Source organism: Streptomyces sp. NPDC006463 (assembly GCF_042870715.1).
Lineage (GTDB): Bacteria > Actinomycetota > Actinomycetes > Streptomycetales > Streptomycetaceae > Streptomyces.
In genome coordinates, this window is record NZ_JBIAHP010000016.1 from 1 (window position 1) to 55,727 (window position 55,727).

Sequence of the window (55,727 nt, forward strand, 5' to 3'; positions counted from 1 at the left end):
CGGCTGCGCACGCGTCCCTCCCCCCTCCGCGAGACCCCCACCCGGTCGCCCTTGACCTCCACCCGCGCGACCGACTCGCCGGCCGGGTCGTCGACGGCGGGCCCGCCGTCGACCGGTACCTCCTGGCCGCCGCTGAGGCGCGCGATGAGCGTGACGGAGCGGCCGGACGACGGGGTCGTGAACGCGGGGGCCGACCCGCCGGTACTCGGAGCGGATCCGTGTCCGCCGTGCCCGTCATGGGCGTTCGCGGGGCCGGCGGAGGCGATGTTCAGCACGAGCAGGCAGGCCGCGGTCGTCATCGCGGCCGTCCTCGTCGCCGTGGTCGCGTTCGCGAGAAGTCGCGTCTTCATGTGAGTGATTCCCTCCCTGGGATCCCGGCCGTCGGTGGCCGGTCACAGGACATACGGATCGCCCACGCTCCTCGTTCAATGCCGAGGACGAACTCGTCAAGCGCACCGTGTGACGGAGGGCGGCCGTCAGCAGGGGGTCGACGGTCCCTTCTGCTTCGTGAGGTTGTCGTCGGACATCCAGCCCGACGTGTTCGTACCGTCGATGCGGACGTAGGTCCACTTGTTGCCGTGCGCGTTGACGACGTAGCAGTGGTACCAGAGCTTCGTGCCCGTCTTGGCCAGGGACACCGCGGGACACGTCTGGTAGGGCCCGGTTTCGAGGTGGTAGTCGCCGGACATGTAGCCGTAGGTCCCCGGGGCCGGATCGCGATGGCTCCAGCCGCCGCAGCTCGTCGACACCGGGGTGGGCTTGGCCGCCGAGGACGCCGACGCCTGGGGGGTTGTGACGGGCTTCGGAGAGGACGTGGCGGACGGCTTCCCCGGGGTGCCGGTGGAGGGCGGGGCGCTCGGCGCGGCCGGCCCACCGGACACGCCGCTCGCGCTCGGCCGGCCGCTGTCCGATGCCGGGCCGGCCCCCGGCTTCGCCGCCTGGGCCCGGTCACCGCCCTTGCCGCCCTTACCGCCGTGTCCGTCCATGACGGCGTACGTGACGCCACCCGCGGCGAGTACGACGGCGGCCGCCGCCGCGATGACGGTACGGCTGCGGCGCGACGGGCGGCCCCCGGCCGGTCCGGCGTGCGGCGTCGGCGCGGTCGGCGCGCCGGGCGGCGGGTGACCGGCGTGCGGCGCAGGCTGCGGGAACGACTGCGGCTGCTGGTACGCGGGCGGCGGCCCGAAGCCGGCAGGTCCGGGAGCCGGCGACACGACGACGGCCGGCGCGGTGGGAGTGGGCGGGGCGCCCAAGGGCGCGGGCGTGGCTGCGATCGGAGGGGCCGGGTCCCCGCTGCTCGTGGCCACCTGCTGCAGCATCGCGCGCGCCGAGTCCGCGGTCGGCCGGCTCTCCGGTTCCTTCGCCATCAGCGCCTGGAGGACCGGGGCGAGCGGTCCCGCCCGCCGGGGCTCGGGCAGCGGTTCGCTGACGATCGCCGACAGCGTGGACCAGACGGAGGTGCGGCGGAACGGCGAGGTGCCTTCCACGGCCGCGTACAACGTCATGCCGAGCGACCAGATGTCGGAGGCCGGACCGGGCTCCCTGCCCTGCGCTCGCTCCGGCGGCAGATAGTCGATGGACCCGACGATCTCACCGCTGCGGGTCAGCTTGGCCATGGCGTCGTCGTCGGGGGCCTCCATGCTGGCTATGCCGAAATCAGTGAGCACGACCCGGCCGCCACGCTCCATCAGCACGTTCCCCGGCTTCACGTCCCGGTGCAGCACACCGGCCCGGTGCGCGGCGTCGAGCGCGTCCATCAGCTCGGCGCCGATCGCGGCGGCCTCGTGCGGCGCCAGCGCGCCGCGCTCCGCCAGGACGTCGTCGAGCGAAGGCCCGTCGACGAGTTCCATGACGATGACCGGCAGGCCCTCGTCGTCGGTCACGTCGTGCACGGTGACGACGCCGCGGTGCCGGATCCGGGCGGCGGCCTGTGCCTCCCGCTGCATCCGGGCGCGCAGATCGGCCAGTTCGGCGGCGGACGCGTCGGTGTAGGCCCGCAGCACCTTGACGGCGACTTCCCGGTTGAGCAGTTCGTCAACGGCCCGCGCGACGACTCCCATACCGCCCCGCCCGACCATGGAGGTCACCCGGTAGCGGCCTCCGAGGACCTTGCCGACCAGCTCTCCGCCCTGCGCGTCCCCCGTCGGCACCGCACGCTCCGTTCCACTCGCCAATCGCCTACCCGGCGGGCACAAGAGTAGAGGAGTGATCACGAACGACCCGCAGGTCCCGGGCCGAGCCCCCCACTTGGTGTCAGGGCCGGTCGTACCAGGAGAACGAAGTGATGCGCCAGCCCTGTGGGGTGCGGGCGAACTGGAAGGTCTTGGTGCCCCCGCCCTCGAAGGGCTCTCCGTCCAGGATTCCGGACTTGCGGTACTCGCCGGAGCGCGAGGCGAAGTCGCCCGCGATCTCGGTCCGTTCGGAGGTCTCCCACTCGGAGAACTCGACAAGCCGGCCGTCGGCCAGCAGCCGCTCGCGGGGCTCGATGAACTCGTCCACGGTGTAGGCCGTGAAAACCGGGCCGGTATTGGTGATCAGGGCGCCGGGCACGACGAGTCGACGAATCCGGGCGACGTCGGCGGCCCGGCCGCCCGTGTTGTCGAAGGCGCCGAAGAACTCGGCGGTCAACTGGTCTATCTCGGTCTTGGACATGGCGCGACGGTAACAGCGCGGGGGTGCCGGCACCGGTGGTTCCCTCGGAATGCGGAGATCGCCGCCGACCCGCGTTGTCAGTGGTCGCAACTATGTTCAGTCGTGTCCCGCCGGTGTGGCTCGGACGCCCCCTTGGTGCATAGGAGATGGTGCGTTGTCAGATTGGGAGAGGTCGAGCACGGCGCGGGTGACGGCACCCGCGCGGCCGCGCAAGCTCGCCAAAGTCCCGTTCGTCGAGCTGGCCGACGGACGCTTGCAGGGCGTGGTGTCCAGCGGTTCGGACATCGAGCGGGTCTACGTCTCGTCGGTGGCGGCCGGCAGCTACGCGTTCGCTTGCAGCACCAACAACAACCGGCCCTGCGGTGGGGCGCGCGGCTCGTTCTGCAATCACATCAGGGCCCTGATCACCGAGGCGGTGCTGCAGTACGGCGCCGAGCGCGTCGCCCGCTACCTGAGGGCCGAGGCCGCGGCCGGGGAGCCGAGCGCGTTCACCATCACCGCCGAGATGATCAACGCACGCCCGCCGCAGGGAGACACTACGGCCGCCGCGCCCGTCTTCAGCCGGTTCCTGCGCCACCTGGCCTACCTGGAACTCGCACCGACCACCGCGCCGTTGCCGGAGATGCAGTGGTTCCCGCCGACCAGGACGGCGGTGGCGACGGGGGTGCCCCCGCGTGAGCTCGGTCCGAGCGCGGGGGAGCGTGCCGACCTGCTCGCCGAAACCGTCCCCGGGCTCGACGAAGCCCTCGCGGCCGTCGACGCCTTCGACCGGGCCCTCGTCGCCGGCCTGCTCCGCCCCCAGCCGGCCCAGGCAGCCGGCCTGACCGAGCTCGCCCACGCCGTCGCGGGGTCGCCGCTGGCCTCCACGGTCGCCGAGGCGGCCGGGAAGGCGGCAGCCGGAGCCGCGGGCGAGGACCACTTCCTCGCCCTCGCCGCCGCCCGCACCGCGCTCCTCGGCTCCGTCCACGACGCGCTGGCCGTCCGCGTCGAGGAGGTGACGGGCCGCTCCCGCCGCGAGGAGCCCCTTCCCGCGCCCGGCGAGCGGCAGCCGGTGAACCTGCTCGCCGCAGCCCGTTCCTGGCTCTGTGACCTGGCGCGCTCCGGGTGGCAGGGCATCGACCACGACGTGGTCGCCGGGTCGGCGCAGGTCGTCTCCGCGATGCTTCCCGACCCGGCTCTGCGCCGCCTGGCGACACTCCTCGACGGCTTCGCCGCCGAACTCGCCGCGTCCTGCCCGGGCGCGACCCTGGAGCGCATCCCGGCCCGGCGCTGGGCCGACCTGTGGTCGCGCGCGATGCTGCTGACGCTGCCCGGCGCGGCCGATGTGCAGCTGACCGGCACCGTCACCGGCCGGCTCCTGCCCCTCGGCGTCGACGTGCAGGAACACGCGACCGCCGTACAGGCCCAGGTCCACGCGGTGTTCGAGCCCGCGGACGGCGGCGCCTCCCGCCTGGTGCGTGCCGGGGTGTCAGTGCCGAAGCCCGACACCGTCGTCGGAGCCGGCCTCTGGCAGCTGCTCCGCCCGCACATGTCGCTCCTGGCGGCCGTCAGTGAGGGCCGTTCGATGGAGATCACCGGCATGCCGGTCACCGCGGAGGGCGACCTGGTCTGGAGCGACGGGCACGCACGCGTGGGCGAGCCCGCCGACGCCTTCGCCACGGCCCGTGTCGCCCTGCCGGCCGCCACCGAGGCACCGACCGCACCGCTGGACCGGCACCCCGCGGGTATCGCCGTACCCGTGTTCCTGGAGGGCTACGCCACCGAGCAGGACGACGACGCGCTGACGTTCACCGTCGCCGGACACCCGCTGCCCGTCGACACGGACCGCGTTCCGGCCGCCGGGCCGCTCACCGCCGACGCCGTCGCGGCCTCGGGAGCCTGCATCGGGCTGCTCCGCTGGGACGCGGGGGCGTACCGGATCCAGCCCCTGGCCGTCGAGACGACCGTACGGAAGAAGGCCGTCGCGATCCACGCCGGGGGCTGGGCCGGGGGTACGACGGGCAAGGCCGGTGTCAGGGCCGAGAAGGCCGCCACCGACGCCGTGGCGGTGCTGCGGGAGCGGGCCGGAAGGCTGCTGCGGAAATGACGGAGCACATGACCGAACCCGCGGTGGACCCCGACGAGAACCGTCGCCAGGTCCTGTACTGGCGGCTCCTCGCCCGGCTCTTCGACCCGGAGGAGCAGGCCGCCCTGGAATCGGCGAGCCTCGCCGTCGTCAAGGACATCGGTCTGCCGTCCTCGCTGCTGGACCCGCAGGCCTCCGTCGACTCCGTCGTGCAGCGACACCCGGAGCTGGCCGCCGAGTTCGACGGTCTGATGGCACCCGAGCCGGACGAGGACGGCGCCCGCGACCGGGCCGCCGAGGTCCGGCGCGCGGCCCTGGTGTCGAAGGTGCTGCTCAACGTGTTCGCCTGCGGCTCCGGCAGGGTCACCGCCGGACAGCTGACCCGCTGGCAGTCCGACGCGGGCTGGCTGGAGCGTGCGCTCGGCTGCGAGCCCGGCGAGCTGCGCGGCGGCCGCGCCGGGGGAGGGAGCGCCGCAAGAGGCGCGGGTACGGGCGTCAGCCCGACCGGCACCGGCGGGCGCGGCACGACGCCCGATCTCAGCCGCCTGATCCCGGAGATCGGCCCGGAACTCGGCGCCATCGAGGCCGACCTCGTCAAGCGGATGCACCTGCGCGAGGTGCTGGCCGACCCCCAGCTCGCCGCGCGGCTGACCCCGAGCATGTCGCTGATCGAGCAGCTGCTGCGGGACAAGAACAACCTCTCGGGCGTGGCCCTGGCCAATGCCAAGGCCCTGATCCGCCGCTTCGTCGACGAGGTCGCAGAAGTGCTCCGCACCCAGGTGGAGAAGGCCACGGTGGGCGCCCTGGACCGCTCCGTTCCGCCCAAGCGGGTGTTCCGCAACCTCGACCTCGACCGCACGATCTGGAAGAACCTCACCAACTGGAGCCCGGAGGAGGAGCGGTTGTACGTCGACCGCCTCTACTACCGGCACACAGCCCGCAAGACGACGCCGCAGCGGCTGATCGTCGTCGTGGACCAGTCGGGGTCGATGGTCGACTCGATGGTCAACTGCACCATCCTGGCGTCGATCTTCGCCGGGCTGCCGAAGGTGGACGTCCACCTCATCGCGTACGACACGCAGGCACTCGACCTCACTCCGTGGGTCCACGACCCCTTCGAGACCCTGCTGCGCACCAACCTCGGCGGCGGCACCGACGGCACGGTCGCCATGGCGCTGGCGCAGCCGAAGATCGCCGAGCCCCGTAACACCGTCGTCGTGTGGATCTCAGACTTCTACGAATGGCGGACCGAGCAGCTCTTCGAGTCCATGGCCGCCATCCACCGCTCCGGAGCCAAGTTCATCCCGGTCGGCTCGGTGACCAGTTCCGGCCGCGGCAGTGTCAACCCGTGGTTCCGGGAGCGTTTCAAGGACCTCGGCACACCGGTGCTCTCCGGCCACATCCGCAAGCTCGTCCACGAACTCAAGACGTTTCTCGCTTAGATCAGAAAGGCCCTGTTATGTCCGACATGTTGCGCGCCCCCGCCGAAATCAAGTTCGCCGAGGAACTGGACTGGCTCGAGTCGATCGACGACAACCCCAAGCCCTTCTCCTGGCGCCTGTCCCCGAAGATGGTCCGCCTGTTCATCCTGGGCTCCGAGCGCTCCGACGGCCTGGACCGGGAGATCTCGCAGAAGTGGTTCGGCGACCGCAGTTTCGTCGAGCGTTCCATCGTCACCCTGGCCTCCGACCGGGGGCTGCTGCTCATCGGCGACCCCGGCACCGGCAAGAGCTGGCTGGCCGAGCTGCTGTCCGCCGCGATCTCCCGTAACTCCACACTGGTGGTGCAGGGCACGGCGGGCACCACCGAGGACCACATCAAGTACTCCTGGAACGTCTCCATGGTCATTGCCAAGGGCCAGTCGCGGGAGTCGATGATCCCCTCGCCGATCATGACCGCGATGGAGACCGGGACGATCGGCCGCTTCGAGGAACTCACCCGCTCCACCAGCGACGTCCAGGACGCGCTGATCTCGATCCTGTCCGAGAAGTACATCTCGGTCCCGGAACTGGACAGTGACGGCATCGTCTTCGCCAAGCCGGGCTTCTCGATCATCGCCACCGCCAACAGCCGTGACCGGGGCGTCAACGACCTGTCCTCGGCGCTCAAGCGACGCTTCAACTTCGTCCGCATCCCGGTGGTGACGAACAAGAAGAGCGAGGCGGAGATCGTCCGCTTCCGCACCGAGGAACTGCTCCGCCGCCACCAGCTCGAACTGGACGTGCCGCCGTCGCTGCTCGACGTGCTGCTGCAGAGCTTCGCCGACCTGCGCGCGTCGGCTGCCGCGGCCGGCAGCGACGACGAGAAGCTGGAGTCCGCGCTGTCCACCGCCGAACAGATCGGCGTGCTGGAGGACGCGATCCTGCACAGCGACTTCTTCGGAGAGCGCGCCCTGACCGCCCGCGCCCTGGCCTCCTCGCTCGTCGGGTCGCTGGCCCGGCGCGAGCCCGAGGACCTGGCGATCCTCAACAAGTACCTGCACGGCGTCGTCGAACCGCGCAGCAAGGAAGAGGGCGGCTCCTGGCCGGAGTTCCTGGAGGGCGGCCGCGACGCGATCGCCACCCTGTCATGAGCGGCCCGCACGAGGGGACCTTCGAGGCGCTGCGCGGGCAGCTCCAGGAGGCAGCCGCGACGTTCGCCGACGGGCCCGGCGCCCTGGAGGGCATCCTCCTCGGCATCGTCGACGACGTCGACCGCGCGGTGCGCGAGCCACTGGAGATCTTCCCCGTCTGCCACCACTCGCCGGCCTCGGCGGTCGCGATGGCCCGCCGCCTGCGGGAGAAGCAGCCGAAAGTCGTGTACCTGGAGCTGTGCGAGGACATGGCGCCGCTCCTGACCGAACTGCGCAACTGCAAGCTCCCGGTGGCGGTGCAGGCGTTCGCGAGCGAGATCGACGGCTTCCCGGCCGAGTGGGCTCCGCTGTCGGTGGTCGCACCGATCACGGAGGCCTCGGCCGAGTACCAGGCGATCGCCTACGCACTGGACACGCCCGGCGTCGAACTGGTCCTCGTCGACCGTTCCTCGGACCACGTATTCCAGTGGGACACACGCGGGACGCACCACGACGTTGAGCCCGCCGATGCCGACGCGCCGCCCGCCGACGAAGAGGCGGCGCTGCACGGCGACGCGGTCGGAGTGGAGATCGGCGACCTCCGGCCCCGCTTCGCCGAGCTCGAGGAACACCTGCTGCGTCACGGCAGGGTGCGGCACTGGTCGGAGTGGTGGCACCAGTACGTCGAACTGCCCCTCGGGGACAGTGACCACGACACCTACCGCCAGGTCATGCTCCTGATCGGCAGCCTCTTCCGGCGCCTCGCACCCGGCGACCCGGGGCGGGTGCGCGTGGACGAGGACCGCGAGCGCTACATGTGGACCAGGATGCGGGAGCACATGGCCGCCACCGGTACGGATCCCGCGGACTGCCTGTACGTATGCGGCGCCTTCCACGCGGCCAGCCGGGTCGAGGAGTTCGGTGTCCAGGGCGCCGACACCTACGAGATCAGCCCGCGCAGCGCCACCAAGTGGCTGCACGGCCTGATCCCGTCCAGCCACGCGGCGATCGAGGCGCAGTTCGGCCTGGCGGCCGGTTCGGTGTCGATCGCCGCGACCGTCTGGGCCAAGAACCTGAGGCGCACGCGCGTGGAGCCGTACCGGCTGGCGGGACAGGCGGGCGCGAAGCGGCCGAAGGTCAAAAAGGCCGCGGCCGCCGCGGCACCCGTACCGGCGGTACCGTCTTCCGACAAGCTGACCGGCTTCCTGCGCCGGCCACCCGTCCTGGACCGGCTGGACGAGGCCGAACTGCTGGGCTGGTCCGTCGAGATCGTGCAGGCCGCGCGCCGCAACGGCTACCTCGCCTCCACCGCCGACGCCATCGCGGTCTTCGAGACGTCGATCCTGCTGGCCCGGATGCGCGACCGCGCAAGGCCCACGCCGTACGACTTCCAGGACGCGGCCGTCACCTGCATAGAGAAGGACAGCGTGCCCGGCCGGCGCGACGTGCGCCGCCTCGTCGAGATCATGATGGGCGGCGACCGGATCGGCCAGGTCGGCTACGAAGCGCTGCCGCCGCTGGCCCGCGACGTGCACGACCGGCTCGCGCCCCTGAACCTGAAGCTCCAGCAGCGTGGCGTGCAGCGGGCGTTGCTGGACATCGCGGGACGGCCGGAGCTGGAACAGTGCTCGGACGTGCTGTGGATGCTGCGTTACCTGATGCCGCACGGCACCGCGCGGCCGATCATGGGCGAACGCAGCCTGGGGGAGCGGCCGATCCAGGAGTCGTGGGACCTCGCGCTGGGCACCCACCAACGTGCGCTCATCGAGCTCGGGTACGAGGGCGTCAGCATCGAACAGGTCCTGGAGCAGCGTCTGCGCCGCACGGCCTACGCCACGCACGCCACAGCGGCGACGGTCCTGGAGACCGTCGAGGACGCGACGCTGTACCTGCGCAGCCGCCGACTCGCCGACGAGCTGGGCGCACGCGCGCTGGAGGTGCTGTCGGCCGAACGCGGAGTCGACGGCGCGCCCGAGGTGCTGCGCCGCGTACGGCGACTGCTGGCGTACTACCGCACCAGCGAGCCGGTGCTGCCGCCCTGGATCGAGTCCTTCGCCAAGACCGGATACGCGCACTACTGCACCCTGCTGCCGACGGCGTTCACCGACGACGACGCCACCGTGCGTCACGTGGCCGCGACGCTGGGCTTCCTGTTCAGCATGGAGAGCCTGGCGCTGTCGCTGGGGTGCGACCGCACCCAACTCGAGCTGGCGGTCGCCCAGTCGCATCCGCAGGACCCGTCGAAGACGGCGCTGCTGTGGGCGGCCCAGGTGCAGCTCGGGCACCTCTCGCGGGCGGACCTCCGCGAGCGCTGCGACGAACTGCTGGGCAACCCCATGGTGGTGCCCGCCTATCCGCGCTACCTCAGCGGCTTCCTGCACGCCCTGGAGCCCGTCCCGGGCCTCACCGACTTCGTCGTCGAGGCCGTGTCCAACGCGTTCGGGCGGCTGCCGGACCCTGTTCTCCTGCCGTGGTTGCCGACCTTGATCTCCACACTGCGAGCGGGCGGCGCCGAACTGGCCCCGCTGCTGATCCGCGAAGCCGGGCGGATCTTCCCCGGCAGGCTCGCCGCGCTGGACGAGTGGGTGGCGCCGTGGCGGGCGCAGCCGGAGCCGGACGCCCTGTTCGCGGCGCGGCACGCGGACGGCGGCAGCCGCGGCTGCACGCTGCTCGCCGCCCATCCGGCGACGTGCGACGCGGTCGCGAGCCTGCTGGGCTGCGAAGGGACCTGGCAGGCGCCGGAGTCCGGCCCTCGGGGCGCGGTCCTGGTGGGGCTCCATCCGGCCACGGCCGAGGCGCTGGAGGTGCTGCTGGCGGGTGCGTGACCTCGCCGGGCGGATTCGCCCCGCTGGCCGGGGGCCAGATCGTTGCTGACGGCGGCCGCCTCCGCGAGGCGCACGCCGTCAGGGCCGACGAACTCGACCTCGACGAGGTGACGGTCAGCCCGGCCGCCGGGTCGCGGGGTCGACTGCGCACGAGGTGATCTTCGCGTCGCCGGTCCGCCGCCGTTTCGCGGGCGGCGGTGGCGTGAGGGGCCCGGCCGGCCGGCGCGAGCCCGGCGGAGGCTTCGGCTTCGGCACGGGACACCCTCCGGGGCTCGGGTGGCTGGGTACGGCCGGCCGCCGGGCCGCGTACTGCCCGGAACCCTGCCACCGCCCGGCCCCACACCTCGGGCCGCGCACGTGTGGCGGGTGTGGCCGGATCGCGCTCCAACTCCCCTTCCAGCCGGTCCGGTTACAGCACTGGTAGGAAACCTTCCTATCCGCTACGCTCCCCGTCGGCGGCTTGGCGCGGTGCCCATTCCCCGGGCGTGACGCGCTCAGCGAGAGCTCTGTCCCGGCCGCCGTGACGCCGCCCCCTGCCCGCCCCGGCCGGGGGCGGTGGCCCGCACCGGTGTCCAGCTCTCGCCGTCCCCAAGGCCAGGGAGTCCAGGTATGCATCCGAATGCCTTAGTCCGACCCCCCATGTTCCGCAGCCGTCCTCGCACCCTCCTTCTCGTCCTCGGCGCCGCGCTCGCGCTCGTCGGCGGGCTCCTGCTCGCCTGGCCCGGACGGGCCGGAGCCGCCGCCGACCCGCTGATCTCGCGCGGAAAGCCCGCGACCGCCTCCTCCGCCGAGAGCTCCTCGCTCGGCGCCAAGAACGCCTTCGACGGCGCTGCCTCGACCCGCTGGGCCAGTGCCGAGGGCAAGGACCCGCAGTGGATCCGGGTCGACCTCGGCGCCGCCGCCACCATCTCCAGGGTCAGATTGAGCTGGGAGGCCGCCTACGCCAAGGCGTACCGCGTCGAGGTTTCGGCGGACGGGGCGGCGTGGACCCCGATAGCCCAGGAGAGCGCCGGCAACGGCGGCACCGACGACTGGACCGGGCTCTCCGGCAAGGGCAGGTACCTGCGCGTCTACGGCACCGCGCGCGGCACGGCGTACGGCTACTCGCTCTTCGAGGCCGAGGTGTACGGCACCGTCGACGGCGGGCCGCCCCCCTCCGGCGCCTTCACAGTGGTCGCCGCCGGTGACATCGCCGCCCAGTGCACGGCCTCCGACAGCGGCTGCGCGCACCCGAAGACCGCCGCGCTCGCCCAGCAGATCGATCCGAAGTTCTATCTGACGATGGGTGACAACCAGTACGACGACGCCCGTCTCGCGGACTACCGCGCCTACTACGACAAGACCTGGGGCGCCTTCAAGGCGAAGACCCACCCGGTGCCGGGCAACCACGAGACGTACGACCCGGCCGGCTCCCTCGCCGGGTACAAGGGCTACTTCGGGAGCATCGCCTACCCGCAGGGCAAGAGCTACTACAGCTTCGACGAGGGCAACTGGCACTTCATCGCCCTCGACTCCAACGCCTTCGACCAGGCCGGCCAGATCGACTGGCTCAAGGCCGACCTCGCCGCCAACGGCAAGCAGTGCGTAGCCGCCTACTGGCACCACCCGCTGTATTCGTCAGGCGGCCACGGCAACGACCCGGTCTCGAAGCCGGTGTGGAAGATCCTGTACGGCGCGAAGGCCGACCTGGTCCTGAACGGGCACGACCACCACTACGAGCGGTTCGCCCCGCAGGACCCCGACGGCAAGGCGACCGCGGGCGGGATCGTGGAGGTCGTCGGAGGCATGGGCGGCGCCGAGCCCTACCCGATCGAGGACGTCCAGCCCAACAGCCAGAAGCGGATCAGCGGCCAATACGGCGTACTGAAGCTGGAGTTCACCGCCTCCGGCTACGGCTGGACCTACGTCGGCAGCGACGGACAGGTCAAGGACACCAGCCCGAAGTACAGCTGCCACTGATGTACCTGGCCAGCACCGGCCGCCCGGACGCGCCGCCCCGCACCCCGGGGACCCGGCGGCGCGTCCCCGCCACCGTCCTCGCACTCGGCGCGGTCAGCCTCGTCACCGACGTCTCCTCCGAGATGGTCACGGCGGTGATGCCGCTCTACCTGGTCCTGGGCCTCGGCCTCTCGCCACTGCAATTCGGTTTCCTGGACGGCATGTTCAACGGCGCGACCGCACTCGTGCGCCTCCTCGGCGGCCGGCTCGCCGACCGCGGAGACCGGCACAAGCGGGTCGCCGGGGCCGGCTACCTGCTCTCGGCGCTCTCCCGGCTCGGGCTGCTCCTCGCCGGCGGAGTCACCGCTGGGATCGCCGCCTCACTCGCCGCGGACCGGCTCGGCAAGGGCATCCGCACCGCCCCGCGCGACGCCCTGATCTCGCTCAGCGGCCCGCCGGAGACGCTCGGCCGGGCATTCGGCGTGCACCGGGCCATGGACACCACGGGCGCGCTCCTCGGCCCGCTCGCCGCGTTCGCCGTCCTGTGGGTGACCGCGGATGCCTACGACGCGGTGTTCGCCGTCAGCTTCTGCACCGGACTGCTCGGCGTACTCCTGCTCGTCCTGTACGTCCCGTCCGCCGCCGCGTCCCGGCCGGTCGTCCCCGCGCCGACTCCACTTCGGCGAACGGCGCTGAAGGACCCCGCCTTCCGTCGCGTCCTGTACGCCGCCACTGTGCTCGGCGCCGCAACCATCGGCGACGCCTTCCTCTACCTGCTGCTCCAGCGCGGCCTCGACCTCCCGCCCGCCCTGTTCCCGCTGCTGCCGCTCGGCGCCGCAGCCGGATATCTGCTGCTCGCCGTCCCGGCGGGCCGGCTCGCCGACCGGACCGGGCGGCGACTGCCCTTCCTGCTCGGGCACGCCGCCCTGCTCGGCGCGTACGCGGTGCTGCTCACCCCCCTCGCCTGGCCGGCTGTCGTGGCCGTCCTCGTACTCCTCGGCATCTTCTACGCCTTCACGGACGGCGTCCTGATGGCACTCGCCGGCCCCTTACTGCCCGCGTACGGCCGGGCGGGTGGTCTCGCGGTGCTGCAGACCGGCCAGGCGCTGGCCCGGCTGCTCGGCGCGGCCGGGTTCGGGGCCGCCTGGACCGTTTGGGGGCAGGGGCCCGCCCTGTGGACCGCGGCGCTCGCGTTGGCCGGGGCGCTCACGGCCGCCTGGCGCATCCTGCCCGCCCCGGCCCCCGCCCGCGCCGTCCCGGAGGCACCGTGAAGCCCCGCCCGCAGCAGCTCCGCCTCGCCCTCGTCGTGGCCGCCGTGCTCCTTCTCGCGGGGGGCTCCCTGGGCTACGTACTGCATGCCAGGCATCGCGACCGGCCAGCCCAACAGGCCCATGCGGACGGTTCGTTCCGCCTCGACCGGCCTGGGTTCTACTTCCGGGACTCGGCCACCGGGCTCGTCGCCCGAGGGTCCGGCAGCCCCGAAGGCTCCCGCGTGACGGGCGGCCCCGCCTGCGACCGGTTCTACGCGGCGGGGGAGCGTGCCCTCTGCCTGCGCAGCCTGCCCGGCATCCCGGCGCGCACCCAGGCCCTCGTGCTCGACCGGCAGCTGCGCGAAGTCCGACGCACGACCGTCCCCGGCATCCCCAACCGGGCCCGTGTCTCCGCCTCCGGACGGCTGCTGTCGTGGACGACGTTCGCGACCGGCGACTCCTACGCCACCTCCTCCTTCTCCACGAGGACGTCGATCCTGGACCTGAGCACCGGCTATCTGATCAAGTCAATGGAGGAGATCCCGCTGACCCTGGACGGCGCTCGCTACCACGCCCCCGACGTCAACTACTGGGGCGTCACCTTCGCCCGGGACGACAACCGCTTCTACGCCACCGTCTCGACCAAGGGCCGTACCCACCTCGTCGAGGGCGACCTGCGGAACTGGACGGTGACGGCGTTGCGCGAGAATGCCGAATGTCCGTCGCTGTCGCCGGACAACACCCGGATCGCATTCAAGAAGAAGGTCTCGGACGACCCTGCGGCGCCCTGGCGGTTGTACGTCCTCGACCTGGCGACGATGCGCGAGCACCCGCTGTCCGAGCCGCACAGCGTCGACGACCAGGCCGCCTGGCTCGATGACGCGACCGTCGCCTACGCCCTGCCGGGAGGCGAGGGAAGCGACGGACGCGACGGAAGCGACGGACGAGCGAGCGACATCTGGGCGGTCCCGGCGGACGGCACGGGCGCGCCCCGCCTCCTGATGCCGGGTGCCTCCTCACCGGTCGCCGTGCGCTGATGTCTTCCAGGGGTGTGCGAACGCTGAGGGCAGCTCGGTGGCACCCGAAGTGGAAGTCGGACAGGCTGGGCGCATGGTTTCGGTATTGCAGAACGTGGCGGTCGACTGTGCGGATGCCTTCATGCTGGCCCGGTTCTGGAGCAGTGTGACGGGCCGTCCGATGGATCCGGATGCCAGGCCGGGTGACCGGGAGACTGAGGTGCTGTTGGCGGAGGGACCGGTGCTGTACTTCAACCAGGTGGCAGAGGCCAAGACGATCAAGAACCGGATCCATCTGTGTTTGCGCCCCGAGAGCTCGCGCGATCAGGAGGTGGACCGGCTGCTGGGCCTCGGTGCCACCTTCGTCGCTGATCACCGGAATCCCGATGGCTCAGGCTGGGCAGTCCTTGCTGATCCCGAGGGCAATGAATTCTGCGTTCTGCGCAGCGAGTCCGAGCGGGCCGCCATGCATTCCTGACGCCGACGCGCCGTTCTGGCCGGTTTCGGGACGAGAACGGTCGCTTCGTGGCGGACGGTGCTTCGCCTGACCCGGCAGGTCAAGAATCCTTGACATGATGTCGCGACTGCTTGACACTCCGAGTGTCTGGTCTTCTTGACATGGGGAGCGGGGATGGCAGTCGAGGAAAAACGTGCCTGGAGCATGCTGATGTGCGCGCTCGGGTCGTACGCGGTGTACCTGTGGGTGGTGCTGGGGCGTCCCGCGGGAGTGGCGCTGACCGAAGCGCCTTACGTGGCAGCCCTGTTGTGGTCGGTCGCGCTGTCGATCGCGGTGTCGGTCGCCGCTCACATCGCGATCGCCGCGTTCGCGCCGCGGGAGGAGGCGAACCTCAAGGACCAGCGCGACCGGGAGATCCACCGTTTCGGTGAGTACGTGGGTCAGTCGTTCGTCGTGATCGGCGGGGTCGCCGGCCTGATCCTGGCGATGGTCGAGGCCGCACCGTTCTGGATCGCCAATGCGATCTACCTCGCCTTCGTCCTGTCGTCGGTGCTCGGATCGACGGTCAAGATCATTTCCTACCGTTTCGGTTTCCGCCCGTGGTGAAGGCGACGAGGGTCACCAACACCATCCGGGCCCAGCGCTTCGCCCACGGCGAGATGACCCAGGCCGAACTCGCCCGCCGCATCGGCGTGAGCCGCCAGACGGTCATCGCCATCGAGCAGGGCCGGTACTCGCCGTCGCTGGAGATGGCCTTCCAGATCGCCCAGGTCTTCGGCGTCCCGCTCGACAGCGTCTTCCAGTACTCAGCAGCCCCGACCGGCAGCTCGGACTCGGGCAGCGCCGGCGGCGGCACCGGCACCGGCACCGAAGGAGAGACGGCATGAGAGCCATCGTCCAAGACGTCTACGGATCGCCAGACGTCCTGCGCCTCGACGAGATCGACCAACCCGTGCCCGGCCGGGGCGAGGTACTGCTGCGCGTGCACGCGGCCGGCGTCGACCAGGGGGTCTGGCACCTGATGACGGGCCTGCCCTATGCGATCCGCGCGGCGGGCTTCGGCCTGCGGGCACCGAAGCAGCGTGTCCGCGGCATGGACGTCGCAGGCCGCGTGGAGGCCGTCGGCCTGGGCGTCACCCGCTTCCGGCCGGGTGACGAGGTGTACGGAACCTGCACCGGCTCGTTCGCCGAGTTCGCCTGCGCCGGTCAGGACGAGCTGGCTGCACGGCCCGCCCGGCTCACGCCCGAACAGGCTGCCGTCGTCACGATCTCCGCGAGCACCGCCCTGCAGGCCCTGCGCGCCGGCCGACTGGAGTCCGGCCACCGGGTCCTGGTGATCGGAGCCTCGGGCGGAGTGGGCACGTACGCCGTGCAACTGGCCAAGGCGCTCGGGGCCGCCCACGTCACCGGGGTCTGCAGCGGCTCGAAGGCGGACCTGGTCCGCTCCATCGGCGCGGACGAGGTCGTCGACTACGCCCGCGAGGACCCGGCCGACGGCGTCCACCGGTACGACCTCGTCCTCGACATCGCGGGCAACCGTCCCCTGGGCCGGCTCCGCCGGATCCTGACCCCGCGCGGGAGCCTGGTGATCGTCGGCGGCGAGACCGACGGGCGCTGGATCGGCGGGAACGACCGGCAGCTGCGGGCCTTGTTGCTGTCGCCCTTCGTCCGGCACCGGCTGCGGGGACTCGCCACCGTCCCGCGCCCCGAGGACCTGCGCGTCCTCGGGGAGTTCATCGAGTCCGGCTCGCTCACCCCGGTCGTCGACCGCACCTACCCACTGGCCGAAGTCCCGGACGCGGTAAGGCGCCTGAGGGAGGGTCACGTACGGGGCAAGATCGCGATCCGCGTGTGAGGAGCGCCCCGTCACCAGGGGCGCAGCCCGCGGCGCAGCCTCTGCCGCGGCTCGACCGGGGTCCGCCCCCTACGGGGCCCGCTTTCCTCCGGCCGTAGCATCGGCCGGGACCGTCACCGTCGGCGTGTTCCACCCGGAGATCCGCAGCCGTGGCGCCGAGCCGTGCAGATCGCCGGTCCGGTAGGTAGCCGTCAGCGTCGCCGATTCACCCGGCCACAGGCTGATCTGGTTGTCGCTCCACCGGACGGGCAGTACGGGCGCGCCCGTCGCGTCCACCAGGTGGACGTCCGTGAGCAGGGCCGGCGAACTCCCGGTACCCGCGTGGCGCACGGTCACCGTGGTCGTGGACATCCCCGAACCGTCCGCCGTCGTCGAGGCGGCCCCGGTGACGCTCGCCCGGCCCATCGAGTTCAGGCCGGTGAGATCGGCGTAGGAGGTGGTGGGCGTGTAGTACCAGTCGGTGTGCGCGTAGTCGAGCACATCCTCCTTCGTGGAGAGCCAGTACACGTTGCGGCTCACCTCGTGCCCCGCGCCGTCGGTGAGCAGCAGCCGGGCCAGATAGGTGGTGGACAGCCCCGCGACCGACGCGGGGACGGTCAGCGCGGTGCTGCTCGCGCCACCGCCCGCGACGCTCAGGCCGCTCGCCGTCCGGTCGTACTTCTGCGTGCCGTCGGTGTTGAACAGCGTCACCCGAGCCGTCAAGCCGGAGGCCGCTGACGTCCGGTTGTTGACGACGGACACCGAGCGGTCGTCGTACCCGTACTGGATGTGCAGCGGCTCGTTCGCCTTCTTCGCACCGAAGTAGGCCCCGCCCTGGTCGAGATACCGGTCCAGCAGCTGCCAGTGCAGGGAGGTCCAGCCGCTGTTGAACATCCAGTAGATGACGCCGGTCGACGGTTCGGAGGCGTCCTCGGCATTGCGGCCGTAAGCCTCGAACTGCGCGCGCACGTTCTCGTACTGCGCGAGCTGCGCCTTGCGTACGTAGTCCTCCAGGCCGGCCGGGGGACCGTAACGGCCCGCCAGCGCGGCGTCGTACAGCCGCAGCGTCGCGAAGGTGGTCGAAGGGGAGCGGTGGTACTGGGCGGCGGACGGGTTCTTCCACAGCATCTCCAGCTCGGCCGGGGACATCATGCGGCGCAACGTGTCGAGGGTCGGGACGTCCGGGCCCGCGCTGGTCTCGGAGTTGAAGCCGGTGGCGCCGCCTTCCCGCTTGGCGTACCAGTAGCCCGGCGGGACCCAGTCGTACGGACCGGTCATCCGCATCCCGGAACGTCCGGTGACCGGCGCGGAGGCGTCGGAGGCCGCGGGGACCACCGGGGTCGCCCAGTCGGCGTCGTCCAGCGCGTCGACGTACTCCTGCTCGATCTCCTCGTTCGGTGCGAAGTCACTGCCGATCAGGAAGGAGATCACGCTGGGGTGGTGACGGAGCCGGGCCGCTTCGGCGGCCATCGACGCCTTGGCGACGGAGTGGTCGCCCGCGTCCCAACTCTCCCCGGTGCCCGTTACGTTGACCTCTCCCTCCCACTTGTCGCAGCACTCCCAGCCGGGAAGCGTCAGGATCCCGTACCGGTCGGCGAGGTCGAAGAACTCGTCGGGCTCGATGTGCCCTTCCAGCCGCAGGGTGTTCAGGCCCAGGTCGAGGGCGTACTTCAGGCGGTCCTCGACGTAGGTACGGTCCCAGCGCAGGAACTCGTCCGGGGACCATCCCCCGCCCTTGATCAGCAGCGGGCGGCCGTTGATGTGGTACTGGCGGGCGCCGTCGGCGTTCAGGGGTGCCCGCACCTCACGGATGCCGAAGGACTCGTGAGCGGTGTCGGAGGGCGTGCCGTTCACCGTCGCGGTCAGGTCGAGAGCGTACAGCGGCTGCTCACCCATCGCGGCGGGCCACCACACGCGGGGCGCACTCAGCCGCAGCGCCGGGTGGTCGGCGGGGGAGAAGACCACGGTCCTGGTCTCGTGGGGGGCCAGTGTGACACTCCGGCTGACGCGGGCGGGTCCCGCGGTGCCGGAGACCGTCGTGGTGACGGCGGCCGACGAGTCGTTGCGCACCTGCGCCTTGACGGTCAGATCGGCCGAGGACATCGACGGCACGGCCAGGGCGGTCACCACGTGCGCGTCGCGCAGGGCGACCGGCCCACCCCGGCGTACCACGACGTCACGGACGATGCCCATGTTCTTGTCGGGCGGGGGCTGCAGCCAGTCGAGCCAGCCCATCGTGAGCTGCTTGCGCGGATCGTTGGGCCGGATCCGGAAGGCGACCGTATTGGTGCCCGTTTCGATCAGGTCGGTGACGTCGAGCTCGTGCCTGGTGTACGCGCCGGCGACGGTGCTCGCGGTGGCGATCTGGTGGCCGTTGACGAAGACGTCGGCGGCGGAGATCACCCCGCTGAAGTCCAGGTACGTACGAGAAGTCGTGTCGGTGACGACGAACTCGGACCGGTACCACCAGGGCACCGTGAAGTCCGCGGCCGGGATGAGCTTCTGGTTGGTGGAGTAGAAGGGGTCGGGGTGGACGCCGACGGCCAGCAGTGCCGCGAGGACGGTGGAGCGGGCGCCGGCCGGATACCAGCCGGTCGCCGGATAGCCGGGGCTGGAAACGGCGGCCACCGGGTCCGTGACCTTCGCCGTCGACTGGATCGTGTACCCGGACAAGGCGGTCGCGCTGCCCGGGGCGGCGGCGACCACGGTCGCCCGTGGCCCTGCAGCCGCGTACGGAGAGGGAGCCGCGGGGGAGGCTCCGGCGGTGAAGGCGAGGACCAGGCCGACGACGGCAAGGACAGCGGTTCTTCCGTGTACGAGGGCGAGGCGGTGGAACACGGTGACCTCCCACGGGGACGGGCCGAGTCTGCCACGGGAGGGCTCGCACGTGGCGGCGACACCCCTGGCGGCGCGGCTCTTGGACTCGGTCGGAGGCCCGCAGCGGGCGGATGCGGCACGGGCGCCGGTCCCGTACGGCCCCGATCCCTCACGGTGGGCCCCGACCCGGGGGACGTGATGGGATGCACCCATGACCCGGCTGATACTGCGTGACCGTATAGAGCACTACTACGCCCATGTGCCCCTGCTGTTCGCCGAGGCCGAGGAGTTCGGCACGCTGCGGCTGTTCGTACGCCGGGAAGCGGGCGCCCCGTACTACGGGGGGCCCGCGCACGCGCGGCCGGTCTCGGCGGACGGCGCGCGGGCGGTGACGGCCGCCGACCTGGAACGGGTACGGGCCCGGCAGCGGGAACTGGGGGTGCCGCAGGCCTTCGAGTGGCTCGCCGAATCCGCCGGACCGGGGCTGCGCGCCATGGTCGAGGGGGCGGGGATCGCGGTGGAGGAGCGCCCGCTGATGGTCCTCGACCCGGATCTGGCACCGGCCGCGGCGCCGCTCCCCGCAGGGGTGACCGTACGGGCCGTGGCAGCGGACGACCCCGCCCTCGCGGCCGTACTCGCCGTGGCGAACCTCGCTTTCGGGGGACCCGCGTCCGTACCCGCCGCAGAGGTGCCGGCCGTCCGGGAGACCCTGCGCGACGGTACGAAGGTGCTGGTCGCCGCGTTCGCACCGGACGGCTCACCGCTGGCGGCCGGACACTACCACCCGTGCGGCGGTGCCACGGAGATCGGCGGCATCGGAACCCACCCCGCCGCGCGCCGCCAGGGTCTCGGGGCCGCCGTGACCACCGCCCTCGCCGCCCACGCGGCGGACCACGGCGTGCGGACCGTCTTCCTCGCGTACGCACGGGAGTCGGTGGCCCGCCTGTACGCCCGTCTCGGCTTCCGGCCGGCCGGAACCACTCTGCTGATCGCCGATCAGCCCGCTCGCGGCCAGCGGCCGTAGACGCGTGCCCTTGGCGGAGCTGCCGCTGACCGGCGGTACTCGTACTACTTGCCTTCCAGCGCCGCCACCAGCTGGGGCAGGCCGCCGCCCGCCAGGACGAGGGCCAGGTGGTCGTGGTAGTCCCGGCTGCTGACGATCAGGCCGTCGCGGACCCTCAGCACCTGGATGTTGGCGGCCTCGAAGGTCCGGCCGGTCACCCGGTGGTGCACGTGGTAGTCGAACTCGGCGACGACCACCTCTGCGTCGTCGGTTTCCCGGACGACCACGTTCGCCGGGGTCAGTGTCACGGGCGAACTTGCGGAGACCCCGGCGAACCGCTCCTTGAGCGCGGCCCGCCCCTCGATCCGGCGCGGCCCGACCGGTTCGAAGACGGTCTCCACGACGGCGTCCTCGGCGTACAGCTCGGCCAGCTCGGTGAACCGTCCGGCGCCGACGCCCTCGATCAGTTTCTGGAAGACCTCGCGCGGTGACAGCGTTTCAGACATGACCAACTCCAGGGATCCACAGCTATAATCGGACTGGCGACTCCGTTTTTACGATACGGACTGGAGACTCCGGTTGTCCAGGGTGGTTCTGTCGTCGAAGTCGAAAGGTGGGAAAGAGATGGGTGGCGCTCAGGAGCGCCCGCTGCGGGCGGATGCGGCACGCAACCGGGCCAGGCTGCTGGACACCGCCACGGAAGTGTTCACCACCCGCGGCGTCGGTGTGCCGACCGAGGAGATCGCCCGGATCGCCGGGGTCGGAGTGGGCACGCTCTTCAGGCACTTCCCGACCAAGGAGGCACTGCTGGAGGCGGTGATGGTGCGCAGGCTGGAGACGATGGCCGCCCAGACCGCGAAGCTGGCCGCCGAGACCGGCCCCGCCGAGGCCTTCTTCGCCTGTTTCCGCCTGGTGGTGGAACAGTCCGAGGGCAAGAGCGAGTTCGCCCAGTACCTTGCCGCGGCCGGGGTGGACGTGCACGCGTCCCTTCAGGAGCCGACCATGGAGATCCAGGCGCGGCTCGCCGATCTGCTGACCGGCGCGCAACAGGCGGGCGCGGTCCGCCCGGAGCTGGGCCTGCCGGAGTTCATCGCCCTCCTGGCCGGCACCGGCAGAGCGATGGAACAGCTCGGAGCGGATCGGGCGCCCCGGGAGCGCGTCTTCGAGGTCGTCTTCGACGGGCTGCGGCCACGCTGAGCCGACGGCGGCCGAAGGCCCGCCGGAAAAGGGTTTGACGCCCGCCGGGTCCGGCGATCGAATGACGGCCCATGAGTACAGGACAGATGCACCCCGGTCAGCACCCGGTCGACGAAGACCTCGTACGGCGGCTGATAGCCGGGCAGTTCACCCGGTGGGCGGGGCTGGAGGTGGAGCGGTTCGCTTCCGGCGGCACGGTCAACGGCATGTACCGGCTGGGCGACGACATGGTCGTACGGCTGCCGTTGGTGAAGGGCGGAGCCAACGACGTGGTGATGGAGCGGCAGTGGCTGCCGCGTCTCGCGCCCCTGCTGCCCACGGCCGTTCCCGAGGTGCTCGGGGCGGGGGAGCCCGCCGAGGGGTACCCGTGGTCGTGGTCGGTATACCGGTGGCTGGAGGGGGAGAACCCCGAGGCAGGGGCGCTCGACGAGCCCGCGCTGCTGGCCGAGGACCTGGCCGGGTTCGTGGCGGCCATGCGGAGCGTCACGGCCCCGTCGGCGCCGCAGGCCCACCGCGGCGGGCCGCTCGCCTCGCAAGACGCCGGGACCCGGGCGGCGATCGAGGAACTGCGGGGGATCCCGGAGGAGGGCGTCGACTGCGATGCCGCTGCCGCCGTATGGGAGGACGCGTTGCGGGCCCCGGGATGGGACGGTCCGCCGGTGTGGCTGCACGCCGATCTGATGCCGGGCAACCTGCTGGTGCGTGATGGCAGGCTGTCCGCGGTGATCGACTTCGGGTGCATGGGGGTGGGCGATCCGGCCTGCGATCTGTTCCCCGCGTGGAACCTTCTGCCGGCCGACGCGAGGGAGGTCTTCCGCGCGGCGCTCGGCGTCGACGACGCGACCTGGAACCGCGGCCGGGCACGGACGCTCTCGCAGGCGCTGATCGCGCTGCCGTACTACCGGAAGACGAACCCGGCCATGGCGCGCAACGCCCGTTTCGTGATCCGGGCGGTGCTGGGAGAGGGCTGAGGCCTCCTGGGGCTCGCCCGCACCCGCACCCGCGGACCGTGGATCACGGCTGCGCCGACGGGAGTTCCTGGAGGTGCCCCTCCGCCACGAAGGCGACGTCGCCCCCGACGCGCACGGACCGGATGTCCCGACCGTGGCCCTCGGCGCTGACGATGATCTCGCTGGGACGTCCCGTGAAACGGCCCTGGCGCAGGACGGACCGCTCGCCGGAGCCGATGCGCCCGTGGCGGCGCAGATAGGCGGCGGCGCACCCCGCGCCGCTGCCGGTGGCGACGTCCTCGAGGACGCCGTCGTTGTCCCAATGCCGTCCCTCCATCGCGGCGGCGTCGAGCAGGTAGGCGAACTGGGCGCCGAGGCGTGCCAGGGGAGCGTCGAGCGGCGCGAGCACGCGGGCCCGGGCAAGGGCGTCTCCACGTACGGGGAGCACGAGGTAGCGCAAGCCGGTGGAGAGGACCTCCGGGGGCAGGGTCGGGTCGAGAGCGGACGGTTCGAGGCCGAAGAGGGCGGCCGGCGCGGCGAGGGCTGCGAGGTCGTGCGGGTCGGGGCTCCCCAGGAATTCGGCGGCACCCTGGTCGAGGAGGCTCGCGTACCGCCCCGGGCCGCGGCGTTCGGTGGCGACCTCCACCGTCCGGGCCGGCAGGCGCAGGGTCCAGGCCTCGTGGTCCGCGGATCCGCCCAGGGCGTGCAGTACGGCGGCGGCGCCGATCAGGGGGTGCCCGGCGAAGTCCAGTTCCCGGCTGAGGTCGAAGACCCGCGCCCGTCGGGTACTACGGTCCTCCGCGCCGTCGCGGAGCAGGAAGACGGACTCGAAGTGCCGCAGCTCGCGGGTGATGCTCTGCATCTGGGCGCCGGTCAGCGGGTCGGCGTCGGGGAACACCGCGAGGCTGTTGCCGCTGTAGGGGCGGTCCGTGAACACGTCGACGTGGAGATAGCGCATGGGGCCGACGCTACCGGGGGAGCTCACGTGCCGGACCGTACGGGAGGCCTGCCGGAGCGGGTGCGGTGAGCCGGCCGCTGCGTTGCGGAACCCGGGGCCGGGGCCGGTGCCGGTGCCGGTGACGGGCCCGGTGACGGCGGGCCCGCACCGCGTGGTCGCGCGAGTGGGTCAGGCGGTCGTGCCGGGCCGCTCCTCCTCCCCGAGCAGCCGGGTGCGGAACAGGTCGAGGACCGTGTCCAGCGCCTGCCGCGTGGGCTGGCCGGGTTCGTCGACGAGGTGTTCCGTCAGGACGGAGTGCGGCGGAAGAGCGCTGTCGGGGTTCGCGGCGGCGTCGTCCAGCTCGACGGCGACGAACGCGTCGCCGAGCTCGCGCCGCAGGTACGCGAACCGGTCCCCGGGTACCAGCCGGTCCCCCCGGAAGCGAAGCCCCAGCACCTGGAGCCCCTCGCGCTCGCAGCGCCGGCGGACGACGGCGAGTTCCCCGGGGCTGATGTCGATGGCGCCCGCGCGGCTCTTGGTGCAGGCCAGAGGAAGCGACGGCTGGGACAGCACCGGGGCGACGAGGCGTTCGTCCGTCGCCATGGCCAGGGCGAATCCACCGGTCAGGCACATGCCGACGGCGCCGACCCCGGGGCCGCCGCAGCGTTCGTGCTCGGCGGCGGCCAGCGCGCGCAGCCACCGCACGACACCCGAACTCCGTCCCGTGGCCAGCAGCGTGAACTCCCGGCTCACGCACACCTGCCACAGCGACGACGCCATGGTGCGGCCGAAGCCCGGCCAGCCGCGGGAGGTGGGATCCGCGTCAAGGCCGGGCGTGCCGAAGAGTACGGGGAGCACGGCCGTGCAGCCGGCCGCGGCCACGTGTTCGGCGAACTCGATGACCTTGGGGGTGATGCCCGGTATCTCCGCCATGATGATCACCGCGGGGCCCGTACCCCGGCGCAGCACCCGGCGGGTGGCGCCGTCGTGGGTGAACGTGCTCTGTGTGAATCCGGTCAGGTCGTGGTCCGCCACGTGCCTGCTCCCTCCGCCGACTCTCCTGGGCCACGAGCAAGTTACCGCTAAGTAGAGTCCGTGGGATGGGCGGGAGGCATGTTTTTCCGAGTGACTTCCGCCCGGGCCTGGACGGCTCCGGGAGGCGGGCCCAGGGTCGGCGTGGTCTCCTACCAGGAAGCAGGCCGCGTGCGCGGCAGCACGGATGTGGGCGGACCCATGAGCACATCTCAGTCGGAGCCGGGCGCGGGGGCCGGGCCGCCCGGAGCGGCGGTGCACCTTGGCCGCCACGCCGACTGGCTCGAACTCTTCTTCGACCTCGTCTTCGTCGCACTCGCCGCCCAGCTGTCGCACGGCCTCCACGGCGACCCCGGGCTGCGCGACTTCGCCGTGTTCCTGGCGCTCTACTTCCCGCCCTGGTGGCTGTGGGTCAACCTCACGGTGTCATCGAACCTCTTCGTCGACAACAGCCCCCGCCGCCGGCTGCTCATGCTGTTCGCCATGCTCTGCATCGCCGTCATGGCGGCAGCCGTCCCCGAGGCCGACACCGACCGCGGCTCCGTCTACGCCCTCGGCTACGCCGGCACCCGGCTCGTCCTCCTCGGCCTCTGGTGGCCCGCCACCCGCTTCCCCGAACCCGAGCGCGTGCCCCGCTGGCGCCCCCTCAGCTACTGCCTGGCGTCGGGCCTGCTGTGGGCGGGCTCCGCCGCGGTACCCGCACCCTGGCAGTACGTCGTCTGGGCGGGCCTGATCGCCGCCGAGATGGCGCTGCTGCTCACCTCGCGGGGCAGGGGCGTTCTCGGCAGCCTGGACACCGGGCACATCGTGGAACGGGTCGGGCTCTTCGTCATCATCGTGCTCGGCGAATCGGTGATCGCGCTCGTGACGTCCGCCGACCAGGTCTGGACCCTGCGGGCGGGACTCGTCGGCGTCCTCGGCTTCGTCCTGCTCGCCACGCTGTGGTGGTCGTACTTCGACTTCGGATCCACCGCGGCCGAGCTGATGCTCGGCTCCGCGCAGGGCCGCGAGGCCTACCTCCTGGCCCGCGACGTCGGCGGCTTCCTGCACTTCTTCGTGACCGCGGGCGTACTGTGCATGGCCGGCGGCCTGGCCACCGCCGTGGACGAGGCCGACCACGCACATCTGCCGACGGGCGCCGTATGGGCCCTGGGCGGCGGTCTGGCCCTCTACCACGCCGCCCACGCCGCCATCGCGCTGCGCTTCCACCGCCCCCTGGCCTCCGTCGCCGCCTGGGCCGTCCCGGGGATCGGCATCCCGCTCCTCGTCGTGTGGGCCGCCGGAGTACTCGCGCCCTGGCTGGTGGTGCTGCTCCTGTCCGCGGAGGCCTTCGCGCACCTCCTCTACGCCCGACACGTGCAGCGGCTCCGCATCGTGAGGTCCGCGGCCGACTGAAGCACTACCCGCCCTTCAGGCGACGGCCGACCTCCTCGGACACGCGGCGCTGCAGTTCGGCCAGTTCCGCGGCGCTGTAGGCGCCGAGGTCGCCGACGTCCCCGGGGGCCTTCCCGGTCTCGCCCTTCTTCTTCTGCTCCTCCTGGCGTTTGAGCTCCTGCTCCTCCGGCGATCCGGGAGTCGCGTACGCACACCGGATGAGCGCTCCGCCGGCCGCCTTCAGACAGGTCGGCTCACGGCCCGCGACCTGGCCCCTGCCCTCAACCCGGTACCGGATGTTCTGCTCGCTGCCGATGGTGGCCGTCCAGGTGCTGCCGCCGGTGGGAACGACCTCGAACACCATGTCGTCGTTGTAGCAGCAGACGTCCCGGTACTCGGCCTTGATCAGTGCGACGAGCGCCTTCGGTGACGACCACGTCGGATCGAGCCGGTGGACGGTCAGCGGGGCGAGCCCGCCGCCCCGATGCCGGGTCGGCACCGTCGACACGGCCACGACCGAGCTGGCCTCCCCCTGCGGCGTGAGCGGGGTGACGTACGCGCTGCTCCCGGACCCGTCGCGGTACTGCAGGGTGAACTCCGACTCGTTGCCGGCATTGGCGCCGTCCTCGGAGGCATCCCAGCCGCTGCGCTCGAACCACCAGTCGGTGAAGCTGCCGACCGCGGCGGTCGCCTCCCGCTGACGGGCCGCGAGGCTCAGCGGGTAGGACGGGCCGGGTACCGCGGTCGTGTCGGTGGTGATCGTGAGCTTCCCCGTCCGTCCGTCGTAGAGCGCGAGTCCCGCGGGCCGTTCGGTCACCACCAGGATCCCGGTCTGGCGTTTGAGGGGCACGACCACGATCGGTGCGTCGCCCGAGCAGGTCACGTAGGCGTCATCGGCCTCGAACCGGACCCAGCGCTTCTCGGCCGAGATCTTCCGGCCCAGATTGTGGTCGAACCAGCCCCCGATCCGCGCGTCCGCCACCCCCACGTCGAACGCGCAGCGCTGCTGGTTGCGGCTGTTGCCGCCGAGCGGGATGTCCTGCACGAGGCCGACTTCGTAACCGGCCAGCCAGCCGCGCCGTTCGACCAGAGTGGCGAACTTGTCGGAGTCGGGCAGGTAAGTGATGTCCGAGATCTCCCCGGTCACGTCGCCCAGGTGCGGAGCGGCCTGCGCCTTGCCGACCACGTACGGCGCCCGGGCGGCCAGCTCGGGCACCGGCTCGGACACGATCCGCACGTCGTCCATGTACGCGCGGTCCTGCAGGTACGCGCCGTAGACCAGCCACGCAACGGCAAGGCCCAGCCCGACGAGGGCGCCCAGACATCCGAAGGCCGCGGCCGTGTCCGACCCGCCCGAGTCCTGCCCCTTGCGCCGCCGCAGTCGCTTCACCGTCAGCCACGCCGTCGTGACGAGCGCCGTGAAGAGCAACGGCACGGCCAGCCAGGACACGATCTTCCGCAGCTCCCACACCAGGATCGTGGTGTAGTACGAGGCGTACCACAGTGCCAGACCCGCCAGGATCACGGGTATTCCCACGCGCAATGCCCGACCCATCAGCCCCCCCGATGTCAGCTCCCTCGATTCTGCACGGCGGGTCAGGGCATGTCAGCCAGTCGGTCCAAGCCCGCCTGCAGGGAAGCCCGTCGGGTCAGGCCGACGATGCTCCAGTCGCCTGCTGACATGATCGAGGCATGATCGGTGAACGGTCACGGCCTGGGGCCGTGAAGTATGTCCTCTTCGACGTCGACGGTACGTTGATCGATGCCGTCGACAATCAGCGCCGGGTCTGGCGGACGTGGGCGGAGCGATACGGGCTCGACCCCGACGAGGTCTACCAGGTTGCACTGCGGACCCGGCCGGTGGAGACCTTCGCACAGGTCGCCGCGGACCGGGACCCGCGGGAGTGTCTGGCCGCGCTGCACGAGCTGGAGGACGAGGACGTCCGGTCCGGTGTCTACGCGGCCTTCGACGGCGCCGCTGAGCTGCTGACCGCTCTGCCGCCGGGCCGCTGGGCGCTGGTGACGTCGAACTACGAGCACCGGGTGCGCGGCCGCTTCGACCGGACCGGCCTGCCGGTCCCGGAGGTCCTCGTGGACGCGGCCGCCGTCGAGGAAGGCAAGCCGTCACCGGTGCCTTATCTCCACGCCGCCGCGCGACTCGGCGCCGAACCGAAGGACTGTCTCGTCGTCGAGGACGCTCCTTCCGGGGTGCGGTCCGGGCTCAGTGCGGGAATGACCGTGTGGGGGGTCAACGCGCCCGTAGCCGTGGACGGTGTGCACCGTCACTTCGGCAGCCTGCGCGAGGCGGTCCGCGACATCCTCGCCTTCACGTCCGGCTTCCACCCGGGGCAGCCGTCCTGCCGGGCCGACGGCAGCGGGGGCGCGTAGGGTGTCCGGATGATCGCAACGCCAGAGGCCTTCACGCGGAGCACCGTCGAGCGCGAAGGGGAGGCCGGAGCGGCGTGGCTCGCCGAACTGCCGCGGGTGGTCGACGAGTTGCTGGGGCGCTGGGGATGCGTGCCGGACGGCGAGGTCATGCACGGGGGTGTCGGCGTCATCGTCCCGGTGCTGCGGCGAGGCGAGGGGGCCGCCGTGCTGAAGGTGTCCTTTCCGCACCCCGGCAACGTCCACGAGCCGGACGCGTTCGCGGCGTGGGGCGGGCGCGGAGCCGTGCTGCTGCACGAGCGTGACGACGAACGCTTCGCGATGCTGCTGGAGAGGGCCCGGACGTCGACCCTGGCCGAGGTCGAGGACGGCGACGAGGTGGTGGCGGTCGCCGGGCGGCTGAGCCGCCGGCTGGCCGTTCCCGCGCCGCCCGGTCTGCCCCGGCTACGGGAGCAGGCCGACGCCTGGGAGGAGCAGCTGCGCAGGGACGCCGGGGAGCTGGCGCACACGCTGTCGCCGTACGTGGTGGACGCCGCGGTGGCGACCGTCCGCGAGCTGGGCCGCGTCCAGCCCGACACCCTCATCCACGGCGACCTCCACGCCAGGAACATCCTGCGCGCCGACCGCGAGCCCTGGCTTGCCGTCGACCCCAAGGGCTACGTGGGGGACCCCGCTTACGACGGCGGCACCCTGCTCAAGTCGCGCGCGCTGGCACTCCTCGAAGCGGACGACCTGCGCAAGGCCGTCCACCGCGCCCTGGACGTCTTCGTCGAGGCCGCGGAACTCGATCGCGAACGCGCCCTGCGCTGGGCGCAGTTCCATGCCGTCCAGGCATCGTTCTGGGGCCGCCGCCACGGATTCCGTATCGCCCGCAGCGGGCCACGGCTGGACTGGATCACCGGATTCACCGACCACCTGGCGACGCTGCTCACGGATCCGACCGCCGTCTCTCAGTCTTCGTTCGCCGGCGACAGACCGAGGTCGTGACGCATGGCGGTTCTCATGGCCCGGAGCATGTACCAGACCTCGTTCTGGGCACTGGCCGCGGTCTCCATCGTCTCGCCGGGGTCCGGGGCACCTCGTTCGAGGCGTTTGATCTGGCCGTAGACGTTGTTCAGGGCCTGGTTGACGACGCCGGCCCGCATGAGCACGTCGTCGGAAGCGGTCATCTGTGCTTCGGAGTACCGATCGCGGTGGGCGTTCTTCGCCTCTTCGAGTGCCTGACTGTCGGATTCCTCCGCGCTGCGTTCTCCGAGGACGCGCAGGTGGCGGTTGAGTGCGGTGGTGAACTGCCGGGCATCGCGGTTGAGCTCCACATAGCAGGCGCGTCGGAGCGAACGGCTCTCGCGGATCTCTTCATAGCCGCGTACCAGTTCTATCTCCCGGCGCTTCGCGCGTTCGAGGCCGCGTTGGGTGAGCAGCGCTCCTCCGAGGGTTCCTGCGACGCCCGCCATCGCGATGACCACTGAACCGAGTTCCACCGATGTACTCCGTGAAGTCCTCCGGCCTCGTGCCCCCTGCACATGACCTGGACCGCCCATTTTGCCCGGGGCTCTGCGCAGCCGTTCGCGTTCCCCCCATCGCGAGGGAGGACGGCGCGCAGGAGCCGGCGTGGTGCCTTGGGATGCGGGCACCGTCGCGCTGAACAGGACTGGCCCGCGTGCAGTCCGGTCGTCGAAGAGCCCCTTGCCACGGGCCGACCGCACGATCACCCTCGTGGTCCTCGTGGTCCTCGTGGTCCTCTTGGTATCGGCGCGGGCCGACCGCACGGAGGCCGGGCGGGAACTCGCCGAGACCGAGGAAGATTACGCGCGCGGCCGCGGCCGCGCCCGCCGGGCGGATCGGCCGGAAGTCCGAGCCCCGGTGGGTGGAGGCCATGTCGATGCTCTGTGCGCTCGTGCTCGTGGGCGGGGTGTTCCTGCCCCGTACAGAACTGTTCGGCTGTCTCACCGTCACGGTCGCGGCGTTCACCGCCGCGCTCTGCGTCTCCCGTGAGACCGCCCACGCGGTCGCCGCTCGGCGCTGCGCCGCGCGCTGCTGACGGAACGCGGCAGGCGCTGGTACTCCCCTGTCCTGCACGACGGGTTCGTCGTTCTGCTGGTCCTGCCCCTGTGGGCAGTCCGTGCGGCGGCCGTCCAGCCCTGGGCCTGACCCTGTGTGCACCGCGGCTCCCGCCCAGGAGCCGCGGCACACCGTTGCAGCAGGTGCGTCGAGCTAGCCGCGGGACCAGTGGGCGCTGACGTGGTCGGTGCAGCGGTACATCGTCACGGCGGTGTGTTCGTCGTAGGGCTTGAGGTCCATGCACATGTAATTCCCGCGGTTCTGAATCGACCTCGATGTCAGGCGGTGCACCAAGGCTATCCGGAGGGAAAGGGATAAGTATTTCGATCGATCGAGTGGATTGTTTCCGTCGCTGTGCTGAATAAGCTTCAGGGAACGTATCTTCACCTGGCATTCTCTTCCGCGGGATTCGGCCACATGGTCCGGAACTGATAACTTGCCTGTCATGACCACGCCCCAGCCGCCCTACGGACCGCCCTTCCCTCCGCAGGGCGACGGGCAGCAATTCCCGCCCCAGCAGCAGCCGTACGGGCCGGTCCCGGGAACGCCCGGCTCCTATGCTCACCCGACGCAGTATCCGCACCCGTACCCGCACCCGTACCCGTACCCGGCCCCGTACCCGGCCCCGTACCCGCACCAGGCCCCGTACCCGGTGATGCCGCCGCCGCGCCGCAACCGCACCGGTCTTGTGGTGGGCGTGGTCGCCGCCGGTCTGGTCGCCCTCGGAGTGGTCGCAGCAGGAGTAAGGAGCCTCGCAGGCGGGTCCGGCTCAGGGTCCTTTCCCGCTGCCGAGTACAAGCTGACGGTCCCGAAGACACTGCTGGACGGCCAGTACGAACTGCAGTCGGACCAGTCGGCGGAGGCGAAGGAGGAAGCGGCCTCGGAGCGGGCGCGCGAGGCCCGGGGCGCGCGCAATTCTCAGCCCGTGATCGCCCAGTACGCCGGCGCCTCTGCCGCCGGAACGACGCTCACGGTCACCGGGGTGTACGGCCAGTTCAAGGACACCGAAGTCTCCCGGAACGGGCTCCTCTCCGGGGCCACCAAAGAGGAGGGCGTCGCCACCGCGGTGGCGGCCAAGGACGTGCGGCCGGCCGGTGCGGAGATGGCCGTGCGCTGCCAGGTCCTGGTGGTGACCGACGAGGGCGTGAAGTCCACGATGCCCATGTGCGCCTGGGGCGACGCGAACACCGCAGCCTGGGTGGCAGTGATCTCGCCCGAGATCGTCCGTCAGACACCGCGGTCCGTCGACCTGGAAAGCGTCGCGCGCACCACACTGAAGGTCCGCACCGAAATGCGCCGGCCACTCGGCAACTGAGTGACGTCCGTGCGCCGACGAGGAGATCACCGCAATGTCGTTGCCACGCATCGGAGTTGTCGTCGTCACGATGGGCACGCGCCCGCGAGAGCTGGACGCTCTGATCGCCTCCGTCATGGAACAGGACGTACCTCCCGCGCGGGTCGTCCTGGTCGGGAACGCGACTCCCCTCACCGACGTCTCGGCCGACGTGACGAAGGTCCCGCTCGAAGAGAACCTGGGTTGTCCCGGCGGCCGTAACGTCGGATTGAGTCTCTTGTGCGAGTCGGGCGAAGTGGACGTCGTCATCGAGCTGGACGATGACGGGCTGCTCATCGCCGACGACGTGTTCCGCAAGGTGCAGCAGCTGTATCTGGCCGATCCCGCGCTCGGGATCGTGTCGTTCCGCGTCGCCGACGAGTTCGGGAGGACCGAGCGGCGCTGGGTGCCCCGGCTGCGTGCCGGCGATCCGATGCGCCGGGGGCTGGTGACCGCGTTCCTCGGGGGCGGCCATGCCCTCTCGGTGCCGATGCTGCGCGAGATCGGCCTCTGGCCAGGACAGTTCTTCTTCGGCCATGAAGAGACCGACCTGGCCTGGCGGGCGATCGACGCCGGCTGGAAGATCCTCTACGAACCCGAGCTCGTGCTGCAACATCCGAAGACCTCCCCGGCCCGGCACGCGGTGTACTTCCGGAACACCGCGCGCAACCGCGTGTGGCTCGCGAAGCGCCGCCTGCCCTTCCCCCTGCTGCCGGTGTACCTGGGCGTATGGACGCTCCTGACCCTGGTCAGGATCGACTCCCTGCCCGGGCTGAAGTCCTGGACCGCCGGATTCGTCGAGGGCATCCGCACGTCGTGCGGCCCCCGCAAGCCGATGAAATGGCGCACGGTCTGGCGTTTGACCCGCCTCGGCCGGCCGCCGGTCGTCTGACGCACGCGGGACTCCGCACCGGTTGTCAGTGCCGGGTGGGAGACTGCCCGGCATGACCGAATCGAAGCCGAAGGCCGACCTTCTCCGTTACCTGCAAGTCGCCCGCGAGGCCCTGCTGTGGAAGCTCGACGGGCTCTCGGAGTACGACATCCGGCGTCCGCTGACGCCGACCGGCACGAATCTGCTGGGGCTGGTCAAGCACGTCGCCAGTGTGGAACTGGGCTATTTCGGGGAGACGTTCGGGCGGCCGTCCGGCGAGCCACTGCCCTGGTTCGCGGACGACGCCGAACCCAACGCGGACATGTGGGCCACTGCCGACGAGTCGCGCGAACAGGTCGTCGGGCTGTACCACCGGTCGTGGAAGCACTCCGACGAAACGATCGCGGCGCTGACGCTCGACGCGATCGGCCACGTGGCGTGGTGGCCCGAGGACCGGAGCGAGGTGACGCTGCACCAGATCCTGGTGCACATGATCGCCGAGACCCACCGGCACGCCGGGCACGCCGACATCGTCCGGGAGCTCATCGACGGGGTGGTCGGTCTGCGCGAAGGGAACGACAACATGCCGCCGGGCGACCAGTTGGCGTGGGAGAAGCACCGGCTCCGGCTCGAGCGAGCGGCCAAGGAAGTCGGTCACGGCTGATTCCGGCTCGGGTCCTGGCCGGAAACCGGTGCAGTGGGGCCGAGTCGCCACGGACGGCGGCCGATGCCCGCCCATTGTGCTGATCGTCACACCAGGCCGGCGGGCGGAGCGAAGGCTGTCCAAGCCGGTGACCTGAGACCCCGCGCGACGCGAACGGACCACTTCCTGCCACTAGTTGCGGGTGAACGGACGCGTTCGGCCTTCGAGACGCCGGTATGTGACGCGCCGCACAAGGGACTTGCCCCGATGGCGAAAGGAAGATTCGATCTTCCTGACGGCGTCGGGGCCTGACTGCCCGGCGCTGTGGAGCCGGTGAGATCCGCCGGCCGCGACAGAGCTACCCGGCGCCGGGAACCACGGCAGCCGATGAGGGGGATCCCTTGACCATGACCACCGAGTCCCATCGCCATCTGGGCACGGGCTTAGGCGTGGACAGCATCCGCTACGTCCATACCCTCGGCCCGCAGGGCACGAACCTGGAAGCCGCCGCCCATGAGTGGCTGCACCGGCGAGGCGTCGACGGGAAGGTCGAACTCCACGCGTCGCTGGAGGCGGCCCTCGACGCGGTACCCCACGACGGGGAGCACGCACTGGCCGCCTGCGCGGTTTATCCGGATCTGCACACGCTGACCTTCGGCAACCTGCACCGGTTGCGCATGGTCGACAGCTTCATCATGCCGACCCACAACATGGTCCTCGCGAGCGCGGGTGCGGACGATCCCCGTACCGTCTCCACGCACCCCGCCCCGGTCGGACTCGTCCCGGCGGATGCCGAGTCGCGGCTGGTGCTGAGCAACTCCCAGGCGGCCATAGACTGCGCGGCCGGCCGTACCGAGGGCTGCATCACGACCATCGTCGCCGCCGAGCGGCACGGCCTGCGTGTCCTGCGGGATTTCGGCCCGGTCCCCATGGTCTTCACCATCCACCACGTGCTCGCGATGGACGACGAGGCGGCCGGCCGACGTGAGACCCTCGGGGCGACGCTGTGACGACGAGCGCCCCCCTCACCGCCGCCCTGCGCGCCGAAGCGGCGGACCTCCACCGATCCCTCGTCCCCAAGGTGAACCGCTTCCGCCTGCGCCAGGCCGACGACGGAACGGTGCCGGAGCCGCAGGCCGCGGACCGGGAGCTGCTCCTCGCGATCCGGGACGAGGCGACCGCCTGGTACCGCCGTAACGACCGGGCCCACCAGGCCGATGCGCTCGTCGCCGACGTGGACGGATGGATCGCCGACGGCCTCGACAGCGCGCCCCACTTCGCCCGCTCCCGGGACGCGCTGCAGCCGCCCGCCGACGGCTCGCCGGTCTTCTTCCTGGCCCCCGCGCAGACCACCAACAGCGTGCCGCCGGTCGGCAAGCGGCTCGACTGCTTCTTCGCGCTGCGCAAGGAGCCCGACGCCCTGCCGGAACTGGCCACGACCTTCCCGCACCCCAAGAACAACTGCCAGTCGCTGGTCCTCATCACGGGCAGCGACGGCTTCGCCCACGGCAACTGCCTGGTGTTCTTCCCGGAGAACGTGGCCGCGCGCGACAAGGTCGACGAGCAGCCGTACGCGATGTTCTTCTACAACAAGATGCGGAAGATCCACGAGACGTACGCGCTCCCCGGCGCCGAGTCCGTCCTCACCGCCGAGTCCGTACCCCGGGCCTCGTCCGGGCTGGCCCCCGAGGTCTGCTACGAGGCCCGCGCGATCTGGGGATACCTGCACGACTCCATGCACTACCAGGGGCGTTGGCCGTTCGATCAGCACATCTCCCTGAAGATGAACTGGTTCGTCGGCCTCCTCGAAGAGACCAAGGTCGACGCCAAGACCGCCCTCGCCTGCGCGGGCGGCGGGGTGCCGTTCGCGCAGGAGCAGATCGACATGATCCTGCTGGAGCGGATCTTCCGCTATCCGCAGGCGGACGACGCCACCCGGAACTTCGACTCCGGGACGGGCGTCCTCCTCTACTCCTGGCTTCGCGCGCACGGCGCCCTGACCGGATCGCCCGAGACCGGCGGGCTGCTGCACTTCGACCGGGACAAGACCCTCGACGCCCTGAGCGCGTTCGTCACCACCGTCGAGGAACTCGAAGAGCAGGTCACCACCGATGACGAGTACCGGACCGCGGCCAAGGCACTCGTCCGTACCTACCTGCCCGAGGGTGAGGTGAAGCAGCGGTTCCGCTTCACCGAGGACCAGAGCGTGCTGCTGCGGGCCAAGCAGCCGCTGGCGGCGCTGCCGCCGCTGCGGTTCGCAGAAGCCGAGTGGTGACACCCGCCATGCGCGACGATCACGGGCGCGGCGGGCGCCGGGGCGGCAGCGTCCGCCTCGGCGTCCCCGCCCTGTCCGGCCTGATGGTGCTGTTGCTGGCGACAGGCTGGGTGGTGTCCGGGCGGCTGGTGAGCGACACCCCGCCGCTGGCCGTCGCGGCCGGCCGCACCGGGGCCAGCTTCCTGGTGATCAGCGCGATCTCCGCGCTGCGGCCGCGGAGCTGGCCGGCCATCCGGGCCGGCGCGGGCCGCCGGCGGGCCGTCGTCCTCCTGGCCTTCCTGGGGTTCTTCGCCTACTACACGGGCACGCTGCTCGGCGTCGACAGGATCGGTGCCTCCCAGGTGGGCCTCGTGGTGTCCCTCCTGCCGTGCATCACGTTCGCGATCGGCATCGTGGCCTTCCGTGAACCCACCTCCGCGCGCAAGGCCCTCGGGACCGTCCTCGCCGTCGCCGCGACGCTCGGCTACGCCATCGACGGGGGCTCGGCGAGCGGCGGCAGCGGGACGGGCGTGCTGGTCACCGGCGGCCTGTTCGCCCTCGCCGGCACCTTCGCGTACGCCCTGTACGGCTACGTGTACCGGCAGCACATGGCCGACGTACCGCCCATGGCCGCACTGCCCGCGGTGACGGGCGTGGGCACCGTCATGCTCGGACTCGCCGCGATCGCCTTCACACCCCTGGGCGCGATCGACTCCACGCAGTGGGCCGGAGTCGCCCTGCTCGGCGCGGTGCTCACCGCGCCCGTCTTCCTCATCTCCCACGAACTGATCGTGCGCAAGGGCCCGTTGTTCACCTCCGCCGTCGCCCTGATGGTGCCGTTCCTGGTGCGGCTGGGGGAGTGGGCGTGGGGCGCGGCGGACGCGCCGAGCCTGATCTCGGTCCTGTTCCTGGGACTGTGCTCGGCGGGTGTGTGGATGACGGTCGCCCCTTCGTCTTCCGGGCCGGCAGCGGAAGAACCCCGACCCGTCCCCTCGACAGAATCTGGAAGAAGCACACCGTGACAGCACCACGCGCGCCGCGCCCCACCGTCGTCCTCGTCTACCAGCGCACCTCGCTCCGCTGGGTCTTCGACAGCGCGCTGCGCGCCGGAATCGACATCGTCCTGGTTCCCCGCCCCGACGAGTCCGTATCGCCCGACCGGCTCCCGCCCGCCGTGGTGGACCTCCTCCCGCTGGACGTGGAAGGCGATCCGGTCAAGGCCCTGGCCCTCCTGCGGGAGCGGTACGAGAGCACCCCGTTCGACGGCATCACCACGCTCTACGACCCGGCCGTGCCGTTCGTCGCCGACGTGGCCGAAGCCCTCGGACTGCCCGGCCTCGGCAGCGCCGACGCGCGGGCGGCACAGGACAAGCGGATCATGCGACGGCGGCTGGCCGAAGCCGGACTGAACGTGCCCGGCTTCATCGTCCTGGACGACCCCGGCGCCTGGGACGGGGACAGCGGCCTGACGTTCCCGGTGGTGGTCAAGCCGGCGAACGGCTTCTCCAGCCTCGGTGTGACCAAGGCCGACAGTGCGGAGCAGCTCGGCGCCGTGATCGAGTCGGTCTGGGAGGTCTGCCGGACCAAGCTGAGCCAGGCCACCGGTCTGATCGTCGAGGAGTACCTGGACGGCCCGGAACTCGCCGTCGAGTCCTTCGCCGATCGCGGCGAGGTCACGGTGCTCTCCATCGGGTACAAGGGAGAGCCGACCGGCCCGTACTTCGAGGAGGGCGTGTACCGGGCACCGGCTCCGCTCCCGCAGGACGTCCGGGATGCGGTGGTACGGGAAGTGGCCGCAGCCCACTCCGCTCTCGGGGTGACCGACGGCCCGGCCCACACGGAACTGCGACTGCGCGGCGGCGTACGCCCGTACCTGCTGGAACTCGGCGCCCGCGTCGGCGGCTCCGGCGTCTCCCACTACATCGCCGAGCACGTCACCGGAGCCGATCTGGCCGCTGACGCGCTGCGCGTCGCCGCAGGACTCGCACCCGTCGGCGTGAACGACAGCGTGTCCGTCGGCGAGTCCGTCGGTGTGGGCGGCAGCGCGTCCGGCTCACCGGCGCGGCTGGCGCGGGCGACCGGCGCGGCGGCCAACTACATCGTCCCGTGCGGTGGATCGGGCCGGATCACCGCGATCCACGGTCTGGACGAGCTGGCCGAAGACCCGCGCGTGGACCACATCGTGCAGATGCTGCACCCGGGCGACGTGGTGCGTCCGTACCCCGACTTCACCGGCTATCCGGCGTTCGTCCTCTCCCACCACACGTCCACCCGGGACGCGGAGGAGTTCCACCGCTCCCTCGAAAGCCGCATCCGCATCGACTACGCACCGACAGGGGCAGCACAGTGACCTTCCCGTCCCTCGACGACCGCGACGGCGTGATCTGGCTCGACGGGCAGTTCGTCCCCTGGCGCGACGCCCGTCTGCACGTCCTCACCCACGGGCTCCACTACGGCGGTGGAGTCTTCGAGGGTGAACGGGTCTACGACGGCCACGTCTTCAAACTGACGGAGCACACGCGGCGGCTTCACGAGTCGGCGCGGGAGCTCGGCTTCCGCATCCCGTTCTCCGTCGAGGAGCTCGACGCGGCGACGCTCGAACTCGTCCACGAGCAGGGCATCGGCAATGGCTACGTCCGGCCCGTGGCATGGCGTGGCAGTGAGCAGATCAGCGTGTCCGGCGCCGGCACCTCCGTGCACGTCGCCATAGCCACCTGGGAGTGGCCGCATGTCTTCTCGGCCGACGCCAAGCAGCAGGGGATCCGCCTGGGCACCTCGCGCTGGCGGCGGCCGGCACCCGACACCGCCCCCGTACGGGCCAAGGCGGCCTCCCTGTACAACATCTGCACGCTGGCGCGCGACGCCGCCGACGAAGCCGGCTTCGACGATGCGTTGCTGCTGGACTACCGCGGTTACGTCGCGGAGGCCACCGGGGCCAACCTCTTCCTCGTGACCGGAGACGAGCTGCACACGCCGACGGCCGACTGCTTCCTCGCCGGCATCACCCGGCAGACGGTGCTCGGTCTGGCCCGCGACCTCGGCGTCCCGGTGGTCGAGCGGCACATCCTCCCCGAGGAGCTCGGTGGTTTCGAGGAGTGCTTCCTCACCGGGACGGCGTACGAGGTCCAGCCCGTCCGGGCCATCGACGGGCACGAGTATCAGGTGGGCAAGACGACCACCGCCCTGATGGAGGCCTACACCCGCCTGGTCCACTCCCGGGGCGTCGACCGGCTCCCCGACGGGCCCTGACCGGCTCGCCGGCTCAGGAGATTGCGTACCACTGGCTGGCCCAGCCGGTGTTGATGGTGCTGGTGGACTGTTCGGCGAGGTTCACGGTGGCCGGCAGCGAGGTCTGACCGGTCAGGACGGTGCTGTACCGGAGCTTGGGCGGCGCCAGACCGGCGTTGACCGAGATGCCGGCCCCCGTGGACTTCAGGGTGAGGCCGTTGGTGGCCCAATTGCCGTTGAGGAGGAGGGCGATGAAGTAGGTGCCGGGGGCGGCCGTGAACGGCTTGGCGAGGGGCAGCGGCTTGGCGACGGCATCGGTCATCAGCTGGGGCGAGATGTCCGGGGTGGCCGCGACCAGGGTGCCGGTGGCGTCGTACACGCCGAGGTAGCAGTTGGCGAGCTGGGCGTTCGGATCGATGCCGGCCAGGCCCAGCCAGATGTTCGACCAGGTGATCTGCTCGTTCAGGACGATCCGTACCAGGGTCACCCGCCCGCCGACCCCGGCGGACGACTGGGCGGTGACGTGTCCCGCGTCATTGGGGTCGCCGGTCCATGCCAGCAGGTTCTGATCCTGCGGCCGGGGCCCCTGGTACCCGGATCCGGACCCGCTGCTCTGCGTGGGCGCGGGCGCGGACGCTCCGGACGTCACCGCCCCGCGCGGGCTCCCGCCCTTCGCGGTGCAGCCGGCCAGTACGAGCAGCGCCGCGAGCGCGGCGGCGAGGCCGGTCGTGGCGGTGGTGGTGCGGGTGCGCATGGTCCCCCCATGAAGTGCGGATGTGCTGACGGGCCATGGTCACACGGGCGGATCCCCGGCTGGGCACCGGCCGAGTGGACGCATGTGAGTGAAGCTTCAACCGCCTTGCTCGGAGGGCGAGTTGGCTGGATCCCAAGGTGACTGCCGATGCGCGCACATGGCATGATCAACCCCGACGTTACCTACGGGTAACACCACCTCCCCCCAATCTGAAGGTCACACCTCCGTGCGCACGCTCGCCAGACGCCTCCTGATTCCCGGCCTGACCACGCTGGCCCTCGCCGCCACCGGCTGCTCCTCGACACCCCACACCACCGCCGCCGACGGGGCGAAGACCCCGACCGCGTCCGCGTCGACGGCCGAGGGCGCCGAGCAGCTCGACGTGGCCGCGGCGCCCCAGGGGTCGGCGGCGCCGACGGCCGTGGCCCGCGCCCGATCCGGCAAGGGCCAGCCCGAGAAGTCCTCCCTGAAGGTCGCCTCCTACGACAAGGAGAGCGGACGGGCCGTCATATCCGCCGCCCCGCAGGAGCGCACCAGCTCGCCGAGCCACTCCCCGTCGCCGGGCAAGACCGCCCCCGACCAGCCCGTCGCCGTGGACGACGTCATCGCCAGCGCACCCGCGCCCGGCGCCCCCGACGGTCTCCTCGCGAAGGTCACCGAGGTCGTCGGGAAGACCGACCGCGGCACCGAAGTGAAGACCGCCCCCACGACGCTGGCCTCCGTCCTCAAGGAGGACAAGGCCGACGGCAAGGTCCCGGTCGACCCGTCGGCGGTCACCGTCGAGCCCCTGATGAAGGGCGTCACCTTCTCCTGGGCGAAGGGCGAGGGACTGAAGTTCGGGCCCAAGGGAGGCGAGCTGCCCCTCGGTAACCTGCGGCTCGACGTGAACGCCGCGGTGGACACCGCCGAAGGCGCCCCCGCCTCGGCCGGCGCCTCGGTGTCCGGCTTCGTCCAGCTCGCCCCCAAGGTGGAGTTCTCGTACAACGGCCGCTCGGGCGGCGGCATCGGTCCGGACTCCGCCTTCCTCGGCATGAGTGGTGACTGGTCCTCGCAGTGGGAGCTCAAGGGCCGCGCGGCGGCGAGCACCGGCGCGCCCAAGCGGATCCCGTTCGCCAAGCTGCACAGCGACCCCGTCATCCAGGTGGGCCCGGTGCCCGTCGTCGTCAATCTGGACCTGACCTGTTACGTCCAGGTGGAGGCCGACGGCCGCGTGACCCTGGACGTGCAGCAGGACGTCAAGGGTGACTTCCGCGTCGGCGGCAGCTACGCCTCGGGCAAGGGCTGGACCCCGGTCAGCACGTCGGCCGTGCAGAGCTCGCCGGTCAAGGCGAGCGTCACTGCCACCGGACGCGTCAAGGGCGCCCTCGGCGCCGAAGCCTCCGTCGGCCTGTACGGCGCCGTCGGCGTCTCCGCCGACTTCGCCCCGTACCTGCGCGGTGAGGCCGATGCCAAGGCGACCGCCTCCACCGACGGCAAGACCTCGGTATCCGGTTCCTGGGCCCTGTACGGCGGCTTCGACCTGAGCGGACAGCTTCACCTCCAGCTGGCCCTGTTCGGTACGCCGGTCTTCGAGCGCCGCATCCCGCTGGGCACCCTCAACCGGGAGTGGCCGCTCGCCGGCGGCCAGACCGCCCGGTAGATCCCCACGGCCCGGCACCGGACGGTGCCGGGCCCCTCCGGCGGGCCGAGCCGCCCGCTCACGCAAAGTGCCTGACCGGTGACCGCGCCGAAGAGGGGCCGAAGGCCCGGACGAACCTGCGTGACCGGCCCGTCCCGGCGCTCGCGCCTATCGTGAGAGCAGCAGTCCTCAACGATCTCGCGCGCGGGCAGGTGGATCGTGTACAGACCCGAAACCGACTACAAGGCGGTCTTCCGGGCCCTACCCGGGGCCGTCGCGCTCCTGACCCCTGACCTGGTGTACCAGGAGGCCAACGACGCGTTCCTGGTCATGTCCGGGCGCACCCGCGAGCAGGTCATCGGCCGCTATCTGTTCGACGTCTTCCCCGACAACCCGCACGATCCCGCCGCGACGGGGATGCGCAACCTGAGCGCCTCCCTGCAACGGGTCGCGGCCACCGGGGAACGCGACGCGATGGCCCTGCAACGCTACGACGTGGAGGACCCCGACCGGCCCGGCGAGTGGGACGAGCGGTACTGGAGCCCGGTCAACGTTCCCGTCTTCGCCCCGGACGGCACCGTGGCACTCCTCCTGCACCGGGTGGAAGAGGTCACCGAACTCATCAGGGCCCGCGACGCCCGCAGTGGCGGGGGCAGCGGGGGCGCCGGGGCCAGCGCCCAGATCTTCGAGGCCGAGCTCTACACCCGCGCCCGGGAACTCCAGGAGGTCAACGAACGTCTGCGCCAGGCCCACGCCCGCGAACGCGAAGTGGCTCTCCACCTCCAAGAGGCGATGCTGCCCGCGCCCCGCCCGCTCGGTCACCACCAGGCCGCCGTGCGGTACCGGCCCGCCACCGGCGCCCTGAACGTGTGCGGTGACTGGTACGACCTCGTCGACCTGCCCGAAGAGGGCCGTACCGCCATCGCCGTGGGCGACGTCGTGGGCCACGGACTGCGCGCGGCCGGCGTGATGGGTCAGCTCCGCAGCGCGCTGTCGGCCGCCTCGCGCGTCGCCGACGGCCCCGCGCGGGCCCTGGAGGTCCTCGGCTTGTACGCCCGCTTCGTCGAAGGCGCCGAATCCACCACCGCCGTGTCCGTCTTCATCAACTGGAACAGCCGGACCCTCACCTACAGCAGCGCCGGCCACCCGCCGCCCGCACTCTGCCACCCCGACGGCACCGTGACCTTCCTCGACCAGGCCACCGACCCTCCACTCGGCGCCCGCCCCGAGCACGCTCCCCGCCCCCAGGCGCACACCGCGTTCACGGAGGACTCCGTCCTCGTCGTCTACACCGACGGACTCATCGAACGCCGCAGCGAAGACATCGACACCGGTATGCAGCGGCTCGCCGATTCCCTCGTACGACACCGCGCCGCCGTCCCCGACGCCCTGGCGGATGGCCTGCTGGCCGACCTCATCCCGCCCGTCGGCATCACCGACGACACCGCCCTGGTCGTCCTGCGCCTGTGACCTCGGCCGAGGTCACAGGCGCAGGCGGGCGGCCGCGTCAGCTGCCGGCGTCCGAGGGCGGCTCCAGCTGTTGCGGCTGGGTGTGTGCGGTGGCGCCGAGCGGCCGGGCGTCCTGCCGCTCGGGCCGGTGACCGGTCGCATCGGTGATCTTCAGGCGGGGCGTGTGGTCCGGTCCGGGCGCTGCGGGAATGAGCCTGCGGGCGAGGAGGCGGCCGACCCAGTGGCGTCCGCACGCCGGGCAGGACGTGGCTCCGGCGGGGGTGTACGGGGAGGGCACGGCGACGCCGTCGCGCGCGAAGTACTCCCAGATGCCGCCCTGATCGTCCGTGTACTGCTGGACGTCGTAGTCGATGCTCCACTCGTACCAGCACCGGCCGCAGGCGAATTCCACTCGCTCCAGTGCAAGTCCCGTGATCATTCGTTCTCGCCCCCTCTCGGACAGCCGGCGCTTTCCGTCGGGATCGCGGTCGCGAGCGCTGGCGAGCGTTCGCGGTGTGTCGCCCTATGTGACCGATATACCCCCTATCGGGATGGCTTGACAATATTCGGGGGAGCGTTTTGGGCCGGCGCTCGTGTCGGCGTCAGGGCTCCCGGGAGGTGTGGGGCGGCTCCGGCGCCTCGCGCTGAGCGTGACTTTCCATGACCGAACGGAAGGCGCTCATGCACGGGACGCAATAGCGTTCCGCCACTCCCTCGGACAGCAGGGCGGTGACGGTCCGGTCCGGGGCCAGGGTGTACCCGCACAGGGTGCCGGTGGCCGGGACCTTGGCTATGACGTGCCAGAGCATTTCGGATCCGCCGGGGGTGGACTCGGCGCGCATCTCGTACATGGGCGTGCCCTTCTGCCGTCGCGGCCGGTCGGGAACACCGGCTTGAAGTCCATGAGAGGGCTCTTCCTCCCAAGAGGCCAACGGGCGTAGGCCAAAGGAGGGAAGAAGGCATGCGGCAGGTTTGGCCGGGCGGGTCGCCGGGGGTGCTGCGCCGTGCCGTGGAGCCATATTTGAGTGGGGTCTTGTCAAGATTGTTGATGAGAGTCGTGTAGGTGGCATCGCCGTTCGTTTTCCGAATGACCGGTGCGATCCGAGGGCAGGGGCCGTCACAGGAGCCGTCACAGGAGGGCTGCCGTGGAGTGGTTCACCGACGACGCGTACTGGCTGGGCAGGCTGGTCTTCCAGCGTGGCCTCGCAGCCCTGTACTTCGTCGCCTTCCTGAGTTCCGCCCACCAGTTCCGGGCGCTCATCGGCGAGCGAGGGCTGCTCCCGGTGCCGCGTTTCGTGGCGGCCGTGCCCCTGCGCCACTCGCCCAGCATTTTTCACTTCCATTACTCCGACCGGTTCTTCGCGATCGTCGCGTGGACGGGCACGGCGCTGTCCGCGGCCCTCGTGGCGGGCGCGGCCGACCTGGTGCCGTTGTGGGCTTCGATGCTCCTGTGGGCACTCGTATGGGCGCTGTACCTGTCGATCGTCAATGTCGGTCAGACCTGGTACGCCTTCATGTGGGAATCGCTGCTCCTGGAAGCCGGCTTCCTTGCGATCTTCCTGGGCAACGCCCGGACGGCGCCCCCGGTCCTGGTGCTGTGGATGCTGTGGTGGCTGCTGTTCCGTCTGGAATTCGGGGCAGGGCTGATCAAACTGCGCGGCGACCCCTGCTGGCGCGACCTGACCTGCCTGTACTACCACCACGAGACCCAACCGATGCCCAGCCCCCTCAGCTGGTTCTTCCACCACTTGCCCGGACCGATGCACCGGGTGGAGACCGCCGCGAACCACCTCGCCCAGCTCGGCGCCCCCCTGGCCCTGTTCGCACCACAACCCGTCGCGAGCGTGGCCGCCGGCGTCATCGTCGTCACGCAGCTGTGGCTCGTGGCGTCCGGCAACTTCGCCTGGCTCAACTGGCTGGCCCTGCTGCTCGCCCTCACCGCGATCGACGGAGGGCGGGCCGCCGAAGTACTGCCGCTGCCCGGGCCTGCGGCGCAGGCCGCCCCGCCCGCCTGGTACGAGGGCATCGTGCTGGCGGTCGCCGTCGTGGTGGCCGTGCTCAGTTACTGGCCGGTCCGCAACATGCTGTCCCGGCACCAGGTGATGAACGCATCCTTCAATCCGTTCCACGTGGTCAACACCTACGGAGCTTTCGGCTCCGTAGGCCGGGTCCGCCACGAAGTGGTGATCGAAGGCACCGACGAGCACGAGATCACCGACGACACGGTGTGGAAGGAGTACCGCTTCAAGGGCAAACCCGGTGACGTGCGCCGCCTGCCACCGCAGGTCGCCCCGTACCACCTCCGCCTGGACTGGCTGATGTGGTTCGCCGCCATCTCGCCCGCCTACGCGGCGCCCTGGTTCGGAGCGTTCATCGGAAAGCTCCTGGACAACGACCCGGCCACCCTCAGGCTTCTGCGCGGCAACCCCTTCCCCGCCTCGCCGCCCGCCTGCATCCGCGCCCGCCTCTACCGCTACGCGTTCACCGACCGGCACGAGCTCCGCAGCAGCCGGATGTGGTGGCACCGCACGCTCGCGGGTGAATTCCTTCCGGCGGTCACGAAGGCGCGATGAAGCCCCGCCGGGGGCGGGCCTACCGCCGGTCGGCTCACCCGGCACTGCGCGCGGACCGATACGTTTCTACGCTGGCTGAATGAGCATCAGATCCTCTGGGCGCAGAACCGGCTCCGGCGCGGCAGCTCTCGCCATCGGTGCGTCGGTCCTCCTCACACCGACGGCCGTGGGCCTCCCGCGAGCCGATCCGCTGCCGCCGCGACCCGCCTCGTCCGTCGGTGCGTCGCTGTTGCACGGCTCCGGGACCCATGTGCGGGCGCGACAGGGGGCGCCCGAGCTGCCGGACGATGTGTCGGCGCTGTCGTGGCTGGTCGCGGATGTCCGCACGGGCGAGGTGCTCGCGGCCCACGATGCGCACCGTCGGCTGCCTCCGGCCAGCACCCTCAAGACCCTCTTCGCGCTCACCGCGCTGCCCCGACTTCCCGCCTCCAGCCGGCACACGGTCACCGAGGCCGAGCTGGACGAGGTGCCGGACGGCAGCAGCACGGTGGGCGTTTCCGCTGATCACACCTACCGGGCGGCGGACCTGTGGAGGGGTGTCTTCCTCAGCTCGGGTAACGACGCCGTGCACGTACTGGCCGAGATGAACGGCGGCTGGGATGTCACGGCGGCGCAGATGCAGGCCAAGGCGCGCGCATTGGGCGCACGGGACACCACCGTCGTCTCCCCGGACGGCTACGACGCGGAAGGTCAGGTTTCCTCGGCCTACGATCTTGCCGTCTTCGGCCGTACGGGCCTCGCTGACCCGGCCTTCGCCGCCTACGCCGCGACCGCCGACGCCCGCTTCCCCGGCGGCACCCACAGCGACGGCAGTCCCACCTGGACGTTCGGTATCGAGAACACCAACCGGTTGGTGACCGGCGAAGACGGTGTGGGCCGGTACCCCGGGATCGTCGGTGTCAAGAACGGCTACACCTCCCAGGCGGGCTACACGCTGATCGCGGCCGCCCGACGTGGCGGCCGCACCCTGCTGGTGACGGTGATGAACCCTCAGCGGGGCGGCGCGAACGCGGTGTACGAGGAAGCCTGGTCCCTGCTGGACTGGGGATTCGCCGCAGCTGGACATGTCGATCCGGTCGGATCGCTGGCCCCTCCGGCGTCCCCCGGGAAGCCGCGCAGCGTCCCCGTTCGTGCCACCGCCCCGGAGCGCCCCCGGACGAGTACCCACAGGACCTACGTCGTGTCGGCCGTGTTCCTCGTCGCGGCAGGCCTCGCCGGGGCGGCTGTCCTGCGAGGCCGCCGGAGCAGCCGGCGGGGCGCAGGTCAGGCACGTACGCCCTGAACGGGTACGGCCGTTGACAATGCCGTACCGGCCGGAGCGTCGGCCGGGTCAGGAAGTCCGGCCGGTGTCCGCTTCCAGGTGCATGCCATGGCACAGTGCCCAGCAGACGAAGAGGTTGACGGCGACCAGTACCAAGGCCCACAAGGGGTAGTACGGGATCCACAGGAAGTTGGCGATCGCGCCCAGTCCGGCGACGAAGACGCCGAAGTAGCGCGCCCACAGGGCTCCGCTGAGTACGGCGCAGCCGGCGAGGACGATGACGATGCCCAGAATGAGGTGTACCCAGCCCCAGCCGGTCAGGCTGAACTCGAACACGTAGTGGCGCGTCGCGAGGAACACGTCGTCCTTGGCGATGGCCGAGATCCCCTCGAAGATCGCCATTGCCCCGCCGAAGATCATGAAGCATGCGGCCACGAGGGTGGTTCCGGATGTGGGCGCGTGCCAGGGACTCGGTTGTGCGGCGCTGGCTCGGGATCTGCTGGCGTCACTGGCCATTTCGGTCTCCATGGGTTACGGAGCCGGCCTGGCAGGCCAGGACCGGCGGGATCCCCCGGTTTCAGCGTGTCACGGCGTCCTTCCATCGGCATTCCGGCCTTCCACGCCTGCCCCGCCCCCGCGGTGGTGGGATGCTGAATACCGTAGGAAGGACCGGCGTGCGTCGGGTCCCGTCCCCAACCGGGAGGTGCTCATGTCGGAGCTGGTGGTGATCGGGTACGACGATCCCGAGACCGCCCGGCAGGCCTACGCCGCCGTCCAGGAACTCCACCGGGACCACGTCATCAGCGTGAGCGGGCTGGCAGTGGTGTCCGTGGACGCACAGGGCGAGACGCACGTGGACACGCCGAGCCGTCTCATCGGCCCGTCAGCCGCGGCGGGGGCCGTGTGGGGCATGGTCTTCGGCGTGCTGTTCCTGCTGCCCGGCGTCGGGCTGGTGGCCGGCGCCGCGGTGGGCGGGATCCTCGGCAAGCTCGTCAAATCCGGCATCGACGAACGGTTTCGCGGTCAGGTCCAGGACCTGCTCAGGCCTGGGACGGCAGCCGTGGCGGTCATGGGCCTGGTGGCTGCGGAGGACAGCTTCACCGAAGCCGTGCAACGGCACGGCGGCACGGTCCTGAAGACCTCGCTCGACGCCGCGCAGGAGCGGGAACTGGCCGAGCAGCTCGCCGGCTCCCAGCCGTAAGCGCGCGAGCGGGTGACGACTATCCACCCGAGCCGTCCTCGTACCGGGTCGGCTCCCGGCGCAGCCGCTGGGCCAGCCCGTGCAGGCGCGGGAAGCGCTCCCGCTGCTCGCGGGCGTGCCGGTCGAGCTCCTCCAGGAGCCGTTCGGAACGCTTCTCGACCCCGAGCTCGTCCAGCACCCGGTCCGCTTCGGCGAGCAGCGCCCCGTGCAGCTGCCATTCCCCGGGGTGGTCCCGGACCTGTTCCAGCAGGAGCTCCGCGAGGCGCTCACGGCTGGAGCGTGCCGTGCCCAGCTCCTTGATCAGCCGGGCTTCGGCCTCCTCGGCGTTGGCGCTGACCTGTGCCGTGATCAGCTCGGCGAAGGCCTCCACGGCCATGGCCATGTGGGCGTACAGGTCTTGCAGGGCGCCGCTGATGGCGGGCGGCAGCAGGGGCTGCTCCACCCGGACCTTGGCGAGGTCGGTGAGGGTCCGGCAGGACACGCGCAGGACGACCGCGCAGATCTCCAGCGTGTCGAGCCCCGTGCGCAGCACCATGCTGAACAGGGCGCCCTCGCGCACGCGGGGGTTCAGGCGCAGACTGTCCTCCGCCTGCCTGAGGGCGCCGTCCACCTCGGCGATGTCGTTGTCGAGCTGGCGCGCTTCGTGCAGCCGGGCGGCCGCCTCCGCCACCGTCGTGCTGCCGCCCAGTTCACCGCCGATGTGCTGGAGCAGGGTACGCATGCGCGCGGCGAGGTCGGTGATGGCGTCACTGGCGGGCTGCACCCACACGGGAGGAACGAACAGGACGTTGAAGAGAAGGCCGACGGCGGCGCCGATCAGCGTCTCCAGAACCCGGTCCCAAGCGGTGTCCGCCACTCGGGTCACGCCCAGGACCAGCATGGCGCTGATCGCGACTTCCGGGACGAACTCGCCGGCCTTGACCACGCGGCCGATGACGAGCGAGGCAAGGATGATCAGGCCCAGACTCCACCAGGTCAACCCCACCAGGGCACTGAAGCCGATCGCGAGGACGACCCCGGCGACGACGGAGTTGACGCGGCGGACCCCGGTGGTGAGCGTGGTGTAGAGGGTCACCTGCACCACGAGCAGCGCGGTGAGGGGCGCGGTGAGCGGCGCAGGCTCGCTGCTGAGCTGGAGTGCGACGACGTACGAGACGACGGCGGCGGCCGTGGAGCGGAGCGCCTGGGTGACGGCGGGTTCCTGTCGCCGCTGTACGAATTGCCGTAGTGGGGCCATTGTCTGCGTCATCCCCTGCGCCTTCCCTGTCGGCCCCGGCACACGCGCCGCCACCGGCAGACCGAGTCCCGGCCGGCGGCGAGGCGTACGACCCAGGGGCGCACGGTGGCGAAAGGCTGCGCGAGCCCCGGCTCGGCCGCATCCTCGCCCAGGGCGTCCGGCGCGGGCATCGGCCGCAGTACGCCGCGCTGCCCGTTCACCCGGAAGGAGCCGCCGGGGAACGCCTGGCCGGCGGCGCCGATCGCGCGGGTTCGGCGCCCGGGGATCACTTTCCGGGGGACTCGACACCCTGCGTGGGTGTGCCGCGTCCTCCTGTGCGCGCGCAGCTCCCATACTGCTTGCCAGCACGGACCCGGTCCAGGACGAGGAGATGGCACGTGACGCTTCCTGCTGCTTCCGAGCAGTGGCCACCTGACGCGGTGGGAGTATGCGCGGCTGCTGGCCGAAGTCCCCTGAGGCCTGCCCCCGAGCAGCCGACGAGGGCGTGGGCGCTGGGGATCCTCATGGCGTCGACCCCCTGCACCGCTTCGGCGGCGGGGGAGATCCTCGACGCGGCCGCGAGGCAGGCCGCCGTCACGACGCGACAGGTGGTCGCGGCGTTGGTGGAGCGTTCGCGAGGCGGGCAACCGCCGAGGCGGATCGAGCGTGCGCTGCGGCTGGCGGTCGAAGCGGCGCGGGCCCCGGCCGCCGAACCGTCGTGCGCGCTGTTGCCCGAACTCGGCCGGGTGACCGAGGTGCTGGATCGTTTCCGTGCCTCCCAGGCCCGGCTGCGGGCAGATCCGGCCGACGCGGAGGCCCGGCAGGGGCTGGACGACGCGGCCTACACGCTGTGCGTCCTGATGGGCCGCCGCACCGCGTACCAGGCCCTGCGGTCGGCGGGCGAGTACGTGGCCGCGCATCCGGGTTCCTGAGCCGTCCCTCGGTCCGAGGATGCCGCGCGCTCCCGCCACTCGCGGGGCGCGCGGCGGTCAGACGCTCGCCAACTGCGGAATCAGGCGCAGCGCGTTGTCGTGGTAGATCCCCTTCAGCTGCCCGGGGGTCAGGGCGGGGTCCGCCTCCAGGGCGCGGATCGCCAGCTTCGTGACGGTGTCCGCGGGGGCGGCGGGCCAGTCCGTGCCGAAGAGGATGTGGTCGGCGGGCACGTGGTCGAGGAGCGCTGCCGCGCCGGCCATGGGACCCGCCGTGTCGTAGTAGAAGCGGCGCAGGTGGTCACGGACCGCGGCGGGTTCGAGCGGCGGGTCGCAGAACCGTCCGAGAGCCTCCAGACGCCCCGCGATGTACGGCAGGAAGCCGCCGGCGTGCGGCAGGATGACGGCAATGTTCGGGAACCGGTCGAGGGTCCGGTGGGTGATCATGTTGACTGCGGCCCGCGTCGTGTCCAGCAGGAAGTCGCACATGAAGTTCGGGATGCCCGGAACCGTCACCGCCCCGGGCGCGCCGTCCGGGAGATTGTGCGGATGGGTGTCGACCACGGCGGACGCGTCGTTCAACTCGTGGAACACGCGGTCGTACGTGGGATCGCCGAGGTAGACGCCTCCGTAGTTGGCCGTCACGTTCACACCGACGGCGCCGAGCTGTCCGAGCCCGCGACGTACGGCCCAGGACGACGCGTCGAGGTCATCGAGGAACAGCGGCACGTAGAAGGAGAACCGTCCCGGATGTGATGCCGCCACCTCCAACGCCGACTGCATCGTGATGTTGATGGCTTCACGCAGCTGCGCCGATGAGCGGTAGCGCGCCGGCAGCATGGGCTTGAGGACGGCTGTCGCGATGCCCGCCCGGTTCATGAAGTCGACCGCGGCGTCGATGTCGAGCCGTGACCACGGAGGCAGCTTTTCCGGTTTGATCAGCCCGTGACGGGCTGCCCACTCGCGCCATTCCGGTGCGCAGAAGTGATGATGCATGTCGATCTTCGATGGCGCCCCGTGTGGTTCGCCCAGGTCCGGAGCGGAAGGGTCCCGCGCGAGGCCGGCGCTCGAATCGGCGCCCGCGGCGGAGACCAGCGGATCGTCCGCCGGTGTTCCGAGGAGACTCACCTTGGAGGTGCTCGCGGAATCCGTCATGCCAAATCCACCGTCCGTCGGGTCTGCGCCAGTTGGTCAGTCGGTCAGTCGGTCAGTCGCTCTGTCTGCCGGTCCGTCAGTTTCCGGAGGTCGTGGAGGTCGCCGGGCTCACGGACGACACCGCCGAGGTGGAGGACGTCACCGTGGCCACGGGCGCCGTGGCGGGGCGAACGGCAGGTGGCCGGGACGGCTCCAGGACGAGCCGGAGCTCCTGGAGCCCCCGGAATGCCGCCATCGGCCCGGTGAGCCATGCCGCCCCGTTCTCCTCCTCCGTGTTCGCGAGTTCCATCTCCGGGAATTCCCGCAGCAGGCAGGAGAGCGCGATCTCGAGTTCGAGCCGTGCGAGCGGAGCGCCCAGGCAGTAGTGAGTGCCGTGACCGAAGCCCAGGTGCGTGCCCTGGATCCCCTCGCGCGTCACGTCCAGTACGTCGGGGGAGTCGAACTTCTCGGGGTCGCGGTTCGCCGAGGTGATGGCGATCTGGACGAGGGAACCCTTGGGGATCACAGTTCCCCGGATCTCCGCGTCCTGCGTCGCGTACCGGAACGTCGAGGTCTCCACCGAACCCTCGAACCGTACGATCTCCTCCACCGCCCGCGGGATCAGCAGCGGGTCCCTCCGGAGCTTCTCCAGCTGATCCGGATGGAGCAGCAGGTTCAGCACGGAGTTGCCGATCTGGAACGCGGTCGTCTTGTGTCCGGCGAAGAAGAGGACCCACAACGACGAGATCAGTTCGGAGTCTTCCAGCCCTTCCTCCGCCCGGATGAGGTCGCTGAGGAACGAGTCCGACGGATGGGCGCGCGTGTACGCGATGAGCTGGGCCAGCCGGTCGCGCAGCCACTCCTCGGCTGCCTGCAGCTCCGCCCCCATCCGGGGATCGAACCTCGCGCGCGACACCACCGCGAAGTGGGCCAGGATCTCGGGACGGTCCCCTTCGGGGATGCCCATCAGGTCGCACAGGACCGCGATGGGAAGCGGGAACGCGAACGACGCCATCAGGTCGACGGCGTCGCTCTTGCTGCACGCGCCGAGCAGCTTCTCCGCGATCGCGGTGACCTTCGGCCTCATCTCCTCCACCCGCCGGGGGGTGAAGCCGCTCCGCAGAACCCGGCGCAGCCGCGTGTGCCGGGGCGGGTCCGAGTTCAGGACGTTGTCGTCGAGGGCGTCGAAGAAGCTGCCGTACACGGCGTGGTACGTGTCGATGGCCCCGCGCATGTCCTTGCTGAAGCGCGGGTCCGACAGGGCGTCCCGGGCGTCTTCGTAGCGGGTGATGAGATAGGTGTCGACCCCGTGCGGAGGCGTCAGCAGGCACACCGGGGCCTGCTCGCGCAGGGCGGCGTACACGGGATGGGGGCACGCCCGGTATTCCGGCGCGCCCCTGGACACGGCCGACACGAGGTCAGGCAGCGCTCCGCCGCTGGTCGGTGCCGCATTCTCCTGCGTCATGTTCCGCACCCTCCGTGGCACTCGAGTTCTGCGGACACACGGGTTCCCTGCGGGAGCGCGGCGTGAAACCACCGGTGGCTCGATGGAGTGAGCCGTTTCCGCCGCTCGTCACCGCCTGCGGCTGCCCGGGCCGGACCGGGAAGGGGCTCGGCAGGCCCGGCGGACGAGCGTACCGACACGGTCCGCGGGGCCCCGCCCGTCGTCACCCGACCGGCTGTCAGCCGACCCGTCGGGCCGTGTGGCGGGCCGACGGATCGCGGGACAGGCTGCTCGTGAAGTCAGCCCGCCCCGAGGAGCCAGCCCCTCCAGGGAGCTCACCGCAAGGAGTCCGCGCATGGTCCGACGTCTCGCCCCGGTCCTCACGATCGCCGCCTCGCTGACCGTGGCGCTCGTCGCCGCTCCCGCGGCCGGAGCCGATCCCGGCGAAGCCGGCGCCTCCACTGTCATGTACGGGGCGACCGCGAGGTTCCAGCAGCACGCCCTCGCGGTGAAGGCGGGCTACGTGCCGGACAAGTACTGCGTGGTCAACCGGGCGGGCCCGGGGGCACTCGGCTACCCGCACTTCAACCACTCGTACGACAACTCCCTCGACCCGGCGAAGCCCGCCGCCCTGTTCTACGAGGACGACGGGCGTGGGGGCAAGCGCCTCGTCGGGGTCCAGTGGCTGGTCTACGACCGTGACCAGAACACGGCGACGGACGACGACCGGCCCACCTTGTTCGGCACTCCCTTCACCGGCCCGCACCGCGGCAACTTTCCGGGCCAGCCCGTCCACTACGCCCTTCACCGGTGGCTCTGGAAGAAGAACCCCCTCGGCGAGTTCGAGACGTACAACCCGACGGTGAGGTGCCTTCCCGGCACCACCCGCCCCAAGTAGTCCGTCCGGCGCTCCGCCCCGCCGCCGGCCCCGGTCAGGCGCCGACGTAGGCCGCGAGGTGCTCGCCGGTGAGGGTGGTGCGGGCGGCGACGAGGTCGGCGGGAGTGCCCTCGAAGACGATCCGGCCGCCGTCGTGGCCGGCGCCGGGGCCGAGGTCGATGATCCAGTCGGCGTGTGCCATGACGGCCTGGTGGTGCTCGACGACGATGACCGACTTGCCCGAGTCGACGAGCCGGTCGAGCAGGCCCAGCAGTTGCTCGACGTCGGCGAGGTGCAGGCCGGCGGTCGGCTCGTCGAGGACGTAGACGCCGCCCTTCTCGGCCATCTGTGTGGCCAGCTTGAGCCGCTGCCGCTCGCCGCCGGACAGCGTGGTGAGCGGCTGGCCGATGTTGAGGTAACCCAGCCCGACGTCGGAGAGCCGGCCGAGGATGCGGTGCGCGGCCGGCGTGCGCGCCTCGCCGTCGCCGAAGAATTCCTCGGCCTCGGTCACCGACATCGCGAGCACCTCGCTGATGTCGCGGCCGCCGAGGTGGTAGTCCAGTACCGCTGCCTGGAACCGCTTCCCCTCGCACTCGTCGCAGGGGGTCGCGACCCCGGCCATCATCGCCAGGTCGGTGTAGATGACTCCGGCGCCGTTGCAGTTGGGGCAGGCGCCCTCGGAGTTGGCGCTGAACAGTGCCGGCTTCACCCCGTTGGCCTTCGCGAACGCCTTGCGGATCGGGTCGAGCAGTCCGGTGTACGTAGCCGGGTTGCTCCGGCGCGAGCCGCGGATGGCGCCCTGGTCGATCGACACCACCTGTTCGCCGGCGGCCCCCGACTGTCCGGGCAGCGAGCCGTGCACGAGCGAGCTCTTGCCGGAGCCGGCGACCCCGGTGACGACGACGAGCACCCCGAGCGGGACGTCGACGTCGACGTCGCGCAGGTTGTGCGTCGTCGCGCCGCGGATCTCCAGCGTGCCGGTGGGCTTGCGTACCGTCTCCTTGACGGCGGCCCGGTCGTCGAAATGGCGGCCGGTGACGGTCCCGCCGGCCCGCAGTCCCTCGACGGTGCCCTCGAAGCAGACGGTGCCGCCCGCCGCACCGGCGCCGGGGCCCAGGTCCACGACGTGGTCGGCGATCGCGATCGTCTCCGGCTTGTGCTCGACGACGAGCACCGTGTTGCCCTTGTCCCGCAGCCGCAGCAGCAGGTCGTTCATCCGCTGGATGTCATGGGGGTGCAGGCCGATGGTGGGCTCGTCGAAGACGTAGGTCGTGTCGGTGAGCGAGGAGCCGAGGTGGCGGATCATCTTCACGCGCTGCGCCTCGCCGCCCGACAGCGTGCCCGAGGGACGGTCGAGCGAGAGGTAGCCGAGACCGATCTCCGAGAACGAGTCGAGGGTCCCCTGCAGTGCCGCGAGCAGCGGCGCCACCGACGGCTCGTCGAGGCCGCGGACCCATTCGGCCAGGTCGCTGATCTGCATGGCGCAGGCGTCGGCAATGTTGATCTTGCCGATCCGCGACGAGCGGGCCCCCTCGCTGAGCCGGGTGCCGTCGCACTCGGGGCAGGTGGTGAAGGTGACCGCCCGCTCCACGAACGCCCGGATGTGCGGCTGCATCGCCTCCTTGTCCTTGGACAGGAACGACTTCTGGATCTTGGGGATCAGTCCCTCGTAGGTGAGGTTGACGCCCTCGACCTTGACCTTGGTCGGCTCCCGGTAGAGGAAGTCGTGCATCTCCTTCTTGGTGAACTCGCGGATCGGCTTGTCCGGGTCGAGCAGGCCCGACTCGGCGTAGACCCGTACGGTCCAGAAGCTGTCCGACTTCCAGCCGGGGATGGTGAACGCTCCCTCGGCGATCGACTTGGAGTCGTCGTAGAGCTGGGTGAGGTCGATGTCGGAGACCGAGCCACGGCCTTCGCAGCGCGTACACATGCCGCCGGTGCGCGTGAAGGTCCGCTTCACGGTCCTGGTCTTTTCGGTGCCGCGCTCGACCGTGACCGCACCGCTCGCCCGGATCGAGGCCACGTTGAAGGAGAACGCGTTGGGCGAGCCGATGTGCGGAACCCCGAGCCGGCTGAAGAGGATGCGCAGCATCGCGTTGGCGTCGGTGGCGGTGCCGACCGTGGAGCGCGGGTCGCCGCCCAGCCGCTGCTGGTCGACGATGATCGCCGTGGTCAGCCCGTCGAGTACGTCGACCTCCGGACGCGCCAGCGTCGGCATGAAGCCCTGCACGAAGGCGCTGTAGGTCTCGTTGATCAGCCGCTGCGACTCCGCGGCGATCGTGCCGAAGACCAGTGAGCTCTTGCCCGAGCCGGAGACACCGGTGAACACCGTCAGCCGCCGCTTCGGGATCTCGATGCTGACGTCCTTGAGGTTGTTCACGCGCGCGCCGTGCACGCGGATCAGGTCGTGGCTGTCGGCGACGTGCGGCGCAGACGACTGCGTGTCCGTCCTCCTGGCCATGCTCATCGTGTCTCCATCTGTTACGCGGGGCCGCGCTGCGCGGCCTCCGTCGGCGTCGCCTGGCTCGATTCAACCAGCTTCAGTCGGTACATCCCGTTCTCACCCGCTTCGGCCCCTGGAGCCTCCCGGCCCCGGCC

General features: G+C 71.2%; 50 protein-coding genes and 2 pseudogenes. 35 read left to right on the forward strand and 17 right to left on the reverse strand.

Annotation, left to right across the window (positions count from 1 at the left end):
* The 3 genes and pseudogenes from ACFYOB_RS26705 to ACFYOB_RS26715 form a co-directional block, all read right to left on the reverse strand.
* Positions 1-350, reverse strand: a pseudogene (locus ACFYOB_RS26705) (hypothetical protein); the annotation flags it as partial.
* Positions 351-476: 126 nt separating this feature from the next.
* Positions 477-2,150, reverse strand: a complete 1,674-nt coding sequence (locus ACFYOB_RS26710; protein ID WP_388563543.1) for a protein kinase — start codon at positions 2,148-2,150, stop codon at positions 477-479.
* Between the two features lie 103 nt (positions 2,151-2,253).
* Positions 2,254-2,652, reverse strand: a complete 399-nt coding sequence (locus ACFYOB_RS26715; protein ID WP_388563545.1) for a nuclear transport factor 2 family protein — start codon at positions 2,650-2,652, stop codon at positions 2,254-2,256.
* Positions 2,653-2,791: 139 nt separating this feature from the next.
* Between ACFYOB_RS26715 and ACFYOB_RS26720 the strand changes: the two are divergent.
* The 13 genes and pseudogenes from ACFYOB_RS26720 to ACFYOB_RS26780 all read left to right on the forward strand — a co-directional run.
* Positions 2,792-3,298: pseudogene (locus ACFYOB_RS26720) on the forward strand (hypothetical protein); the annotation flags it as partial.
* Between the two features lie 18 nt (positions 3,299-3,316).
* Positions 3,317-4,738 (forward strand): hypothetical protein, encoded by a 1,422-nt coding sequence (locus tag ACFYOB_RS26725; protein ID WP_388563865.1) that lies wholly within the window; start codon positions 3,317-3,319, stop codon positions 4,736-4,738.
* A complete protein-coding gene (locus ACFYOB_RS26730) occupies positions 4,735-6,159 on the forward strand; it encodes a VWA domain-containing protein (protein WP_388563547.1) in 1,425 nt (474 codons plus the stop codon). The genes ACFYOB_RS26725 and ACFYOB_RS26730 overlap by 4 nt, the downstream gene beginning before the upstream one ends.
* A gap of 17 nt (positions 6,160-6,176) precedes the next feature.
* Positions 6,177-7,289: an AAA family ATPase gene (locus ACFYOB_RS26735; RefSeq protein ID WP_388563549.1), complete on the forward strand. Its 1,113-nt coding sequence runs from the start codon at positions 6,177-6,179 to the stop codon at positions 7,287-7,289.
* A complete protein-coding gene (locus ACFYOB_RS26740) occupies positions 7,286-10,093 on the forward strand; it encodes a hypothetical protein (protein WP_388563551.1) in 2,808 nt (935 codons plus the stop codon). Before ACFYOB_RS26735 ends, ACFYOB_RS26740 begins: the two co-directional genes overlap by 4 nt.
* Complete coding sequence (locus ACFYOB_RS26745) at positions 10,090-10,251, forward strand: hypothetical protein (protein WP_388563553.1); 162 nt, start codon at positions 10,090-10,092, stop codon at positions 10,249-10,251. The genes ACFYOB_RS26740 and ACFYOB_RS26745 overlap by 4 nt, the downstream gene beginning before the upstream one ends.
* A 481-nt stretch (positions 10,252-10,732) precedes the next feature.
* A complete protein-coding gene (locus ACFYOB_RS26750) occupies positions 10,733-12,052 on the forward strand; it encodes a discoidin domain-containing protein (RefSeq protein ID WP_388563555.1) in 1,320 nt (439 codons plus the stop codon).
* Positions 12,052-13,302 carry an MFS transporter gene (locus ACFYOB_RS26755; RefSeq protein ID WP_388563557.1) on the forward strand — a complete coding sequence of 417 codons (1,251 nt, stop codon included), beginning with the start codon at positions 12,052-12,054 and terminating at the stop codon, positions 13,300-13,302. Before ACFYOB_RS26750 ends, ACFYOB_RS26755 begins: the two co-directional genes overlap by 1 nt.
* Positions 13,299-14,318, forward strand: a complete 1,020-nt coding sequence (locus ACFYOB_RS26760) for a TolB family protein (RefSeq protein ID WP_388563559.1) — start codon at positions 13,299-13,301, stop codon at positions 14,316-14,318. The genes ACFYOB_RS26755 and ACFYOB_RS26760 overlap by 4 nt, the downstream gene beginning before the upstream one ends.
* 73 nt (positions 14,319-14,391) lie before the next feature.
* Positions 14,392-14,775, forward strand: coding sequence for a VOC family protein (locus tag ACFYOB_RS26765; protein ID WP_388563561.1), 384 nt, complete (start codon positions 14,392-14,394; stop codon positions 14,773-14,775).
* A 153-nt stretch (positions 14,776-14,928) separates the two neighbouring features.
* Positions 14,929-15,360: a hypothetical protein gene (locus ACFYOB_RS26770; RefSeq protein ID WP_388563563.1), complete on the forward strand. Its 432-nt coding sequence runs from the start codon at positions 14,929-14,931 to the stop codon at positions 15,358-15,360.
* Complete coding sequence (locus tag ACFYOB_RS26775) at positions 15,354-15,641, forward strand: helix-turn-helix transcriptional regulator (RefSeq protein ID WP_388563565.1); 288 nt, start codon at positions 15,354-15,356, stop codon at positions 15,639-15,641. Before ACFYOB_RS26770 ends, ACFYOB_RS26775 begins: the two co-directional genes overlap by 7 nt.
* Positions 15,638-16,609, forward strand: a complete 972-nt coding sequence (locus ACFYOB_RS26780; RefSeq protein WP_388563567.1) for an NAD(P)-dependent alcohol dehydrogenase — start codon at positions 15,638-15,640, stop codon at positions 16,607-16,609. Before ACFYOB_RS26775 ends, ACFYOB_RS26780 begins: the two co-directional genes overlap by 4 nt.
* 69 nt (positions 16,610-16,678) lie before the next feature.
* Here the strand turns inward: ACFYOB_RS26780 and ACFYOB_RS26785 are convergent, their stop codons facing one another.
* Positions 16,679-19,426 carry a glycoside hydrolase family 2 protein gene (locus ACFYOB_RS26785; protein WP_388563569.1) on the reverse strand — a complete coding sequence of 916 codons (2,748 nt, stop codon included), beginning with the start codon at positions 19,424-19,426 and terminating at the stop codon, positions 16,679-16,681.
* 190 nt (positions 19,427-19,616) lie between these two features.
* Between ACFYOB_RS26785 and ACFYOB_RS26790 the strand changes: the two genes are divergently transcribed.
* Positions 19,617-20,429 (forward strand): GNAT family N-acetyltransferase, encoded by an 813-nt coding sequence (locus ACFYOB_RS26790; protein ID WP_388563571.1) that lies wholly within the window; start codon positions 19,617-19,619, stop codon positions 20,427-20,429.
* Positions 20,430-20,473: 44 nt separating this feature from the next.
* Here ACFYOB_RS26790 and ACFYOB_RS26795 read toward each other — a convergent pair whose 3' ends face one another.
* Positions 20,474-20,914 (reverse strand): nuclear transport factor 2 family protein, encoded by a 441-nt coding sequence (locus ACFYOB_RS26795; RefSeq protein ID WP_388563573.1) that lies wholly within the window; start codon positions 20,912-20,914, stop codon positions 20,474-20,476.
* 118 nt (positions 20,915-21,032) lie between these two features.
* Here ACFYOB_RS26795 and ACFYOB_RS26800 point away from each other — a divergent pair, with 118 nt between their 5' ends.
* Entirely contained in the window at positions 21,033-21,605 is a 573-nt protein-coding gene (locus tag ACFYOB_RS26800) for a TetR/AcrR family transcriptional regulator (protein WP_388563575.1), read from the forward strand.
* Between the two features lie 71 nt (positions 21,606-21,676).
* Positions 21,677-22,576: an aminoglycoside phosphotransferase family protein gene (locus ACFYOB_RS26805; RefSeq protein ID WP_388563577.1), complete on the forward strand. Its 900-nt coding sequence runs from the start codon at positions 21,677-21,679 to the stop codon at positions 22,574-22,576.
* A gap of 43 nt (positions 22,577-22,619) precedes the next feature.
* On the opposite strand, the gene ACFYOB_RS26810 is transcribed toward ACFYOB_RS26805, so the two are convergent.
* Complete coding sequence (locus ACFYOB_RS26810) at positions 22,620-23,513, reverse strand: PhzF family phenazine biosynthesis protein (protein WP_388563579.1); 894 nt, start codon at positions 23,511-23,513, stop codon at positions 22,620-22,622.
* A 168-nt stretch (positions 23,514-23,681) separates the two neighbouring features.
* Positions 23,682-24,527, reverse strand: coding sequence for a dienelactone hydrolase family protein (locus ACFYOB_RS26815; RefSeq protein WP_388563581.1), 846 nt, complete (start codon positions 24,525-24,527; stop codon positions 23,682-23,684).
* A 198-nt stretch (positions 24,528-24,725) separates the two neighbouring features.
* On the opposite strand from ACFYOB_RS26815, the gene ACFYOB_RS26820 reads away from it, so the two are divergent.
* Positions 24,726-25,919, forward strand: coding sequence for a low temperature requirement protein A (locus ACFYOB_RS26820; RefSeq protein WP_388563583.1), 1,194 nt, complete (start codon positions 24,726-24,728; stop codon positions 25,917-25,919).
* A gap of 4 nt (positions 25,920-25,923) precedes the next feature.
* On the opposite strand, the gene ACFYOB_RS26825 is transcribed toward ACFYOB_RS26820, so the two are convergent.
* Entirely contained in the window at positions 25,924-27,423 is a 1,500-nt protein-coding gene (locus ACFYOB_RS26825; RefSeq protein ID WP_388563585.1) for a hypothetical protein, read from the reverse strand.
* Between the two features lie 167 nt (positions 27,424-27,590).
* Between ACFYOB_RS26825 and ACFYOB_RS26830 the strand changes: the two genes are divergently transcribed.
* Together ACFYOB_RS26830 and ACFYOB_RS26835 are read left to right on the forward strand one after the other, a co-directional pair.
* Entirely contained in the window at positions 27,591-28,286 is a 696-nt protein-coding gene (locus ACFYOB_RS26830; protein WP_388563587.1) for an HAD family hydrolase, read from the forward strand.
* A 9-nt stretch (positions 28,287-28,295) separates the two neighbouring features.
* Complete coding sequence (locus ACFYOB_RS26835) at positions 28,296-29,270, forward strand: aminoglycoside phosphotransferase family protein (RefSeq protein WP_388563589.1); 975 nt, start codon at positions 28,296-28,298, stop codon at positions 29,268-29,270.
* Here the strand turns inward: ACFYOB_RS26835 and ACFYOB_RS26840 are convergent.
* Entirely contained in the window at positions 29,234-29,749 is a 516-nt protein-coding gene (locus tag ACFYOB_RS26840; protein WP_388563591.1) for a hypothetical protein, read from the reverse strand. The genes ACFYOB_RS26835 and ACFYOB_RS26840 overlap by 37 nt on opposite strands.
* Positions 29,750-30,159: 410 nt before the next feature.
* Between ACFYOB_RS26840 and ACFYOB_RS26845 the strand changes: the two genes are divergently transcribed.
* The 9 genes from ACFYOB_RS26845 (at position 30,160) to ACFYOB_RS26885 (ending at position 38,694) form a co-directional block, all read left to right on the forward strand.
* The gene (locus ACFYOB_RS26845; RefSeq protein ID WP_388563593.1) at positions 30,160-30,324 is read left to right on the forward strand and encodes a hypothetical protein; all 165 of its coding nucleotides are present in this window, start codon (positions 30,160-30,162) and stop codon (positions 30,322-30,324) included.
* 465 nt (positions 30,325-30,789) lie between these two features.
* Positions 30,790-31,659, forward strand: coding sequence for a hypothetical protein (locus tag ACFYOB_RS26850; protein ID WP_388563595.1), 870 nt, complete (start codon positions 30,790-30,792; stop codon positions 31,657-31,659).
* A gap of 34 nt (positions 31,660-31,693) precedes the next feature.
* Positions 31,694-32,569, forward strand: coding sequence for a glycosyltransferase family 2 protein (locus ACFYOB_RS26855; RefSeq protein ID WP_388563597.1), 876 nt, complete (start codon positions 31,694-31,696; stop codon positions 32,567-32,569).
* Between the two features lie 52 nt (positions 32,570-32,621).
* The gene (locus ACFYOB_RS26860) at positions 32,622-33,212 is read left to right on the forward strand and encodes a DinB family protein (protein ID WP_388563599.1); all 591 of its coding nucleotides are present in this window, start codon (positions 32,622-32,624) and stop codon (positions 33,210-33,212) included.
* Between the two features lie 386 nt (positions 33,213-33,598).
* On the forward strand, positions 33,599-34,201 hold the full coding sequence (locus ACFYOB_RS26865; protein WP_388563867.1) for a bacilysin biosynthesis protein BacA: 603 nt from the start codon (positions 33,599-33,601) through the stop codon (positions 34,199-34,201).
* Complete coding sequence (locus tag ACFYOB_RS26870; RefSeq protein ID WP_388563601.1) at positions 34,198-35,466, forward strand: DUF6421 family protein; 1,269 nt, start codon at positions 34,198-34,200, stop codon at positions 35,464-35,466. Before ACFYOB_RS26865 ends, ACFYOB_RS26870 begins: the two co-directional genes overlap by 4 nt.
* Positions 35,467-35,474: 8 nt before the next feature.
* Positions 35,475-36,467: a DMT family transporter gene (locus ACFYOB_RS26875; protein ID WP_388563603.1), complete on the forward strand. Its 993-nt coding sequence runs from the start codon at positions 35,475-35,477 to the stop codon at positions 36,465-36,467.
* Complete coding sequence (locus tag ACFYOB_RS26880) at positions 36,464-37,795, forward strand: ATP-grasp domain-containing protein (RefSeq protein ID WP_388563605.1); 1,332 nt, start codon at positions 36,464-36,466, stop codon at positions 37,793-37,795. The genes ACFYOB_RS26875 and ACFYOB_RS26880 overlap by 4 nt, the downstream gene beginning before the upstream one ends.
* Positions 37,792-38,694: a branched-chain amino acid aminotransferase gene (locus ACFYOB_RS26885; protein ID WP_388563607.1), complete on the forward strand. Its 903-nt coding sequence runs from the start codon at positions 37,792-37,794 to the stop codon at positions 38,692-38,694. The genes ACFYOB_RS26880 and ACFYOB_RS26885 overlap by 4 nt, the downstream gene beginning before the upstream one ends.
* A 13-nt stretch (positions 38,695-38,707) precedes the next feature.
* Here ACFYOB_RS26885 and ACFYOB_RS26890 read toward each other — a convergent pair whose 3' ends face one another.
* Positions 38,708-39,427, reverse strand: coding sequence for a hypothetical protein (locus ACFYOB_RS26890; RefSeq protein WP_388563609.1), 720 nt, complete (start codon positions 39,425-39,427; stop codon positions 38,708-38,710).
* A 226-nt stretch (positions 39,428-39,653) separates the two neighbouring features.
* Here ACFYOB_RS26890 and ACFYOB_RS26895 point away from each other — a divergent pair, with 226 nt between their 5' ends.
* Positions 39,654-41,066: a hypothetical protein gene (locus ACFYOB_RS26895; protein ID WP_388563611.1), complete on the forward strand. Its 1,413-nt coding sequence runs from the start codon at positions 39,654-39,656 to the stop codon at positions 41,064-41,066.
* A 198-nt stretch (positions 41,067-41,264) separates the two neighbouring features.
* Positions 41,265-42,515 carry a PP2C family protein-serine/threonine phosphatase gene (locus ACFYOB_RS26900; protein ID WP_388563613.1) on the forward strand — a complete coding sequence of 417 codons (1,251 nt, stop codon included), beginning with the start codon at positions 41,265-41,267 and terminating at the stop codon, positions 42,513-42,515.
* A 37-nt stretch (positions 42,516-42,552) separates the two neighbouring features.
* Here the strand turns inward: ACFYOB_RS26900 and ACFYOB_RS26905 are convergent, their stop codons facing one another.
* A complete protein-coding gene (locus ACFYOB_RS26905) occupies positions 42,553-42,933 on the reverse strand; it encodes a hypothetical protein (protein WP_388563615.1) in 381 nt (126 codons plus the stop codon).
* Between the two features lie 163 nt (positions 42,934-43,096).
* Complete coding sequence (locus ACFYOB_RS26910; protein ID WP_388563617.1) at positions 43,097-43,345, reverse strand: hypothetical protein; 249 nt, start codon at positions 43,343-43,345, stop codon at positions 43,097-43,099.
* A 294-nt stretch (positions 43,346-43,639) separates the two neighbouring features.
* Here ACFYOB_RS26910 and ACFYOB_RS26915 point away from each other — a divergent pair, with 294 nt between their 5' ends.
* Together ACFYOB_RS26915 and ACFYOB_RS26920 are read left to right on the forward strand one after the other, a co-directional pair.
* Complete coding sequence (locus ACFYOB_RS26915; RefSeq protein ID WP_388563619.1) at positions 43,640-45,067, forward strand: lipase maturation factor family protein; 1,428 nt, start codon at positions 43,640-43,642, stop codon at positions 45,065-45,067.
* Positions 45,068-45,146: 79 nt separating this feature from the next.
* Positions 45,147-46,349 (forward strand): D-alanyl-D-alanine carboxypeptidase family protein, encoded by a 1,203-nt coding sequence (locus ACFYOB_RS26920; protein ID WP_388563621.1) that lies wholly within the window; start codon positions 45,147-45,149, stop codon positions 46,347-46,349.
* 48 nt (positions 46,350-46,397) lie between these two features.
* On the opposite strand, the gene ACFYOB_RS26925 is transcribed toward ACFYOB_RS26920, so the two are convergent.
* Positions 46,398-46,844, reverse strand: a complete 447-nt coding sequence (locus ACFYOB_RS26925; RefSeq protein ID WP_388563623.1) for a hypothetical protein — start codon at positions 46,842-46,844, stop codon at positions 46,398-46,400.
* A gap of 193 nt (positions 46,845-47,037) precedes the next feature.
* Between ACFYOB_RS26925 and ACFYOB_RS26930 the strand changes: the two genes are divergently transcribed.
* Positions 47,038-47,529: a DUF1269 domain-containing protein gene (locus ACFYOB_RS26930; protein ID WP_388563625.1), complete on the forward strand. Its 492-nt coding sequence runs from the start codon at positions 47,038-47,040 to the stop codon at positions 47,527-47,529.
* A gap of 19 nt (positions 47,530-47,548) precedes the next feature.
* Here ACFYOB_RS26930 and ACFYOB_RS26935 read toward each other — a convergent pair whose 3' ends face one another.
* Positions 47,549-48,778: an aromatic acid exporter family protein gene (locus ACFYOB_RS26935; protein ID WP_388563627.1), complete on the reverse strand. Its 1,230-nt coding sequence runs from the start codon at positions 48,776-48,778 to the stop codon at positions 47,549-47,551.
* A gap of 491 nt (positions 48,779-49,269) precedes the next feature.
* Between ACFYOB_RS26935 and ACFYOB_RS26940 the strand changes: the two genes are divergently transcribed.
* A complete protein-coding gene (locus tag ACFYOB_RS26940) occupies positions 49,270-49,677 on the forward strand; it encodes a DUF5133 domain-containing protein (RefSeq protein WP_388563629.1) in 408 nt (135 codons plus the stop codon).
* Positions 49,678-49,734: 57 nt separating this feature from the next.
* Here ACFYOB_RS26940 and ACFYOB_RS26945 read toward each other — a convergent pair whose 3' ends face one another.
* Together ACFYOB_RS26945 and ACFYOB_RS26950 are read right to left on the reverse strand one after the other, a co-directional pair.
* Entirely contained in the window at positions 49,735-50,829 is a 1,095-nt protein-coding gene (locus tag ACFYOB_RS26945; protein WP_388563631.1) for an amidohydrolase family protein, read from the reverse strand.
* A gap of 76 nt (positions 50,830-50,905) precedes the next feature.
* A complete protein-coding gene (locus tag ACFYOB_RS26950) occupies positions 50,906-52,273 on the reverse strand; it encodes a cytochrome P450 (RefSeq protein ID WP_388563633.1) in 1,368 nt (455 codons plus the stop codon).
* A 334-nt stretch (positions 52,274-52,607) separates the two neighbouring features.
* On the opposite strand from ACFYOB_RS26950, the gene ACFYOB_RS26955 reads away from it, so the two are divergent.
* Positions 52,608-53,150, forward strand: a complete 543-nt coding sequence (locus ACFYOB_RS26955) for a hypothetical protein (protein WP_388563635.1) — start codon at positions 52,608-52,610, stop codon at positions 53,148-53,150.
* Positions 53,151-53,184: 34 nt separating this feature from the next.
* On the opposite strand, the gene ACFYOB_RS26960 is transcribed toward ACFYOB_RS26955, so the two are convergent.
* Positions 53,185-55,596: an ATP-binding cassette domain-containing protein gene (locus tag ACFYOB_RS26960; RefSeq protein WP_388563637.1), complete on the reverse strand. Its 2,412-nt coding sequence runs from the start codon at positions 55,594-55,596 to the stop codon at positions 53,185-53,187.
* Between the last annotated feature and the right edge of the window lie 131 nt (positions 55,597-55,727).

Excerpts from the sequence above, each read along its gene's own strand:
- ACFYOB_RS26715 (WP_388563545.1), bottom strand. The coding sequence starts at position 2,652 with ATGTCCAAGACCGAGATAGACCAGTTGACCGCCGAGTTCTTCGGCGCC.
- ACFYOB_RS26730 (WP_388563547.1), top strand. The coding sequence starts at position 4,735 with ATGACGGAGCACATGACCGAACCCGCGGTGGACCCCGACGAGAACCGT.
- ACFYOB_RS26735 (WP_388563549.1), top strand. The coding sequence starts at position 6,177 with ATGTCCGACATGTTGCGCGCCCCCGCCGAAATCAAGTTCGCCGAGGAA.
- ACFYOB_RS26740 (WP_388563551.1), top strand. The coding sequence starts at position 7,286 with ATGAGCGGCCCGCACGAGGGGACCTTCGAGGCGCTGCGCGGGCAGCTC.
- ACFYOB_RS26750 (WP_388563555.1), top strand. The coding sequence starts at position 10,733 with ATGTTCCGCAGCCGTCCTCGCACCCTCCTTCTCGTCCTCGGCGCCGCG.
- ACFYOB_RS26755 (WP_388563557.1), top strand. The coding sequence starts at position 12,052 with ATGTACCTGGCCAGCACCGGCCGCCCGGACGCGCCGCCCCGCACCCCG.
- ACFYOB_RS26765 (WP_388563561.1), top strand. The coding sequence starts at position 14,392 with ATGGTTTCGGTATTGCAGAACGTGGCGGTCGACTGTGCGGATGCCTTC.
- ACFYOB_RS26770 (WP_388563563.1), top strand. The coding sequence starts at position 14,929 with ATGGCAGTCGAGGAAAAACGTGCCTGGAGCATGCTGATGTGCGCGCTC.
- ACFYOB_RS26780 (WP_388563567.1), top strand. The coding sequence starts at position 15,638 with ATGAGAGCCATCGTCCAAGACGTCTACGGATCGCCAGACGTCCTGCGC.
- ACFYOB_RS26790 (WP_388563571.1), top strand. The coding sequence starts at position 19,617 with ATGACCCGGCTGATACTGCGTGACCGTATAGAGCACTACTACGCCCAT.
- ACFYOB_RS26795 (WP_388563573.1), bottom strand. The coding sequence starts at position 20,914 with ATGTCTGAAACGCTGTCACCGCGCGAGGTCTTCCAGAAACTGATCGAG.
- ACFYOB_RS26800 (WP_388563575.1), top strand. The coding sequence starts at position 21,033 with ATGGGTGGCGCTCAGGAGCGCCCGCTGCGGGCGGATGCGGCACGCAAC.
- ACFYOB_RS26805 (WP_388563577.1), top strand. The coding sequence starts at position 21,677 with ATGAGTACAGGACAGATGCACCCCGGTCAGCACCCGGTCGACGAAGAC.
- ACFYOB_RS26810 (WP_388563579.1), bottom strand. The coding sequence starts at position 23,513 with ATGCGCTATCTCCACGTCGACGTGTTCACGGACCGCCCCTACAGCGGC.
- ACFYOB_RS26820 (WP_388563583.1), top strand. The coding sequence starts at position 24,726 with ATGAGCACATCTCAGTCGGAGCCGGGCGCGGGGGCCGGGCCGCCCGGA.
- ACFYOB_RS26830 (WP_388563587.1), top strand. The coding sequence starts at position 27,591 with ATGATCGGTGAACGGTCACGGCCTGGGGCCGTGAAGTATGTCCTCTTC.
- ACFYOB_RS26835 (WP_388563589.1), top strand. The coding sequence starts at position 28,296 with ATGATCGCAACGCCAGAGGCCTTCACGCGGAGCACCGTCGAGCGCGAA.
- ACFYOB_RS26845 (WP_388563593.1), top strand. The coding sequence starts at position 30,160 with ATGTCGATGCTCTGTGCGCTCGTGCTCGTGGGCGGGGTGTTCCTGCCC.
- ACFYOB_RS26850 (WP_388563595.1), top strand. The coding sequence starts at position 30,790 with ATGACCACGCCCCAGCCGCCCTACGGACCGCCCTTCCCTCCGCAGGGC.
- ACFYOB_RS26855 (WP_388563597.1), top strand. The coding sequence starts at position 31,694 with ATGTCGTTGCCACGCATCGGAGTTGTCGTCGTCACGATGGGCACGCGC.
- ACFYOB_RS26860 (WP_388563599.1), top strand. The coding sequence starts at position 32,622 with ATGACCGAATCGAAGCCGAAGGCCGACCTTCTCCGTTACCTGCAAGTC.
- ACFYOB_RS26865 (WP_388563867.1), top strand. The coding sequence starts at position 33,599 with ATGACCACCGAGTCCCATCGCCATCTGGGCACGGGCTTAGGCGTGGAC.
- ACFYOB_RS26875 (WP_388563603.1), top strand. The coding sequence starts at position 35,475 with ATGCGCGACGATCACGGGCGCGGCGGGCGCCGGGGCGGCAGCGTCCGC.
- ACFYOB_RS26890 (WP_388563609.1), bottom strand. The coding sequence starts at position 39,427 with ATGCGCACCCGCACCACCACCGCCACGACCGGCCTCGCCGCCGCGCTC.
- ACFYOB_RS26905 (WP_388563615.1), bottom strand. The coding sequence starts at position 42,933 with ATGATCACGGGACTTGCACTGGAGCGAGTGGAATTCGCCTGCGGCCGG.
- ACFYOB_RS26910 (WP_388563617.1), bottom strand. The coding sequence starts at position 43,345 with ATGTACGAGATGCGCGCCGAGTCCACCCCCGGCGGATCCGAAATGCTC.
- ACFYOB_RS26920 (WP_388563621.1), top strand. The coding sequence starts at position 45,147 with ATGAGCATCAGATCCTCTGGGCGCAGAACCGGCTCCGGCGCGGCAGCT.
- ACFYOB_RS26925 (WP_388563623.1), bottom strand. The coding sequence starts at position 46,844 with ATGGCCAGTGACGCCAGCAGATCCCGAGCCAGCGCCGCACAACCGAGT.
- ACFYOB_RS26930 (WP_388563625.1), top strand. The coding sequence starts at position 47,038 with ATGTCGGAGCTGGTGGTGATCGGGTACGACGATCCCGAGACCGCCCGG.
- ACFYOB_RS26935 (WP_388563627.1), bottom strand. The coding sequence starts at position 48,778 with ATGACGCAGACAATGGCCCCACTACGGCAATTCGTACAGCGGCGACAG.
- ACFYOB_RS26940 (WP_388563629.1), top strand. The coding sequence starts at position 49,270 with ATGGCGTCGACCCCCTGCACCGCTTCGGCGGCGGGGGAGATCCTCGAC.
- ACFYOB_RS26945 (WP_388563631.1), bottom strand. The coding sequence starts at position 50,829 with ATGACGGATTCCGCGAGCACCTCCAAGGTGAGTCTCCTCGGAACACCG.
- ACFYOB_RS26950 (WP_388563633.1), bottom strand. The coding sequence starts at position 52,273 with ATGACGCAGGAGAATGCGGCACCGACCAGCGGCGGAGCGCTGCCTGAC.
- ACFYOB_RS26955 (WP_388563635.1), top strand. The coding sequence starts at position 52,608 with ATGGTCCGACGTCTCGCCCCGGTCCTCACGATCGCCGCCTCGCTGACC.
- ACFYOB_RS26960 (WP_388563637.1), bottom strand. The coding sequence starts at position 55,596 with ATGAGCATGGCCAGGAGGACGGACACGCAGTCGTCTGCGCCGCACGTC.